The organism is Spirulina sp. CCNP1310, from assembly GCF_034932185.1.
GTDB lineage: Bacteria > Cyanobacteriota > Cyanobacteriia > Cyanobacteriales > Spirulinaceae > Spirulina.
In genome coordinates, this window is record NZ_JAYGHW010000092.1 from 57,672 (window position 1) to 115,342 (window position 57,671).

At 52.2% G+C, this 57,671-nt stretch carries 43 protein-coding genes and 3 pseudogenes (2 of these 46 cut by a window edge); 27 read left to right on the forward strand and 19 right to left on the reverse strand.

Features of this window, described 5'->3' with window-relative positions:
- On the forward strand, positions 1–1,450 hold the 3' portion of the coding sequence (locus tag VB712_RS16710) for a sodium:solute symporter family protein (protein ID WP_323256772.1). The gene continues 56 nt to the left of window position 1, outside the view; only the last 1,450 of its 1,506 coding nucleotides appear in the window; its start codon lies beyond the left edge, outside the window; it ends in the stop codon at positions 1,448–1,450.
- Between the two features lie 156 nt (positions 1,451–1,606).
- Here VB712_RS16710 and VB712_RS16715 read toward each other — a convergent pair whose 3' ends face one another.
- Positions 1,607–2,134, reverse strand: coding sequence for a GIY-YIG nuclease family protein (locus tag VB712_RS16715; protein WP_323256774.1), 528 nt, complete (start codon positions 2,132–2,134; stop codon positions 1,607–1,609).
- Between the two features lie 361 nt (positions 2,135–2,495).
- Here VB712_RS16715 and VB712_RS16720 point away from each other — a divergent pair, with 361 nt between their 5' ends.
- The 3 genes from VB712_RS16720 (at position 2,496) to VB712_RS16730 (ending at position 6,815) form a co-directional block, all read left to right on the forward strand.
- The gene (locus VB712_RS16720; protein WP_323256776.1) at positions 2,496–3,365 is read left to right on the forward strand and encodes a sulfotransferase; all 870 of its coding nucleotides are present in this window, start codon (positions 2,496–2,498) and stop codon (positions 3,363–3,365) included.
- An 8-nt stretch (positions 3,366–3,373) separates the two neighbouring features.
- A complete protein-coding gene (locus tag VB712_RS16725; protein WP_323256778.1) occupies positions 3,374–4,843 on the forward strand; it encodes a sulfotransferase family protein in 1,470 nt (489 codons plus the stop codon).
- A 172-nt stretch (positions 4,844–5,015) separates the two neighbouring features.
- A complete protein-coding gene (locus VB712_RS16730) occupies positions 5,016–6,815 on the forward strand; it encodes an ABC transporter ATP-binding protein (RefSeq protein ID WP_323256780.1) in 1,800 nt (599 codons plus the stop codon).
- 96 nt (positions 6,816–6,911) lie between these two features.
- Here VB712_RS16730 and VB712_RS16735 read toward each other — a convergent pair whose 3' ends face one another.
- Positions 6,912–7,484: a TerD family protein gene (locus VB712_RS16735; RefSeq protein ID WP_323256781.1), complete on the reverse strand. Its 573-nt coding sequence runs from the start codon at positions 7,482–7,484 to the stop codon at positions 6,912–6,914.
- Positions 7,485–7,508: 24 nt separating this feature from the next.
- On the opposite strand from VB712_RS16735, the gene lpxD (VB712_RS16740) reads away from it, so the two are divergent.
- Complete coding sequence (gene lpxD / locus VB712_RS16740; RefSeq protein ID WP_323256782.1) at positions 7,509–8,561, forward strand: UDP-3-O-(3-hydroxymyristoyl)glucosamine N-acyltransferase; 1,053 nt, start codon at positions 7,509–7,511, stop codon at positions 8,559–8,561.
- Positions 8,562–8,568: 7 nt separating this feature from the next.
- Here the strand turns inward: lpxD (VB712_RS16740) and lpxD (VB712_RS16745) are convergent, their stop codons facing one another.
- From lpxD (VB712_RS16745) to rimO, 4 genes are all read right to left on the reverse strand, one after another.
- Positions 8,569–9,576, reverse strand: coding sequence for a UDP-3-O-(3-hydroxymyristoyl)glucosamine N-acyltransferase (gene lpxD, locus VB712_RS16745; RefSeq protein WP_323256783.1), 1,008 nt, complete (start codon positions 9,574–9,576; stop codon positions 8,569–8,571).
- Positions 9,577–9,580: 4 nt separating this feature from the next.
- A complete protein-coding gene (gene thrC / locus VB712_RS16750; RefSeq protein WP_323256785.1) occupies positions 9,581–10,690 on the reverse strand; it encodes a threonine synthase in 1,110 nt (369 codons plus the stop codon).
- Positions 10,691–10,781: 91 nt separating this feature from the next.
- Entirely contained in the window at positions 10,782–12,320 is a 1,539-nt protein-coding gene (locus VB712_RS16755) for a DEAD/DEAH box helicase (RefSeq protein WP_323256787.1), read from the reverse strand.
- Positions 12,321–12,453: 133 nt separating this feature from the next.
- A complete protein-coding gene (rimO, locus tag VB712_RS16760; protein WP_323256789.1) occupies positions 12,454–13,767 on the reverse strand; it encodes a 30S ribosomal protein S12 methylthiotransferase RimO in 1,314 nt (437 codons plus the stop codon).
- A gap of 159 nt (positions 13,768–13,926) precedes the next feature.
- On the opposite strand from rimO, the gene btpA reads away from it, so the two are divergent.
- The 6 genes from btpA (at position 13,927) to VB712_RS16790 (ending at position 21,490) form a co-directional block, all read left to right on the forward strand.
- The gene (gene btpA / locus VB712_RS16765) at positions 13,927–14,772 is read left to right on the forward strand and encodes a photosystem I biogenesis protein BtpA (protein ID WP_416236380.1); all 846 of its coding nucleotides are present in this window, start codon (positions 13,927–13,929) and stop codon (positions 14,770–14,772) included.
- Between the two features lie 68 nt (positions 14,773–14,840).
- Complete coding sequence (locus VB712_RS16770; RefSeq protein ID WP_323256793.1) at positions 14,841–15,791, forward strand: vitamin K epoxide reductase family protein; 951 nt, start codon at positions 14,841–14,843, stop codon at positions 15,789–15,791.
- A 32-nt stretch (positions 15,792–15,823) separates the two neighbouring features.
- Positions 15,824–16,801 carry a vitamin K epoxide reductase family protein gene (locus tag VB712_RS16775; protein WP_323256795.1) on the forward strand — a complete coding sequence of 326 codons (978 nt, stop codon included), beginning with the start codon at positions 15,824–15,826 and terminating at the stop codon, positions 16,799–16,801.
- Between the two features lie 53 nt (positions 16,802–16,854).
- Positions 16,855–19,017, forward strand: coding sequence for a CHASE2 domain-containing protein (locus VB712_RS16780; protein WP_323256797.1), 2,163 nt, complete (start codon positions 16,855–16,857; stop codon positions 19,015–19,017).
- Between the two features lie 289 nt (positions 19,018–19,306).
- Positions 19,307–19,477: a hypothetical protein gene (locus VB712_RS16785; protein ID WP_323256799.1), complete on the forward strand. Its 171-nt coding sequence runs from the start codon at positions 19,307–19,309 to the stop codon at positions 19,475–19,477.
- A gap of 153 nt (positions 19,478–19,630) precedes the next feature.
- Entirely contained in the window at positions 19,631–21,490 is a 1,860-nt protein-coding gene (locus VB712_RS16790; protein ID WP_323256801.1) for an EAL domain-containing protein, read from the forward strand.
- Between the two features lie 84 nt (positions 21,491–21,574).
- Here the strand turns inward: VB712_RS16790 and VB712_RS16795 are convergent, their stop codons facing one another.
- The 4 genes from VB712_RS16795 to VB712_RS16810 all read right to left on the reverse strand — a co-directional run bounded on the left by VB712_RS16795 (position 21,575) and on the right by VB712_RS16810 (position 25,312).
- The gene (locus tag VB712_RS16795; protein ID WP_323256803.1) at positions 21,575–23,131 is read right to left on the reverse strand and encodes an Hsp70 family protein; all 1,557 of its coding nucleotides are present in this window, start codon (positions 23,129–23,131) and stop codon (positions 21,575–21,577) included.
- Between the two features lie 72 nt (positions 23,132–23,203).
- Complete coding sequence (locus VB712_RS16800) at positions 23,204–23,746, reverse strand: hypothetical protein (protein WP_323256805.1); 543 nt, start codon at positions 23,744–23,746, stop codon at positions 23,204–23,206.
- A gap of 4 nt (positions 23,747–23,750) precedes the next feature.
- Entirely contained in the window at positions 23,751–23,978 is a 228-nt protein-coding gene (locus tag VB712_RS16805) for a DNA-directed RNA polymerase subunit omega (RefSeq protein WP_323256807.1), read from the reverse strand.
- Positions 23,979–24,073: 95 nt separating this feature from the next.
- Complete coding sequence (locus tag VB712_RS16810) at positions 24,074–25,312, reverse strand: folylpolyglutamate synthase/dihydrofolate synthase family protein (protein ID WP_323256809.1); 1,239 nt, start codon at positions 25,310–25,312, stop codon at positions 24,074–24,076.
- A 241-nt stretch (positions 25,313–25,553) separates the two neighbouring features.
- Between VB712_RS16810 and VB712_RS16815 the strand changes: the two genes are divergently transcribed.
- Positions 25,554–26,576: a hypothetical protein gene (locus VB712_RS16815; RefSeq protein WP_323256811.1), complete on the forward strand. Its 1,023-nt coding sequence runs from the start codon at positions 25,554–25,556 to the stop codon at positions 26,574–26,576.
- Here the strand turns inward: VB712_RS16815 and VB712_RS16820 are convergent.
- From VB712_RS16820 to VB712_RS16835, 4 genes are all read right to left on the reverse strand, one after another.
- The gene (locus VB712_RS16820) at positions 26,573–26,815 is read right to left on the reverse strand and encodes a hypothetical protein (protein WP_323256813.1); all 243 of its coding nucleotides are present in this window, start codon (positions 26,813–26,815) and stop codon (positions 26,573–26,575) included. The two genes, VB712_RS16815 and VB712_RS16820, sit on opposite strands and share 4 nt — an antisense overlap.
- The gene (locus VB712_RS16825; RefSeq protein ID WP_323256815.1) at positions 26,812–27,696 is read right to left on the reverse strand and encodes a hypothetical protein; all 885 of its coding nucleotides are present in this window, start codon (positions 27,694–27,696) and stop codon (positions 26,812–26,814) included. The genes VB712_RS16820 and VB712_RS16825 overlap by 4 nt, the downstream gene beginning before the upstream one ends.
- Before the next feature lie 108 nt (positions 27,697–27,804).
- Positions 27,805–28,572: an RNA polymerase sigma factor SigF gene (locus VB712_RS16830; RefSeq protein ID WP_323256816.1), complete on the reverse strand. Its 768-nt coding sequence runs from the start codon at positions 28,570–28,572 to the stop codon at positions 27,805–27,807.
- 263 nt (positions 28,573–28,835) lie between these two features.
- On the reverse strand, positions 28,836–29,669 hold the full coding sequence (locus tag VB712_RS16835) for a photosystem II manganese-stabilizing polypeptide (protein WP_323256818.1): 834 nt from the start codon (positions 29,667–29,669) through the stop codon (positions 28,836–28,838).
- A gap of 412 nt (positions 29,670–30,081) precedes the next feature.
- Between VB712_RS16835 and VB712_RS16840 the strand changes: the two genes are divergently transcribed.
- The 4 genes from VB712_RS16840 (at position 30,082) to VB712_RS16855 (ending at position 34,866) form a co-directional block, all read left to right on the forward strand.
- Positions 30,082–30,402, forward strand: a complete 321-nt coding sequence (locus VB712_RS16840) for a hypothetical protein (RefSeq protein ID WP_323256820.1) — start codon at positions 30,082–30,084, stop codon at positions 30,400–30,402.
- Between the two features lie 58 nt (positions 30,403–30,460).
- Positions 30,461–31,909 (forward strand): phosphoglucomutase/phosphomannomutase family protein, encoded by a 1,449-nt coding sequence (locus tag VB712_RS16845; RefSeq protein ID WP_323256822.1) that lies wholly within the window; start codon positions 30,461–30,463, stop codon positions 31,907–31,909.
- Positions 31,910–32,426: 517 nt separating this feature from the next.
- Positions 32,427–33,455, forward strand: coding sequence for an XDD3 family exosortase-dependent surface protein (locus tag VB712_RS16850; RefSeq protein WP_323256824.1), 1,029 nt, complete (start codon positions 32,427–32,429; stop codon positions 33,453–33,455).
- A 184-nt stretch (positions 33,456–33,639) separates the two neighbouring features.
- On the forward strand, positions 33,640–34,866 hold the full coding sequence (locus VB712_RS16855) for a response regulator (RefSeq protein ID WP_323256826.1): 1,227 nt from the start codon (positions 33,640–33,642) through the stop codon (positions 34,864–34,866).
- A 67-nt stretch (positions 34,867–34,933) separates the two neighbouring features.
- Here the strand turns inward: VB712_RS16855 and VB712_RS16860 are convergent, their stop codons facing one another.
- From VB712_RS16860 to VB712_RS16870, 3 genes are all read right to left on the reverse strand, one after another.
- On the reverse strand, positions 34,934–36,238 hold the full coding sequence (locus VB712_RS16860) for a TldD/PmbA family protein (RefSeq protein WP_323256828.1): 1,305 nt from the start codon (positions 36,236–36,238) through the stop codon (positions 34,934–34,936).
- A 61-nt stretch (positions 36,239–36,299) separates the two neighbouring features.
- Entirely contained in the window at positions 36,300–37,442 is a 1,143-nt protein-coding gene (locus VB712_RS16865; RefSeq protein WP_323256829.1) for a class I SAM-dependent RNA methyltransferase, read from the reverse strand.
- Between the two features lie 236 nt (positions 37,443–37,678).
- Positions 37,679–38,953, reverse strand: coding sequence for a sugar ABC transporter substrate-binding protein (locus VB712_RS16870; RefSeq protein WP_323256831.1), 1,275 nt, complete (start codon positions 38,951–38,953; stop codon positions 37,679–37,681).
- A gap of 170 nt (positions 38,954–39,123) precedes the next feature.
- On the opposite strand from VB712_RS16870, the gene pilM reads away from it, so the two are divergent.
- The 4 genes from pilM to VB712_RS16890 all read left to right on the forward strand — a co-directional run bounded on the left by pilM (position 39,124) and on the right by VB712_RS16890 (position 44,302).
- Entirely contained in the window at positions 39,124–40,227 is a 1,104-nt protein-coding gene (gene pilM / locus VB712_RS16875) for a type IV pilus assembly protein PilM (protein WP_323256833.1), read from the forward strand.
- A gap of 4 nt (positions 40,228–40,231) precedes the next feature.
- On the forward strand, positions 40,232–41,077 hold the full coding sequence (locus tag VB712_RS16880; protein WP_323256835.1) for a PilN domain-containing protein: 846 nt from the start codon (positions 40,232–40,234) through the stop codon (positions 41,075–41,077).
- On the forward strand, positions 41,077–41,880 hold the full coding sequence (locus VB712_RS16885) for a hypothetical protein (RefSeq protein ID WP_323256837.1): 804 nt from the start codon (positions 41,077–41,079) through the stop codon (positions 41,878–41,880). Before VB712_RS16880 ends, VB712_RS16885 begins: the two co-directional genes overlap by 1 nt.
- Positions 41,881–41,956: 76 nt before the next feature.
- Positions 41,957–44,302 (forward strand): secretin N-terminal domain-containing protein, encoded by a 2,346-nt coding sequence (locus VB712_RS16890; RefSeq protein ID WP_323256839.1) that lies wholly within the window; start codon positions 41,957–41,959, stop codon positions 44,300–44,302.
- A 45-nt stretch (positions 44,303–44,347) separates the two neighbouring features.
- On the opposite strand, the gene VB712_RS16895 is transcribed toward VB712_RS16890, so the two are convergent.
- Both VB712_RS16895 and hisA read right to left on the reverse strand, forming a co-directional pair.
- Positions 44,348–46,513 carry an MASE1 domain-containing protein gene (locus VB712_RS16895; protein ID WP_323256841.1) on the reverse strand — a complete coding sequence of 722 codons (2,166 nt, stop codon included), beginning with the start codon at positions 46,511–46,513 and terminating at the stop codon, positions 44,348–44,350.
- 29 nt (positions 46,514–46,542) lie between these two features.
- Positions 46,543–47,319 (reverse strand): 1-(5-phosphoribosyl)-5-[(5-phosphoribosylamino)methylideneamino]imidazole-4-carboxamide isomerase, encoded by a 777-nt coding sequence (hisA, locus tag VB712_RS16900; protein ID WP_323256843.1) that lies wholly within the window; start codon positions 47,317–47,319, stop codon positions 46,543–46,545.
- 429 nt (positions 47,320–47,748) lie between these two features.
- Between hisA and ftsH3 the strand changes: the two genes are divergently transcribed.
- The 7 genes and pseudogenes from ftsH3 to VB712_RS16930 form a co-directional block, all read left to right on the forward strand.
- Positions 47,749–49,599 (forward strand): ATP-dependent zinc metalloprotease FtsH3, encoded by a 1,851-nt coding sequence (ftsH3, locus tag VB712_RS16905; RefSeq protein WP_323256845.1) that lies wholly within the window; start codon positions 47,749–47,751, stop codon positions 49,597–49,599.
- 162 nt (positions 49,600–49,761) lie between these two features.
- A pseudogene (locus tag VB712_RS16910) lies at positions 49,762–50,658 on the forward strand (ribonucleotide reductase N-terminal alpha domain-containing protein); the annotation flags it as partial.
- A gap of 130 nt (positions 50,659–50,788) precedes the next feature.
- Positions 50,789–51,508, forward strand: a complete 720-nt coding sequence (locus VB712_RS16915; protein ID WP_323256848.1) for an HNH endonuclease signature motif containing protein — start codon at positions 50,789–50,791, stop codon at positions 51,506–51,508.
- A 123-nt stretch (positions 51,509–51,631) separates the two neighbouring features.
- Positions 51,632–51,733, forward strand: a complete 102-nt coding sequence (locus VB712_RS20565; protein WP_416236378.1) for a hypothetical protein — start codon at positions 51,632–51,634, stop codon at positions 51,731–51,733.
- Positions 51,734–52,121: 388 nt separating this feature from the next.
- Positions 52,122–53,393 (forward strand): annotated as a pseudogene (locus VB712_RS16920) (ribonucleoside-diphosphate reductase subunit alpha); the annotation flags it as partial.
- Between the two features lie 592 nt (positions 53,394–53,985).
- Complete coding sequence (locus tag VB712_RS16925) at positions 53,986–55,020, forward strand: ribonucleotide-diphosphate reductase subunit beta (RefSeq protein ID WP_416236381.1); 1,035 nt, start codon at positions 53,986–53,988, stop codon at positions 55,018–55,020.
- Positions 55,021–55,246: 226 nt separating this feature from the next.
- Positions 55,247–57,671: pseudogene (locus VB712_RS16930) on the forward strand (HAD-IC family P-type ATPase) (its annotated part continues 26 nt past the right edge of the window); the annotation flags it as partial.

Sequence of the window (57,671 nt, forward strand, 5' to 3'; positions counted from 1 at the left end):
CATTGGGTTATGGGCAGCGCAACAAATTAAAGGCGATAGTGTTAATTATTTAGTGGCGGGGCGGGGTTTAGTTTTGCCTTTAGCGGCGGCGACGTTAATGGCCCAATCGGTAGATTCTAATGCAACGCTAGGGAATACAGATTTAGCAGCGGAGTTTGGGTTTTGGGCCGGGGCTTCTCTGCCCTTAGGTTTAGCACTGTGCCTATTCCTGACGGGGTTGTTTTTTGCCAAACCGATGAACCGTATGGGGTTAATTACCCTGCCAGACTTTTATCGCGTTAAATATGGCCGCACAACAGAATGGTTAGCCTCGGTGATTATGGTGCTGAGTTTTTCCTTTTTATTGGCAGGCAACTTGGTAGCCGGGGGCTTTTTGTTTCAAACATTCCTCGGTACAAGCTATCTAACAGGCGTGATTCTCATTGCGCTAATTGTCCTCATCTATACCGCCAGTGGGGGCCTATTTGCAGTGGCCTATACCGATGCAATTCAGGTGGCGATCGCCTTCATCGGCACAATGTTCCTGTTTGGTTTTTTGGCGATGAATTTTAATTTGGTGATTCCCGAAGGCATGGGGCCTTTTGATTTGGAGCAGTTAGCCGATCCCGCAGCGGGGGCGGCGATTAACTGGGCAACGCTCCTAGCCTTGGGATTGGGGGATATTGTCGCCATTGACTTTATGGCGCGGGTGTTTGCTGCTGAAAGCCCCGAAACCGCCCAACGGGCTTGTTTCATCGGCTCGTTTGGGACGGTGCTCATCGGTGTACCCTTCTCGATCATGGCATTGGCAACCCCAGACATCCTCGCCAATGCCGGCATTACCCCCGACGGCCCTCTCCTCTTTGCCCTGATCCAGGGGGTAGTTCCCCCCGCTTTAGGTCTATTGGTGATTGCGGCAATTCTCTCCGCTTCTCTCTCCACCGCCGATGGCGCAATTCTGGGTACATCTTCCGTCATTGCCCACAATATCATCGGTATTCGCCATGATGACCATAACGGAGCGGGCGATCGCCTCCTGGCTTTAACCCGCATGATGGCAGTAGTGATCACCACATTGGGAGTGATTTTTGCCGTCCTTGTACCCCAAACCGGCATTTTGCTCCTCTTAGCCTTTGATCTAGGGTTTGCGGGTCTGTTGGTTCCCTTGGTAGGGGGCATTTATTGGCCCAAATCCACCCCTGCCGGAGCCTTAGCCTGCATCATCACCGGCACAATTACCCGCCTCACCTTCTTCGTTCTGATGCCAACAATGTTCGGCACCGATAACACATTGCTCTACATTCCTAACCCCATTTTCACCCCCGATTTTGATGGTTTGCCCACCTTAATCAGTCCCTTAATTAGTTTGGCGGTCTTTATCAGCATATCCCTTAAAACAGGAGGAAAAGGCAACAAAGGTTCGCTCCAAGCCGTTCATCAAAATCAGCCCCGACCAGCCGATATTTCATAACGAACTGCGATCCCCCCGGCTACGCCGACCCCCTTAAAAAGGGGGTGTACTACTCTTGAACCTCATCTTCTTAAGGGGATGTACTACTCTTGAACCCCCCTTCTTAAGGGGTGTACTACTCTTGAACCCCCCTTTTTAAGGGGGGCAGGGGGGATCCTACTTCACATCTAACAAACCCTGTTCTTTCAGCTTGGGGTTAAAGCGAATTTCCATCCTCACCCCCCGTTTTGCAAGGGTTGTGAGGATTTCCGCTTCGACGCGGCGGGCGACTTTTTTTAACAGTTTAATTTTTCCCAAATCATCCGTTTTAGTTAATTGTGCTTGTTCCTCTGAAGTCATCGTAGCTTTAGCATCAATGGGTTGATGCCAGCGATCGCCCTCCTCGCCATTTCCCGGCGGTGTGTTGCCATTTTCCGCAATCCAAGCCGTGCGAATCTCTTCTAAAATACTGCGGCTCGGGCGACTAATCATAAATCCTTTCAGCCAATAACATTGTTCCGGGCAACGGACTAAATGTTGGCGTAAACTCAGGTAAATATCACGGGAATAATCCACCAATTGCAGCCGATTATCGGCATCAAAAATGGCATAAACCCCAATTTTTTGCTGCCACTCATTGGCAATTTCTCCCCCTTCGAGGTAGGGCAGATAGTCAAGATTAACAAGGCTAGGAAAGTCAGACATGAAAGCATTAGGCAAAGAATGGGGCCATTATATCGGGCAGGGGCGATCGCGCCGCGACTTCCCGTTGATCCCCCGATCCCCAATCCATAGCGCTTGTACTGCATCCCATTGTTCCGGGTTATCAAGATTGAACCTACCCCTTTTTCTACACCGCAAAGACTAAGGAGTAATTGAGGGATTTTCGTAGATCACAGGCTGAGAAAGCTTAATGAGTGATTAACCATACTAAGATTGAGGCTATTTGTCAAGTTTTTACTTCTTGGTTGGGCTGAAGATCAGTATTTATGCTGATCTCACGCCATAGATTCAAGTGCTACAGTCAAGGGCTAAGATCAGCATTCCATTCACCCGCTAAATCTCCTTGCAGCACCCACAATCCAGAATCAATCAGAGAGTTTGTTGTATTGCAGGCACAGGTCATTCAGGTTCAACATTGCTGGGATTATTGTTAGGCAACCACTCCACCAGTTTCTTCTGTGGAGAAGGAAATAAAAGCCAATATATTGGTAAAGAAAATGCTCCTGCTCGCAAACGTTTTTGCAAATTTTGCGGCCCGGACTGTCCCATCTGGGGCCAACTTGTTCTCAACCCGGAGCAGGATCTTTATGAACAACTGGCTCAACGCATCTGGGAAAAGCAGCATCAAGAGAAAACCTTGATGATTGATTCCACCTCCGGAAGCTATTGGATTCGTCAGCAATGGCAACAACTAGAGCAAACAGCCGCCCAACCTTACCTAGTCTTTCTCCAACGTGATGGTCGCGGCGTGGTCAATTCCTATCGGAGGAAGTACCCACAGCGAGACTTTATCGAGATTATCCAAGATTGGCTAGACAATATCCATAAAGCTCAGACCTTATTTAATGAGTTTAATGGCCCAAAGATAATTATTCACTACGAAGATTTAGCAGTAAATACCCATGGAGTATTAAAAAGCTTGTGTGAGTTTTTAGAGATTGCCTATGAGCCAGAAATGATCAACTTTGGTAACTCCGAGTATCATGTATTAGGGGGAAATAATGGAACCCAGTACTTGGTTGCCCAAAGTCAAGCCAATGCTCAAGATCGGTTTTTAGGTCGAATGTCTGACCCTAATCGCCAATATTATCAAAGCCACAACGCCGAAATTGTTTTAGATGTACGTTGGCAAACGGAACTATCTGAGGAGCAAAAAGAAATCTTTGCAAACTTGGCTGGTGAAATCAATCAATCCTTTGAGTGGAACTCTTGAGTACGCAAATGACTAAGAAAATTGATCTCGTTTTTCGGACGATTGGCGAGCGTACTAGTGATATTGCTTTAGATTTAGCGATCCAACAAATTCAACCAAACCAGGTACATCTCATTGAAAATGTCCGCCCTTTTTCTGCGGCGGTACAGAAAATGCTAGAGATTGAGTACAACTGTGATTTTGTGGTGTTCATGGATGCAGACTGCTTAATGATGGAAAATATGCAGTCTTTTCTCCAACGCAATGATTTTCCCTATGTAGATTGCTATGTGCTAGATAAATTTCGCGGCCATATTCACCAAGGCGTTCATATTACGCGGGTGGATGTGGTGCGGTTGATGCAGAAGGTTAAACCGCCGGAAAATGATGAAAAATACGTTCTCCGGCCAGAATCGCGGCTTCGCTCTATGGCCCTGTCGCGCATGAAAGCCAATAAGCATTTTAAAACGTTCCGCATTCTGCATGATTATTTTCAATACTATGATCATGTTTATGCCAAAATGGCTCTACGGGAACTGCGGAGCCGCACCGAAGAAAATCGTCGGGAACTCGATGCCGCAGAGCAATATTGGGATCGACATATTGAAGATGTCGATTTTCAGATTGCTAAATTGGCGATCGCCCAAACCCGAGAAGCCATGCCCCAAGACTCCACCCCGGCGGAAATTGACGATTATATTGGCCGTCTGCCGGAAATTGCCACCCAGGCGATCGCCGCCTTAAATTTACCCCCACAGCCGGAAATTTGCCCTGGGGAAATTGACCAACAGACGAAAAAAATCTGGTCTTGGCAACTAGTACAGGTGGGAGGGGGAACGATTGAACCTCCCGCAGAACCCCGCTCCCCTTACAAAGTTTTTGGGTTGGGTTTAAGTCGCACCGCCACCAAAAGCCTCACCAGTGCTCTCCATATTTTGGGCTTTAAGGTAATCCATTACCCCGAAGATGAAACGACGCTACGGGAATTAACAGAAGGTCATTGTCAGTTTTCACTGTTGGATCATTTTGATGGCATTACCGACATTACCGTTTCTGCCTTTTATCCCCAACTGGATCAACTCTTTCCCGGCAGTAAATTTATTTTAACGGTGCGGGATAAAGAAAGCTGGCTCACTTCCTTAGAAAAACACTGGTTTAATCGCCCCGCTTTTGATGAAAACAGCCAGATTGAAAAGGAAATTCATTTCCAAATTCGCCGTTTTTTACGCAGTGCGGTCTATGGCTCCTACGAGTTTAACCGTGAGCGGATGTCCTATGTCTATGATCTGCATTATCAGAACACCTTGAATTATTTTGCAGATCGCCCGGAATCCTTGTTAGTGCTGAATATCGGTGCCAGCGAAGGCTGGGATCAACTCTGTCCGTTCTTAGGGCTAGATCCGTTAGATCAACCCTTCCCCTATATCAAAAAACAATCGATCTTAAAGTCTCTGCTCAACGCCGAAGCACAGATCATTGATGCAACGGTATCGGTGTAATGATCAATAATGAATCAAGGTTTTTAGCCAGGATGGTGTCATGGGTTAACTTGGATCGTCAAGATACTTAAGGGTGAATGCGTTTCGCATAGCTGTAGGGGCGAAGCATTTTTCGCTCCTACAAGCAAAGATCCCTTCATGATTAAGCTATTCCCTACTTTGAGGAAAAAGAGTGAAATTACGCTTTTTTGCAGTACTTTCCACCACGCCCCGACTACTCTGCTTGGTTTGGTCTGCTAGTCCAAAGTGGCTCGTGATTTCCTTATTAACGACCCTTAGCTCCTCTGTCTTGCCTGCCCTCCAGTTGTATGTGGGAAAATTAACCATTGATCGTATTTTAGCCACCATTGGAGAACCTTCTAGCTTGTGGTCAGGGGTGTTTATTTTAGTGGTGGCCACCTTGACCTTAACCCTAGTCACTGATAGTTTAAAAGAACTTTCCACCTATGGGGGGCAAGTATTGAGCGATCGCTTCACCCTCTATGCCAGTAATATCCTGCTCCGCCAAGCCACCCGTTTAGACTTAGCCCATTACGAAATTCCCAAATTTTACGACCTCCTCAGCCGTGCTCAACAAAGTGGCAGCACTTACCCAGTGCGAGCACTGGCCAGTTTCACCAGCTTTTTAGGGCAAAGCGTGAAGTTGATCACGCTGCTGGGCTTAATGATTAGCTTTAGCTCCCTGGCAACTTTACTGTTATTGCTCACATCCATTCCTGCTTTTTTGATTGGGGTAAAATTCTCAGGAAAACGCTTTAAAGTGCTTCGTAGACAAACCCAAAGCGGTCGGTTTGCTGATTATTTACAACGCATTTTAACCCATCAAGATTTTGCCAAAGAAATTCGCCTCTTTAATTTAACAGAACATCTCTTAAAACAATGGTATAGCGTCAGGCTCAGGTTTAATCGCGAGGCGGAGGAGCTTTCTTCCCAGCAAGCTTGGGCGCGAATGGGATCTAATTTATTATCAAAAGTGGGGTTTTATCTCACCTATAGTTGGATTGTTGTACAAACCTTACTTGATCAAATTACCATCGGCTCTCTAACAATGTATACGGGAGCGTTTCGTCAGGCTCAGGGGTCAATGCAGGGAATGTTAGAAGATCTGGCGAGTTTGTATGAAGTTAATCTTTATGTGAGCCAATTTTTTGATTTTTTAGCTTTAGAACCCTATGTTAAAAATCCAGAAAATCCCCATTCTTTCCCAAAGCCGATCCAAAAAGGTTTGGTGTTTAACTCTGTGAGCTTTAGCTATCCAGGGACGAAAAAAACGAGTATTAAGAACTTAAATTTGGTGGTTTATCCTGGGGAAAGTATTGCGTTAGTGGGGATTAATGGCGCGGGCAAAACAACGCTACTTAAGCTGTTAACACGCTTTTATGATGTTGATTCCGGGGCAATTACCATTGATGATATTCCTCTAGAGCAGTTGGATTTAAATGAACTGCGGCAAAATGTGGGGATTATTTTTCAAGATTTTGCCCGCTACCATTTAACTGTTGCGGATAATATCGGATTTGGCAATATTCAGGAACATCACAACCTGAAACTCATCCGTCAAGCGGGCATTGATGCGGGGGCCGATGCGATGATTAGCCAGTTTGATCAGGGTTACGATACGATGCTGGGGAAAATTTTTCCCGGGGGGCGAGAATTATCGGGGGGGCAGTGGCAAAAAGTGGGGTTGGCACGGGCGTTTATGAGTGATGCCCAAATTCTGATTTTAGATGAACCGACGGCAGCTTTAGATGCGATCGCTGAATATGATCTCTTCCAACGCTTCCGCCAACTGGCCGCAGGCAAAATCACCTTTTTAGTCAGCCATCGCTTTTCAACGGTGCGCATGGCGGATCGCATTGTCGTGTTAGCGGGGGGGGAAATTCGCGAAATGGGCAATCATCACGAATTAATGGCCCAGGATGGCCTCTATGCCCAAATGTTTACGCTCCAATCCTCTAGCTACGAAATTTAAGCCTATTCCATGCATTCCCCCAAAATGTAGGGGCGAAAAATTTTTCGCCCCCACGCCCATCAGGCATCCAGCAGGAAAAATCAAGGGATCACACGATTAGCTAAAGCGATCCAGCATGGCCTGCAAGCCTCCGGCATAACCCTGGCCCACAGCATTCATCCGCCATTCCCCATCTTTACGGTAAATTTCCGCCATAATCATGGCGGTTTCCGTGGAGTAATCTTCCCCGAGGTCGTAGCGTAAAACTTCCTCCTTCGTTTCCACATTCACGAGCCGCACAAAGGCATTATGGACTTGACCAAAATTTTGCCCGCGCTGGGGAGCCTCATAGATCGTCACCGTAAACACCAGTTTATGAACATCTTCGGGGATCTTGCGCAGATCGAGAATCACCGCCTCATCATCACCCTCGCCCGCCCCGGTCAGGTTATCCCCCATGTGCTTGACGGATTGGTTGGGATCAGGACTGGTTAGGTTATTGTAAAAAATGAAATGGCGGTCAGAGGGAAGTTTTTCGTTGGCACCCAGGAGAAACACAGAAGCATCGAGGTCAAAGGGTTGACCATCGGTGGAGCGGGCATCCCAGCCCAAGCCGATAAAGGCGGCTTTGAGACCTGGTGCAATTTTGTCAAGGGAAACTCGTTGTCCTTTTTGAAGAGAAACTGCCATTGTGATTTGTCTCTAAACTATGCAATGAATTTCAGTGAACTGATCGAAGCCTTTGAGGCTAATTTAGTCCAAGAGCGCAGTCTGGCCCTTGACCCCAATTGTAACCCGCCTCTGACTGGCGTTGCCGCTGTTTATGACGCTGAACCAGGAACGGTGAGCTATGTGGAGGGGGCAAAATACGCCCGCTACATTGCCACCACGGGGGCGAGTGCGTTGATTTTGCCCCCGGATTCCGCTATGCAGGAAGCAGCTACAGCGCGGGGGATTGCCTGGGTGACGACCCCAGAGCCGCGTTTGTTGTTTGCGATGGCGATCGCCCAATTCTACCAACCCTATCAACCGGCCCCCCAAATTCACCCCACAGCGGTGATTGATCCCACGGTGCAGTTAGGGGCGGGGGTGGCTATTGGCCCCCATGTGGTGATTGAGCGGGGGGTGAAGGTGGGCGATCGCGCCTGTATTTTTGCCAATACGGTGGTTTATCCCCATTGCCAGATCGGGGCGGGGACGGTGATCCATGCCAATTGCACCATTGAAGAGCGCACGGTGATTGGGGAAGATTGCATTATCCACAGCGGCGTGGTGTTGGGGGGAGAAGGGTTTGCCTTTGTGCCTCGCCGGCCCCAAGGTTGGTACAAGATGCACCAATCGGGCCATGTGGAATTGGGCGATCGCGTTGAAATTGGTTGCAATTCCACCGTGGATCGCCCCTCGGTGGGGGTGACGCGGTTGGGCAATGGGGTGAAGATTGATAACTTGGTACAGGTGGCCCACAACTGTACTTTGGAGGATCATGCGATGTTGATTGCCCAAGCGGGGCTTTCGGGTCAGGTGGAGGTGGGCCGTTGGGCGATTTTATCAGGTCAGGTGGGGGTGTCGAATCAGGTAAAAATCGGCGAGGGGGCGATCGCCGTAGCCCAAGCGGGGATTCACCGCGATGTGGCTCCGGGGGCGGTGGTATCAGGTTCCCCAGCGATTCCCCATGAGCTATTCCGCAAAATTGCCGTGATTTATAAAAAGCTCCCGGAGATGTATCAAACCCTCCGCAAGTTGCAGGCGGAGCAGGCTAAAGACTAACGTAGGATCACCCTCTTTCCAGGCGGCGCACCCGTTGGATCAAATCCGGGAGCAGCTTCAGGGCAGCGGAAACCCGGAGCCAAAGTTTATGATCAATGGCGGGATAGCCGCTGACTTGGGTATCGGGGGGGATGGAATGGTTAATCCCCGAACTCGCCCCCACTTGGACGCGATCGCCGATCGTTAAATGCCCTGCGGCCCCCACCTGCCCCGCCAAAATCACATGATTGCCCACCGTCGTTGATCCCGCTAAACCCACCTGGCCACAGAGGAGCGTATGATTGCCAATTTTGCAGCCATGGGCCACTTGCACTAGATTATCCACCTTTGTACCGGAGCCGATGGTGGTTGTGCCAATGGTGGCGCGATCGATGGCACTGAGGGCTTGAATCTCCACATCATCGCCCAGGGTGACGGTTCCCGCTTGGGGAATTTTATAAAACGTGCCATCGGGCATCGGCACAAAGCCAAACCCATCGCCGCCAATCACCGCCCCATTTTGGACGATCACCCGCTCCCCCAAAATCACCCCTTCCCGGATCGCGGCATGGCTGTGGAGGATCGAACCCGCCCCAATCACCGCATCGGCATAGATGGCGCAGTGGGGATGGATCACCACATTATCCCCAATACGAACGCGATCGCCCACCACTACATAGGCCCCAATCGTCACATTTTCCCCCAACTCCACCCCCTCCCCTAAAATTGCCGTGGGATGAATGCCGGGTTTGGGCGGGGGGGGACTGTGAAACAGGGCGATCGCCTGTGCGAAGGCATAGTAAGGATGGGCCACCTCTAAACGGGGGATCGTTAGATCGGGGGTATCCAAACCCGGTGCGACCAAAATCGCCCCAGCACGACAATCAGCCAACTTGGCCAAATATTTGGGATTGGCCAGAAACGTAATCTGCTCCGGCGTGGCCTCCTCAATCGTCCCCACCCCGGTAATCTCTAACGCCAGATCCGGGGGATTGAGTTGGCCATTCAGTTGAGCGGCAAGGGTGGCAATCTCCATCGGTTTAAGCCATCCCCATCAGGTGGGCAACGGTTTCTAAATGGTTGGCAACGCCGGTATGGGCTTGGTTGTCGCTATTGGCGATCGCACTATCGGGATCTTTCAAGCCATTCCCCGTTAACACACAAACCACCGTCGCCCCATCGGGAACCTGATCTTTGCATTTCAACAATCCCGCCACCGAGGCCGCGCTGGCCGGTTCACAAAAAATCCCCTCTTTCCCCGCTAAATGGCGATAGGCCGCCAAAATTTCCCCATCGCTCACCGCATTAAATTGCCCTTGGGAGGCTTCCCGGACGGCGATCGCCTTTTCCCAATTGGCCGGATTGCCAATGCGAATCGCCGTCGCCACAGTTTGGGGATCACGGCAAAGTTCCCCCGTCACCAAGGGCGCAGACCCCGCCGCTTGAAACCCCATCATCTTCGGCAACCGCTGACTTTTGCCCTGCTCTTGATACTCACAAAACCCCATCCAATAGGCGGAAATATTCCCGGCATTGCCCATGGGAATACAGAGCCAATCGGGAGCATCCCCCAAGGCATCCACCACCTCAAAGGCTGCGGTTTTTTGCCCCTGGAGGCGGTAGGGGTTGAGGGAATTAACCAGTGTTACGGGATAATGATCCGCCAGTTGACGCACCAAGCTAAAGCAATCATCGAAATTCCCCCGAATGGCAATCACCTCCGCCCCATAGAGCAATGCCTGAGCCAATTTGCCCAAGGCCACATAACCATCGGGGATTAACACATAGGCCTTCATTCCCCCCCGGCAGGCATAGGCCGCCGCCGCCGCTGAGGTGTTGCCGGTACTGGCACAGATGACGGCATGATCCCCCGCCTCCTTGGCCTTAGAAATCGCCATCGTCATCCCCCGGTCCTTAAAACTGCCCGTCGGGTTCAAACCGTCATACTTCACATAAACCTGTACCTTGCGCCCAATTTCCGCCGCCACCGTGGGGACAGGAATGAGAGGCGTATTGCCCTCATGGAGTGTCACAATCGGTGTCGCCTCTGTCACCGGCAAAAACTGCCGATATTGGCGAATTAGGCCGGGCCAACCTTGATGTTGGGTAGCGGTCAAAGCAAAATCAGGAGCAAAAGGACTGAAAACCACGGTGAGCCTCTCTCAGGGTGCAGAGCAACATCAAAAAAAAGATGGGACTGTTATTATCCCATCTTTTTATGTTCGCTAAAATACCGCGCTGTTATTGGGCAGCATGGGAACGTTTGCGGGATGACCAATTCCCGGATTTATTGGGGGTGCTGCTGCGATCGCCCCGATCCGGACGCTCACTGCGCTCACTGCGCTCACTGCGATCATCATAGGTGCGACGGCTGCGGCCTTTAGAGCCACCACCACCAGCACCACCACCACCACCACCATTGCCGCCCCGTTTAACGGGTTTTTGCACATCGCTATCGCTAGGCACATCCCAATCAGTTTTCATCCATGCCGGGCAAGATTGGTCATAGACCATTTGCAAAGCAGCGGCGGCGATCGCCTGGGGATCATATTCCGCACTCATTTCCTTCACCGTCGAGAGGAAAGAAGCCATCCGCTCACCCATCAGGGCTTCTTGGAGTTGGGTTTTCAGTTTTTCGAGGCGACGAGCTTCGACGGTGGCACGGGTGGGAATTTGCGAGGTTTCCAACCGTTGCCCTAAGCGCCGTTCAATGCGGTAGAGCAAATGGCGATCCATGGGTTGAATCAGCGAAATCGCTTTCCCGGTTTTGCCAGCCCGGCCCGTGCGGCCAATGCGGTGAATATAGGTTTCCGCACTGTCGGGCAGGTCGAAGTTAATCACATGGCTGAGGTCTTCCACATCCAAGCCCCGTGCGGCGATATCCGTCGCCACCACCAACTGCACTTGGCCATTGCGGAACCGTTGCACCAACCGTTCCCGTTGGGTTTGGTTGAGGTCGCCATGGTATTCATCCACCGTCAGGCCACTGCCTTGGAGCTTACTGGTAATTTCCGCCGCTGCTCGCTTCGTGCGCACAAAAATAATCCCCCGTTCCGGTTCTTCCATTTCGAGGATCGGTTGCAGGGCTTTGATTTTTGTCCAACTGCGGGGAATGGCATAGAGGCGCTGTTCAATGCGCGGCGGAGCCGCATCATCATATTTAACAGACACCGTAGCGGGGGACTTGAGGAATTTTTTCACCAAGTCTTGAATGGCACGGGGCATGGTAGCCGAGAAACAAGCGGTTTTGCGGGTTTCGGGCGTTTTTTGCATGATTTTGATGACATCATCGATGAAGCCCATACTGAGCATTTCATCGGCTTCGTCTAGGACAACCCACTGCACCGTGTCCAATTGCAGATCTTTGCGATCCAACAGGTCAATGACCCGACCCGGTGTGCCGACCACAATCTGCGCCCCCCGTTTGAGGCTGCGAATTTGTCGCTCAATGGATTGACCCCCGCAGACGGTGAGAACTTGAATCCGTCGGTTCGCTGCAAAGTCGCTGATCGACTGCGTGACCTGTTGGGCCAGTTCCCGCGTTGGGGTCAAAATCAAGGCTTGGACTGTCCCCTGTTGAGGATCAATGTGTTCGAGCACGGGCAGGGAATAGGCGGCAGTTTTGCCGGTTCCCGTTTGAGACTGACCGACCACATCCCGACCCGCGAGGATTTGAGGGATGGCTTGCACTTGAATGTCAGTGGGGGTTTCAAACCCGATTTGGGACAGTTGCTCAACGCATTGCTCTGACAGTCCAAGGCTTGCAAAAGAAATTGTCATGAGTATTTGTACTTTGGTTTTCGTTTAGTTTAAGAAACTTAACCTGATTTGGGAATGGGTTATGGTCAGCAATTCCTAACGCCAATCTCGTTCAGGTTCAGGCGGGTTGCGACGGCGCAACCGGGTTTAAGGGTTAACGGGCGATCCCGTGGAGATCGTAGATATCGGCATCGGTGATCTCGACGGGGGTGATTTGCCCCAGTTGCGCCTCGCCAGTGACATAGACGATGCCATCCACTTCGGGGGCAAAGCGGGGCGATCGCCCCACATAGGTTCCCGTCCCCGGATGTTCCTGCTCAATCAACACCGGCACGGTTTTGCCGATTTCTGCCCGGTTTTTGGCTTCGGCAATGGGTTGTTGCAGGGTCATGAGGCGATCGCGCCGCTCATCCATCACATCTTGGGGAATTTGATCCGGCAGATCATAGGCGGGGGTTCCCTCTTCCGGGGAAAAGGTAAACACCCCCACATGATCAAACTCGTGCCGCTGGACAAATTCACAGAGATGCTCAAAATGCGCCGCTGTTTCCCCCGGAAACCCGACGATAAACGTCGTGCGCGTCACCGCATCGGGAAGATCGCCCTTAATTTGGGTCATGATTTGATCATTAATCCGCCCCTGCCAAGGGCGACGCATCGCCCGCAACACATCCGGATGGGAATGTTGCAAGGGCAGATCCAAATAGGGCAGAACATTGGGGGTTTCTTGAATGGCAGCAATCACCTCCGGCGTGAGGCCGGTGGGATAGGCATAATGCATCCGAATCCAAGGCACATCAACAGTCCCCAAGGCCCGCAGTAATTCTGCTAGCTTGGGCGTGCCATAGCGATCGCTACCATAATTGGTGGTGATTTGAGAAATAAGGATTAACTCCTGTACGCCTTGATCCGCGAGGCTTTGAGCCTCAGTGACAATTGATTCAATCGAGCGAGATCGCTGGTTGCCGCGCAGGTGGGGAATAATACAAAACGCGCAGCGGTAATCACACCCTTCGGCAACCCGCAGATAAGCGACTCCTTCGGTCGTTGTCCGGTAGCGGGGCGTGGTTTCGTCGGCAATATAGGTGGGTTCAGCGGAAACTTCCGTTACCCGTTCCCCTTGCTCGACACGCTCAATAACATCAACTATCTTATGGTAGTCTGCACTGCCCACAACTGCAACTGCTTCCGGTAATTCTGCTAACAGTTCCGTTTGAAAGTGTTGGGCCATGCAGCCGGTGATCACAATTTTTTTATCGGCTTCCGCCAATTCGACAAGGGTGCGGACGGATTCTTCCCGGGCCGCCTGGATGAAGCTACAGGTATTGACAATCACATAATCTGCGCCTTCTTCATCGGCACCAATGCCGTAGCCCGACTGGGCGAGAAGGCCGAGCATATGCTCGGAGTCGATGCGGTTTTTTTCGCAACCGAGGTGGGAAATGGCGATGGTTGGCTTTTGGCCCATGGTGGATTGTGGAGGCGGGGTGAAAGGTTTTGGTGGACTGTACCATTGCCAGCTTAGAATATTTTGGGGAGGGTTTGTCGAGTGGCGATCGCCCCCCGGCTCGATCCATTATCGGGATTGGCGGAACCGGACCAGTTAGCGGCGAGTGACAAAACGGACGTGGATTTAAAACAAATTTTTTCAACCCCCCACCCGATTATTGGTGTTGTCCATCTACTTCCTCTGCCCAGTTCGCCTCGGTGGCAGGGCAATTTAAAAGCGGTCATTGCCAGGGCGGAACAGGAGGCGACGGCCTTAGCGGCAGGGGGTGTGGATGGCATTATTGTCGAAAATTTCTTCGATGCCCCCTTTGCCAAGGATCACGTCGATCCGGCGGTGGTGAGTGCGATGACGTTGGTGGTGCAGCAAATTCAAAATTTGGTGATGCTGCCGGTGGGGATCAATGTGCTGCGCAATGATGGCCGCAGCGGCATGGCGATCGCCTCCGTTTGTCAATGCCCCTTTATTCGCGTCAATGTCCTCACGGGGGTAATGGCGACGGATCAGGGCTTGATTGAAGGCAATGCCCATGATCTGCTGCGCTATCGACGGGAATTGGGGGCGGATGTGGCCATTTTTGCCGATGTGTTGGTGAAGCACGCCCGGCCTTTGGGTACGCCCAATTTAACCACGGCGGTACAGGATACCATCGAGCGGGGGTTAGCGGATGCGGTGATCCTTTCCGGTTGGGCTACGGGTAGCCCGCCTAATTTGGAAGATTTAGAATTGGCGGTGAATGCGGCTAAAGGTACGCCGGTTTTAATTGGTAGCGGCGCAGATTGGGACAATATCGGCACATTAATGCAAGCCGCTAACGGCGTGATTGTGGCCAGTTCCCTCAAACGCCACGGCAAAATCACCGAACCCATTGATCCCATTCGGGTTCAGGGCTTTGTGGAAGCGGCAAGGGAAGGCGCGGCGATAGGGGCGATCGCCCCCCCTCCAGCGGTAAAAATTGCCCCCTAGCTCTCCCCAACCTTGAAGGCCATCCCCCATAATGGGATCGTAAATTTTCCGCAGGATTTCCAGATCTGATGGCAGAACCTTGGCTTTATCGTTGGTCTCGCCCCTTAATGGGGGCGATCGCCCTCTTGGGCCTACTCCTTACGGCCTATCTCACCTGGGCAGAACTCACCGGGCAAACCCTGATCTGCCCCATCACCGCCAACGGTAGCGATTGTAACGATGTCCTCAACAGCGTTTACGGTCGGGTGTGGGGGGTTCCGATTTCTGCCTTTGGTGCGGGGGCCTATGGGGCGATCGCCTTCGCGGCCTTGGTTCCCCTGGCGATCTCAGGGCCACGCCGTCAGATCGATGCCCTCACTTGGCCGGTGTTGTTGGTGGGATCCCTGATCATGGCCACCTTCAGCGGCTATCTCATGGCCATCCTCGCCTTTGAACTCCACAGCTTTTGCCCCTACTGCCTGGCTTCTGCCCTCTTCGCCTTCACGCTATTAGGTTTGAGCCTTTTCGGCCATCCCTGGCCTGATCTGGGGCAACTATTGGCCACTGGGGGGATCGTCGTTGTTTTAACCTTGGTGCTTACCCTAGGGATTTATAGCCAAGCCAGCCCGCCCCTAATGGCGATGGGCGATCGCCAACCCATCCCCACCCTCAACAGCCGTCCCGAACCCGGCAAAGGCTGGCCCATCAGCACCCGCTCCGGCCCCGCCGAACTGGCCCTAGCGGCACATCTCCAAAACATTGGCGCAAAAATGTACGGGGCCTTTTGGTGTCCCCACTGCGGCGAGCAAAAACTCTTATTTGGTCAGTCTGCCTTCGCCCAAATCCACTACATCGAATGCGCCCAAGGCGGCCACAACGCCCAACCCGACCGCTGCCGAGCCGCCGGTCTCGAAGCCTACCCCTCCTGGGAAATCAACGGCCAAATCCACACCGGCCTCCACAGCCTCGACGACCTCGCCCAACTCTCCGGCTACACCGGCCCCGCCAACTTCCGTTACTTCCACCCCAACCTCAACTAACTTCCCACTTCCTACTTCCCACTTCCTACCCCATGCCACGCAAACGCTCCACCCCCTGGATTCATCAATGGTCACGGTTCATCATCGGGGCGATCGCCACCGTGGGCTTGACCCTCACCAGCTACCTCACAATCACCAAACTCACCGGCACTGAAGTCGCCTGTTCCGCCGCCGACTTTGCTGCCGGGGCCAGTGGTTGCGGGAGTGTCCTTGATAGCCCCTATGCGATCGTCTTTGGCCTGCCCCTCTCCCTCTTTGGCGCTTTAGCCTATCTCTCCATGGGTACAGCCGCCCTCGTTCCCTACGCCGTCAATGGCGATCAAAATGTAAAATTCCGCAAAAGCTTAGAAACTTGGACTTGGCTGTTTCTGCTGGTGGGGGCTACCTCCATGGCGGTGTTTAGCAGTTACCTGATGTATCTCCTCGCTGCCAAACTGCAAACCACCTGCTACTACTGCATCGGTTCGGCCCTCTTCTCCTTTAGCCTCTTTGGGTTAAGCCTGTTTGGCCACGACTGGGAGGATGTGGGGCAGTTACTCATGACTGGGGTGATTGCTGCCCTGATCACGATTATTGCCACCTTGGCGATCTATGCTCCCCTCAATAACCCCGCTACTGCCAATGGCCAAGAACTCCTCCCCACCGTTACAGAAAGCCCAGTACCGGGGATCGGTTGGGAAATTAACACCACCTCCTCCACCTCAGAGATTGAACTGGCCAAACACCTCACCGAGGTAGGCGCAGTCATGTATGCCGCCTATTGGTGTCCCTTCTGTCATCAGCAAAAACTGCTCTTTGGCAAGGAAGCTGTGGCAGAACTCACCTATGTGGAATGTGCGGAAGATGCCATTAAAAATCCGCAACCGGCTAAATGTGCGGCGGCGGGGGTGGATTCCTACCCGGCTTGGCAAATTGATGGGCAACTACTGAAAGGGCGGGTCTCTTTGGAAGAGTTAGCTGCAATTACGGGCTATGAAGGCCCCCAAAACTTTAAATATCAGGTTCCTTAACCGCCGTTGGTGCATTGCCTCGTTGTTTGGAATCCGTCTCCTCGGTCATTACTATGCTCCATCGTTTCCGCTGGTTGCCTCGGCGGCTACTGCGCCACAAGAGTATTCTCCTCACCATGGGTGGGGTGACATTGGCTATTTTGGCGGCGCGAGGCTTGGGGTTGTTGCAAACTTGGGAATGGGCGGCTTGGGATTATTTGGTGCGATCGCGCCCCCTCGAAAGTCCAGAGGAGCGCATTTTAGTCGTTGCAGTTACGGAGCAGGACATTCAAACCTGGGGCTATCCCCTCACGGATCAGGTAGTGGCTGAACTGTTGGAAACCCTAGATCAGGGCCAGCCGAGGGTGATTGGCCTTGATATCTATCGCAATAGCCCCAGGGAACCGGGAACCGCCCAACTCCGGCAGGTGATTCAAGACCTCCCTAATGTGGTGGTGATTGAGCAGTTGGAGGACAAGAAAACTATTGGCTTGGCTCCCCCAGAGGGGACTCCCCCAGAGCAAATTGGCTTTAACAATGTGGTTCATGATGCCGATGGTGTGCTCCGTCGTAGCCTCCTGTTTGCCCATATTGACGGTCAACGCAAAACCAGTTTTGCCCTCCAGGTGGCAAGGCGTTACCTCAAGGCTGAAGGCATCATGCTGGAAGCAGCAGCGATCAATCCCAAGTTTGCCCAGGTGGGAACGCAGGTTCTTTTCCCCTTTCATCGCAATCTCGGCCCCTATGCCTATGCCGATGACCAGGGCTATCAAGTTTTGGTGAATTATCGCGATCATGATCTCTTTGAGAAAGTGTCCATGGGGGAAATTTTGGCGGGGCGGGTGTCGCCGGAACAATGGCGCGATCGCATTATCCTGATCGGCTACACCGCCGAAAGCGTCAAGGATTACTTTTCTTCCCCCTATAGTGCCAAACTCCTCCAAGCACCACTCCAGTTTTCCGGGGTGGAATTCCATGCCAACTTTATTAGCCAGATCCTCAGTGCCGGTCTTGATAATCGGCAGTTGATCCGGTTTTGGTGGCCTTGGGTGGAAGGGGTGTGGATTTTGCTGTGGGCAGGTATGGGGGCAATGATTGTGGAGCGGGTGCGATCCGCGCCAGCGTACCTATCGCCCCTACGCTATTCAGCGCTACTCCTTGGCTCTGTGGTTTTGCTCGGCTTGGCTGCTTACGGGGCCTTGCTTTGGGGTTGGTGGATTCCCCTCGTTCCCCCGGTGTTAGCCCTGGGCCTTGCAGCGGTGATCCTCACCAGTTACCTCGCCTACCAAGAGGAAGAACTGAAGCGATCGACAGAATTTTTCCGCTCGATTATCGACAACATCCCCGATCCGATTTTTGTTAAAGATCCCCAACACCGTTGGATGGTGTTTAATCAGGCCTTTTGCCAATTTAGTGGCTATCGCCCGGAGCAAATTCTCGGCAAAACCAATCAAGAGATCTTTGGTGTCACTGAAGCGGCTTGGTTTGATCAGCAGGAGAAATTGGTCTTTCAATCCCGCCAGCCCCAAGAAAATGAAGAACCCTACACCCACACCAGCGGCACAAAATACTTGAGTGCGACAAAGCGATCGCTCCATCAAGATGCCGCTGGCAACCGCTTCCTCGTTGGCGTAATCCACGACATCACCGAACGCAAACGGGTAGAAGAAGAACTGCGCCGCACCACCGCCGAACTCACCCGCTCCAACAGCGAACTCCAAGCCACCCAAGACCGCCTCCACCGCCTCGCCTATTCCGACTCCCTCACCGGCCTTGCCAACCGCAAAGCCTTCTTTGAAAGTTTCCAAGCCACCCTGAACTGGGCAAAGGAACAGCAAAAGTTAGTGGGATTGCTTTATCTCGATCTTGATGGTTTCAAAGGGATTAACGATTCCCTCGGCCACACCGTCGGGGATTTACTCCTGAAAGCAGTGGCCAAACGGATCAGCGATTGCCTGCGGGATAGCGACAGGGTGGCCCGGTTAGGGGGCGATGAATTTACGGTGATTCTGCCGGGGCTAAAACAAGCCCAGGATATCAATATTGTCAGCGAAAAAATCATCGCCACCCTCCGCGAACCCTATTGCCTAGAGGATCATCAGGTGATCGTCACCGTCAGTATTGGCAGCAGCCTCTATCCCCAGGATGGTGAAACCGAAGAAATTCTCATCAACAAAGCAGATCACGCCATGTACGCCGCCAAGCAACAGGGCCGCAACCAACACCAAAGGGCCTGATCCAAATTCTGCTGGTATTGCAAAGTTTTGTAAAGACGTTAAGATATCCCTATGGGATCCGGAGCATCCCTCTTATCGGTCTGTATAGGGTTTAAGTGCGTTGGGTGTTTAGCGAATCTTGGGGAGACCAGCCAATTCGTTCAAGATTTCTTAATGATTGCCCTTTGCATTTTCAACATCCGTGAATATACTTAAGTTGTAATTGTTGCCGACAAAGCTCATCTGGGTTAAAGCCATGTTTACTCTCATTCGCACAACTGCTGTTGTTGGATTGATTGGACTACAGTCCATGGTCGGATCCTGGTCAGCATCAGCGACGGACTATCGTCTTACCCCCTCTGGGGAGACTGTCACCCTCCTCACAACAGCAGTTCATCCGCTCACCCCCATCAGTCAAAAGGAATTTGAACCCGAAGATAACGGCAGTCCTGATCGAACCTCTGGGGCTGGCGGTCATTAATAATTTCTGATGCGAGTGAAATAAATTTGGTGTTGCCATCTAGAATTAGGTTAGCTGTGATCGCGTCTTGGGATTGCCTGTGAAGCTCAGAGCCGTAAATAAACGAACACCTTTCCAAAACCCAGTTTGGAATTTATTTTTGTAGATTTCTAGATGAGGCAAGCGGTTCCCAGCAAAGCAGATATTTTACTGGTGGACGACACACCGGAAAATCTCCGGTTGCTTTCAACGGCATTAATCCAGAAGGGATATAAAGTCCGCAGTGTGATCAATGGGCGCATGGCCCTGATGGGGGCGAAGGCTGCCCCCCCGGATCTGATCCTGTTGGATATTTGTATGCCGGGAATGAATGGCTATGAGGTTTGCACTCACCTCAAGGATGATCCAACGACGGCAGATGTGCCGATTATTTTCATCAGCGCCCTTGATGAAGTGATTGATAAGGTACAGGCCTTTGCGGTGGGTGGGGTGGACTACATCACGAAACCCTTTCAGTTTGAGGAAGTTTTGGCGCGGGTGGAGAACCAACTGACGATCCGGCAGTTGCGTCGCTCCCTTGAATCCCTCAATGGCCAACTAGAGGAGCGAGTGCAGGAGCACACCCAAGCCCTAGAGCGAGAAATTCAAGAACGAAAGCGGGCCCAAAATGAATTACTCCACCTGGCTCTCCATGATCCCTTGACTCAACTGCCCAATCGTAGCCTTTTGATGGATCGCCTTGAAGCGATGTTGTTCCATAGCGAACAGCAGCCGGATTATGGGTTTGCGGTGCTGTTTTTAGATTGCGATCGCTTCAAACGCATTAATGATTCCCTCGGCCATACGGTGGGCGATCGCCTCCTAGTCGCCATTGCCCAACGTCTCAAGCAATGCATCCGGCCCCAAGATACCCTAGCCCGTTTAGGGGGGGATGAATTTGCAATTTTAATTGATGGTTGTGAGGATGCCAAAACAGGACTTGACCTAGCCCAAGCCTTAAACCACAGCCTCACCGAACCTTTTTACCTTGCCAATTACGAAATTTTCATCAATGCCAGTATTGGAGTGGTGTTTAATAGCGATCGCTTCTATCAACAAATCCATCCCACTTCAGCCCCCTACTGCTTAAACCTACGCTACACCGATGCAGAACACCTATTGCGGGATGCCGATACCGCCATGTACCGCGCCAAAGCCCTGGGCAAAGGCTGTTATGAAGTCTTCAGCCCCGATCTCCATTACCAAGCCCGCAGCTTATTGGAGTTAGAAACCGATTTGCGCCGGGCCCTAGAGCAGGAAGAATTTCTCCTTTATTATCAGCCCATTGTCGCCCTCCAACGGGGTAAAATTGCCGGATTTGAAGCCTTAATCCGTTGGCGGCATCCCAAAAAAGGGTTTATTTCTCCCGCTGAATTTATCCCGGCGGCGGAGGAAACCGGCTTAATTGTTCCCATTGGCGAATGGGTCTTTCAAACCGCCTGTCATCAACTCAAACAATGGCATGATTTAGCAATAACCACGGAACCGTTAACGATGAGTGTTAATTTTTCAGTTCGCCAATTTTCCCAAGCTAATTTTATTGGCAGAATTGAATCAATTTTAGACCATACCCAAGCAGATTGCGGCTGCTTAAAGCTTGAAGTAACAGAAAGTGTCTTAATTGATCAACCGGAATCAGTAATGTCTTTATTGCATGAGTTGAAGGCTAAACAATTAAAATTGAGCCTTGATGATTTTGGCACGGGTTTTTCGTCCTTAAGTTATCTCCACCGTTTCCCGATGGATACGTTAAAAATTGACCGCTCATTTATTGGTCGCATTGGGGATAATCCCAAAAATTTAGAAATTGTCCAGGCAATTATTTCTTTAGGTCATAACTTAGGCATTGAAACCATTGCTGAAGGCATCGAAACCCCCCACCAACTGGCCCATTTACGCGCCCTCGGCTGTGAATACGGCCAGGGCTATTTTTTCGCAGAACCCATCGCCGCAGCGGATGCAGAGGCATTGCTGGCCCAAGATCCCTGTTGGTAGGATCCCCCCTGCCCCCCTTAAAAAGGGGGGTGAAGAGAAAAACCCCCTTTTTAAGGGGGTCGGCGTAGCCGGGGGGATCAGGCTCTACTGCAATTGGGCGATCGCCCCCCGATTAATTAACACCCCTTGGGTGAGCAAATCTCGCACCGTGGCCAATAATAATCGTTGTTCATTCACTTCAAATTGCACCGCGATCCGATCAACCCCCGCCTCACCGGGGGGGTTTAAGGGGGCAATACAGACGGAATCTTTGCCCTCGGTGAGGGAACGGTATTGGGCTTGGTGTTGGAGGTGTTGGCTCACCATTCGTCCTTGGTCATCGTAGGTGACGGTGGCAGCGGTGGTGTTGCCCAATTCCCCCACATCAAGACGGATTTCTGTTTGGCCATCTCGTGCGACTTGGAGCGTTAAGGGTTCATCGCGCACGGTGGGGTAACGGGTTCCGGCGGCAAAGAGGTTGAAATAGCTATAGGTGCGGGTGGCGGGTTCCCACAGGCGGATCGCGTAGCTGTGATGGAGGTAATCAACGACGGTTACTCTTTGCCCTAGGGCTAAAGCACCGTGACAGACGGCTTCAAAGGGTTTTTCTAAATGGAGGCGCGATCGCCCAAAATAGGCCGCAATCAATTGCTGCACCGCTGGCATTAAACAACTTCCTCCCACCAGCAACACCTGCTCAATATCGTTCTTATGCACCCCTTGATTAAGGGCAATTTGTAACACCGTATCGAGGGCATCGCGGAGATGTTCGAGGAAATCCTGCTGTTCGAGAATTTGTTCGAGGCGATCGCGGTCTAAACTCACCTCATAAACCATCAACGTTGTCTCATCGAGCCAACTTTCTGAGGCAGTAAATTGATCTGAAAGGCGAATTTTCAACCGTTCCGCTACTTCTACCAAGCCATGCCAAGCCGTCGGCTGTAAGGATTGCCGGGGGATACCTTCCCTTTCTAAATAATCCTCCGCGATCCAAATATCCACATCTTCCCCTCCCACCAAGGCATCAGCCTTGGCAATCACCACCCCCTGCACCGCCTCATTTTCTCCCCGAAACTGTGTCCGCACCAAACTCAGATCTAACGTCCCTCCCCCAAAATCCACGACCAGAACTAAGGCATTGGGATGGGTTAAGCCATAACCCAGAGCCGCTGCTGTGGATTCATCGACAAACTGAATGGAGGCAATCCCCTGCTGTTGGCCCCAGGCTTGGAACCAATGGAGATAGGCCTCAAAGGCCCCCACGGGTACGGTGAGGATTAGGTTTTGGGGCGCAAACGGAGCGAGTTGTTCCCAAATTTGGTTTAAAAAATGGGTGGCAATATCCCGATGGCTGTAGCTCTGGCCATCCAATTGGCGGGGCGGGATGGGAAAGGCGGCAACCAGATCCCGCTTGAAGTGGCGAAACCGCCGCTGAGGATCCCGCTCCCCTAAACGGCGCGATCGCACCAACTCCCCAATCATTACCGTCTCCCCATCCTGAACATAGACCCAACTGGGAATCACCGGAACCATCGTGCCATTAGCCAGATAGAACATCCGACTTATACCAGGAAACTTCAAAGTTTCCGGGGCTTGGGTATCCGGGGCCAGGAGGCTAACGAGGGTGTTGCTCGTGCCGAAATCGATCGCAATGGTGGTCATGGTGGTTTTTTAGTGAGAAGTGAGGAGTGAGAAAAAATCTAACTCTTTTCTTCCTACTTCCTACTCCCTACTTCACAACAACAGCCGCGAATCACCGGGCTGGGGAAATTCTGAAGGGGTTGGTGTGGGGGGGGTTGGGGTTGGTGTGGGTTCGGGTTGCGGGGCGGGGGGTTGGGCGGCGGGGCCATCGTAGAGGCGGACGAGGAGATTGACGAGGGTTTCCCGTTGACTTTGGTTGAGGCGGTTGAGGGCGGCGCGATCCGCGCTGCTTGGCTCCGGTTGGAGTTGACGGGCAAAGGGGTATTGCTCCGGATTGATGGTTTCATTGGCCCCCAAATAATCCGCGAGGGTGAGCTTCCAATCAAGGCGGAAGAGGGGCGATCGCCGTTTGAGTCGTTGGTGGTAATGGAGAAAGCGGAAAATTAACGTATTTTCCGGTTGGGTTACGCCAGCCTGTTGGTAGTGGTTTTCGAGGGGGAGTTCGGGCATTGCTGCATAAACCGCCGCCGCCACATCGGGGAAGGTTTGGCTGGCCACAGGGGCCGCCCCGAAGAGGACAGCGAGAAAAGTAGCCATTGCCAAAACCAGAGCCACAAACCAACGGGAAACTGCCATAGCCTTAATCACTAATAATTTCCGGCTGGGTCAACTCATCGGACATCTCAATCACGGCGCGAATCACCGGCTTCATCATCGATTCATCATGATTCTCAAAATCTTCATAACGACGACGTTTCGCCCGGTTGGCCACCTGTACCGTAATCCGATAACGGTTAGAAGCTGCCTCCATCAGTTCATCGGCACGGGTGGTAATTTCACCAAAATCAAAGGGCAAACGTTTAGCCATGGGTTCAGGATTTTGCAGAGATAACGCCCTTCATTGTAAGGGATATGGAATCCGGTTGTAGAATCGATGGATGTAGGGGCGAAAATTTTTCGCCCCTACGCTGACTGGCGCAACAAATGCCCCAGGAGGTAGAGGGAGCCACAACAGACGATGCGATCGCTCTCCATCCCACAGGCGGCGGTGAGGGCGGGAATAATATCGGGGTAGCAATGGCAGGCGGCCAGGTCGGGGCAAAGGGTTTGGGCGAGGATGGCTAAATCTTCGGGGGTGGCGGTGAGGTGGTCGGGGACGGGGACGAGGTGGAGGGTATCCCCTGGCCTTAATAGGGCTTTGAAAATATCGCTGTGATCTTTGGTACTGAGCATTCCCATCACCCAAGTAATGGGTTGGGGGGGAAGGGTATCGAGGTATTGGCGCAGGGCTTCAGCGGCGGCGGGGTTGTGCGCTCCATCAAGGAGGATTTCTCGCCCTTGCCATGGGTAAGGTTGCAGGCGGCCGGGCCATTGGGTTTGGGCCATGCCGGTTTGTATGGCTTGCGCGTCGATTTGCCAACCCTGTTGTTGGAGTTGTTGGAGGGTGGCGATCGCCAAGGCGGAATTTTGCAACTGTACCCCTCCCTTTAACGGTAGGGGATAGCTTACCCCTAGGGCTGTGGCCCAACCCGGTTGCTCACTCCATTGGGCTGGTGCGACCCATTGGGCAGGGCAGGCCAGTTCTGTAAGGCGCGACTCTACCACTGCCTCAGCTTCGGGGGGCAGTTGGCCAATGACAGCGGGGCAGCCCGGTTTGAGAATCCCGGCTTTTTCACGGGCAATATGGCTCAGGGTGGGGCCAAGGCGTTGCCAATGCTCCAAACTCAGGGAGGTAATCACGCTCACCAGGGGATGATCATTGACATTCGTCGCATCCAATCGCCCCCCCAACCCCACCTCAATCACGGCAATATCCACAGCTTGCTCGGCAAAGTAGAGCCAGGCCGCAGCGGTGACAATTTCAAACACTGTCGGCGGTTCAAATTGGGGATCAATGGCGGCAATGACCCGCTGGCAAAGATCTTCCAAATCCTGGAGATCAATAAATTGGCCATTGAGCCAAAACCGTTCAGGCCAATCGATCAAATGGGGGGAAGTGTAGCGGCCAACGCGATAACCGGCGGTATGGAGGACGCTGCTCAGGTAGGCACAGACGGAGCCTTTGCCGTTTGTGCCAGCCACATGGATGAAGGCCACGCAGTCTTGGGGATTCCCCAGGGCTGCTAACAGCCGCTTGATCCGTTCAAGGCCAAGATGTACGCCAAAATGTTGGTAGGGTTCAAGGAGATGATTGAGGGTCACGATCGCAGTTAAATTTGAAAATAATCGTTAAAAATCCATTGCCAATCTTGACGGTTTTTGATCCCTACGGCTAGATCTGAGGTTGGGATTACTTTGGGGAGGGTGATAGGTACGCTAACGCGGATCACTTTGCTCTCGCGGATCGCCCTCGGATTTCTGGGATAAAATTGGGACACCTAGACTCCGAACCGGGTCAGGACGGAGCAAACCTAAACAATTCAGTGCAATCAGCCAAATGGTCATGGTCAGACAGTCACAGGGGCAACTCCCCATCAAACAACGACTCACCCGATTGGGCTTGGGAATGGTAACGGCTTTGGGTCTAGGGGCGCTCGCCTCCCTGTTTAACCCCAACCCCGCCCACGCCCAATTTATTATTACCCTTCCCGACGGTGTACGTTGTGAAGGGCAATTTAGAGGTTATACCGGCAATGGCATTTGTCAATATCCCGATGGCTATTATCGCGGCGACATTCTCAACGGTCGTCGCCATGGCCGAGGCGTTTTCTACTACTACGACACGGAAACCAGTAACGAAAACTTTCAAACCGTTTACGATGGCCAATTTCAAAATGGCCTCCCCCATGGCCGGGGTAAATTCATCTATGGCAACGATAACCGCTACGATGGCGAAGTCCGCAACGGCCTCCCCCATGGCACAGGGTTATTCACATTCCGCACCCAAAACCCGACGATGGAAGTAGGCGATATTGGCGACCCTTACTTAATGGGTGTCAATTGGAATCAACCGGAATATCCGAGCCGTTACTATGGAGGAGTCCAGGACGGCCTCCCCTCCGGACGGGGTTCGATGGTTTACGGAGCTTGTCGGGATTATAACGGTGATCTCCGCTGTGCTCGCCATGATGGCCTATTTCGCAATGGCTTACCCCATGGCCAAGGAACCTACACCTCCAATAACTGTGCCACCCGTAATGGACGTTTAGAATGTATCCGTTTTTCCGGTAATTTTTGGTCAGGACATCCCAACGGCACAGGCACTCTTTCCTTCCCCAATGGCACCACCTGCCAAGGTCAGTTTAATGATGTGACGATGAGCGGTCAGGCAACTTGCACCTATGCCAATGGCGATCGCTATACCGGCGAACTGCGTTTAGGTGTACCCCATGGCATCGGTCGGATGCGTTATGCTAATGGTCGCGTCTATGAGGGTGAATTTCAACTGGGTGATCCAACCCCCCGCATTATTCGTGAACCGGAAGCACCAGACACGAGCGATCGCCCCCCCCAACTGCCCCGCTAACTGCGTTCATAGTGAGCCAAAATCGCCCCAATTTGCGATTGGGTGGAAGAGTTAGCATCAAAGGTCAAAGCTAACCCCTCCACCTGACTCTTGCCATAGTCAAAAGTGGCGCTCTCTGAATACAGTTGAATCTTGACCGCCATCACCCCAGAAACCTGCTCCAGTTGAGCCGCAATTTCGCGATAAACCGCAAGGGGCAAAGGGGAGCAACACCAAAATTTTTCCACAGCCTTGATCATCCTCGCTGGATTAACATCAGAGGCAAATAAGCAGCAGTAGGCGTTCCGCCTTCACCCAACACTTTTACCACTTCAATGCCCAATTCTTCAAAAACAACCCGAGGTGTACCGCCGCGATTGGGTTCAATCCGTTTCACCAACACTTGACCCCCTTCTAGATATTCCCCTTCGCGCACATAACGACTCTTACCATCGGAGGATTCCACGATCGCCACCCGGCGGCCATCGGGTTGCACCACCACGCCAGTCACTTTGAGGCCTTGGGCGAGGGTGGGGGTTGGCAGTTCCGGTAAGTCTGGTTCAAAGGGTTCATCCGGTGAACTCGGTGGGCCACCTGGCCCCTGGGGAGATTGGGGAGATTGGGGCGTTTGGGGAAATTGGGGAATGAGGGGGACAGGGGGTTGAGGCAGTTGGGGAATTTGGGGGATGTTGGTGGAGGGAGCAGAGGGAGTACGTTCGCCTCTAGGGCCAATTTGGGGGATGAGGGGTACGGGCATTTGCGGTAAGTTAGGGATTTGGGGCAATTGATCCCCTAGGCCTCTCTGGACTTGACCACCACTCACAACATTTTCAGGTACGGGAATGGTGGCAAAGGGGTTAGAGCGGCCCTGAGCCGCCAGTCTCACCGCCGCATCGGCACTCACCAAGGGAATTAGACCTTCTGCGGCCACATCCTCATCTTCTTCAGGATCTGCTGCTTCGGCATCAGTGGTTTCTCCCCCTTCCACGAGGGGATCAGGAAATGGTGCATCTTGGGGGGCTACGGGGACAGGTTCAACCACAGCCCCATCTTCTCCCCCTCCGAAAAACGGCAAAGAAGCACACCCCGTCATTAGGGTACAGAAAACAGTCAATCCGGTTAACAGTCGTTTGTCGCGCATGATCCAAATCCCTTTACTGCATCGCCATCGCCTTCACCAGCCGATCTGAGTATAAATCACACGACAAGAAACGGGTTGGTTTTGGGAGAATTTTCTCTCTAAAGCAAATTAGTTTTTCTGCATCGAAGTTTTGAGGGCATCGAGGCCCTTTTTCAACCGCCGCGAAACAGTGATCACGCTAATCCCTAAGCGATCCGCCACCTCTTTTTGGGTGAGGTCATGGAGAAAAACAAATTCTAAAACATGGCGGGTGCGCTCTTCCAGTTGCACCAAAGCCTGCTGGAGGCGAATTTGATCATCCTGGGCCAGTTGGAAACTGCGATAACGATGATCCGGAACCAATTCCCCTAAACAGGTGGAACCCTCATCACTGTCCCCCATGGGGCTATCGAGGCTGAGGGGTTCGCGGTTTTGGTGGGCGAGTTTGATTTCCTGCCATTGGGCGAGGGAAAGGTTAAGGGCGATCGCCACTTCCTGATCCGTCGGTTGGCGGTTGAGTTGGATCCGTAAATCCTGGCTCACCTTCACCGCCCGCCGCTGCATTTCCAACCATTGGCGGGGAATCCGGATCGGCGTACTCTTATCCCGCAGGTAATGCTGGATTTCACCACGAATATAGGGAATCGCAAAGGAGCTAAAGGCATGGCCCTTGGTGACATCAAACCGCTCAATGGCCCGAATCAGGCCCAAGCAACCCACCTGCATCAAATCTTCATAACTTTCATGGCAGCGCTCTACCCAATGGTGGGCCTCCCGACGCACAAGACCAATGTTCATCTGCACAATCTGATTCCGCAACTGAGGGTCAGGGTGGTTGCGGTAGGTTTGTAGCAAAGAAAGGCTGTCACTTTTGACGGTGCGTGAGGTTGGGGACATTACATTTAGAATGCCTCAGGGCAATGAACAGGATAGAGGGTTGAGGATCTGGGGGGATGAGTGGGAAGGAGTCTCTAGGACATCTACCCTCATGGGATGGTGATTTTAATAGGAGTTGAACTGGATTGTCCCTTAGATCTCCCCTTAGTTTAGTCTGGGTTGTGGTGAATGGAAAGCGTATTTTCCTCAAAAAAATAAAAAAACCTGACAACCGCCGAAGGCGATCGCCAGATTCAGACTCAAAACTCGACTGGAAATGGGGTCTAGGCTTTGGGTTCAACCCGAGCGTAGAAACTCCCCTTAATTTTCACTTCTTCAGGATCATCAGCCCCTAAATCCGTATCCGAAGGCTGCACGCTCACGAAAGTGCCAGCAATTTCCCCGGTTTCTCCATCAACTTTGGTGATCTGTAAAGACATTTCACCTTCGCCGGTTTGATAGCGTTTGACGTTGGCGCGGTTCAATTGCTCCTCATCGGCTCCCGCAGGAAGCGCGACGGCATTATCATAACCACTGGCCACACCCCGACCCTTGGGATCAAGGAACACAGAACCCCGGTAGGAAGGCACAAAGAATTTCCCTTCAAAATCCGTCGAAGCATTTAACGTATCAAAACCTGGCTCAGTTTTGCCGTCAAAATGCTTGACCGTGAACATGAACGGCACTTGCTCGCCACCGGGCAGCAGGATCGTAATCGGTTGGAAATCAATCCCTGCCTCTTCTGTAAAGGACAAAACCCCATTGCTATCAGCGGTTAGCGTGCCGCTGATGGCCGCTAAACTGGAGGTGTAGCGGGTCAAGACTTTGCCTTCCACAAACTCCGGATTTTGACGTTTGTTGGTGGGTTCTTCCTTAACGAAGTATTGCTTCGGCTCTAAGCACATGCCGGTGATTTCATAGGCTTTACCCGGAGCAATGGCGATCGTCCCCCGGGCAGTTTCGTCTAACTCCGGGCAACCATTGGCTAGCCCCGTATTGACGATTTCGTCATAGGTCAGTTGGCGATTGGTGGCATTGGCCGGCCCATCACTACAGGCGGTCAGTAGCCCTAGGCATAGGGCAAAAAAAGCAATCAGTAGTCCGCGATAATACTTCATGATTAACCTCGTTTTTGTCAATCTCTGCGTTTAAAAAATAGCCGCAAGCAGTTGAGATCGCCGTTGAACATCTCTAAAATGGCTGCGTTTGGATGACAAGCTCAACATCCAGTAGGGCCGCTGCAATTCTAGTCAATAGGGGTTTGACCTCCCAGATTGTGCTGATGTTTTCACGATCTCACTTAGGCTGTCGTGGGGTTGAAACACCCCACATTCAAAGTTTTGGCGCAACTTTTGCATAAAGCACATTGTACACGGGTACGTTCCTTTTCCTTAACGGGTTGGGGCGATCGCCCCAAATCCGTTCAACCCACGAGAAATCAAGGCGATCGCCCCCCCCAATCCCGACAGGGAACCGCTTAGGCGTATGATTTGAGGGAGCATTGGCTCTGTTTGCTGTTTACTTGTACCTATGGAACGCGATCACAACGCCCCGAATCCCTGCGAGGCTGAACTCACTCGTCTTTTAGCCGCGCTGCTCGACCTCGCCCATCAACAGGAAGGCGATAGTCTAGCCACGTTAAATATTTTGCGATCGCTCAGTGCTACCCATGCCCAAATCCGCGACGATCTTTTTCTGCCCCATTTGCCCACCACCCGCCACGATCTCGCCAATCTGCTCCGGGATATGGAGGAAACGGGGGGTTGGCCCTTCATTGAGCGGATGCGCCTCCAAGCCCTCTTGATTAACCTCGATTGGCAGATGGGAATTTACCCTGATCCGGAAAAGTAGCCTCGAAGAATCAGGCTACAATTAGACCGAGATCAAACGCTTCAGGACACCTAAAACTATGGCTTTCACCCTTAATCCGATTCGCTTTGGTACCGACGGTTGGCGGGGGGTGATTGCCGCCGATTTTACGATGGAGCGGTTGGTACAGGTCGCCCCCATTGCTGCGACGGTGTTGGCGGCAAACTATGGCCATGTGGAGCAAAATCGGCTAATCATTGTCGGTTACGATCGCCGCTTTATGGCGGAAACCTTTGCCCAGGCCGCAGCGGAAGCGGTGCAGGCCATTGGCTTTGATGTGTTGTTGGCGGAGAGTTACGCCCCCACGCCGGCCTTTTCTTGGGCCGCGAAAGCGCAAGGGGCCTTAGGGGCTTTGGTGTTAACCGCTAGCCATAACCCCGCCAGCTATTTGGGTTTAAAGGTGAAAGGCTGGTTTGGGGGGTCGGTGACGGCGGAAATTACGGAGCAGATTGAGGCCCGGCTAGGGGAAGCTCTGCCCCAGGATGTCACCCCCGGAACCCTCAACCGCTTTGATCCTTGGGAAAGCTATTGCGGAGCATTACGGCAAAAGGTGGATGTGGGGCGGATTCGCGAGGCGATCGCCTCTGGCTCCCTCCAGGTTTATGCTGATGTGATGCATGGGGCGGCGGCCACGGGGTTAGAGCGGCTGCTAGGGATTGCGATTCATGAACTCCATAGCGATCGCGATCCCCTCTTTGGCGGCGGCGCACCGGAACCGCTCCCCAAATACTTAACGGAAATCATGGCGACGATCCGCGCTGCTGCTACAAATCAAGAGCCGGGGATTCGGGTCGGATTGGTGTTTGATGGGGATTGCGATCGCATTGCCGCCATTGATGGCCAAGGGGAGTTTCGCAGTTCTCAGGTTTTGATCCCGATTTTGATTGAGCATTTATCGACCCATAAGGGGTTTACCGGGGAAATTGTCAAAACGGTGAGCGGCTCGGATCTGATTCCCAAATTAGCCCAACGGCTCAATATTCCCCTGTTTGAAACCCCCATTGGCTATAAATACATTGGCGATCGGATGCTGCAAACTGATGTCCTCATCGGTGGGGAGGAATCCGGCGGCATTGGCTACGGCACACACATTCCGGAACGGGACGCGTTGTTATCGGCCCTCTATCTATTGGAGGCGTTGGTGGAATCGGGCCAAGATATTGGCGATCGCCACCGTCAACTCCAGGCCTCCGTAGGCTTCACCTCCACCTATGACCGCATTGATCTCCCCCTGGCAACAATGGCGGTGCGCAATGCCCTCGTGGAGCGGCTCCAGGCGGCAGTTCCGGAAACTGTGGCGGGGAAAGCAGTCACGGATTGTTTAAGCATTGATGGTTATAAGCTACGGTTAGCCGATGGCAGTTGGCTGCTGATCCGCTTCAGCGGCACAGAGCCGGTTTTGCGGCTCTATTGCGAGGCGGCCACGATGGAGACAGTGCAGGAAATCCTCCATTGGGCCAAGGATTGGGCCAATTCCACAGCGGTTTAACAGAAGCATTCCAACGTTTGCCAGTTGCTGCCAAAAACCCCACCCCCTACCCCGACCAGGAGAAAATTTCTGAAAAACTTTCCCCTCCTCGTTCCCCTCCTCGTTGGGGTGCTCGTAGGGCGGGGTGGGTTCCGGTTGCCAAATTGAGATGTACTCCGTATATTCACTGAGTTAAAATTATTTCTTCAGCGAAAATCCAAGAATATACGGACAAAGCTTGTGAAATTGAAAATCACTTGTTGTGTAGCTCTACCAATGCTTTATAAAGACACTAATTTTGATGAAAAGTCTGTAAAGATAGCTTGAACCCTATTGTCATGGGGAAAACTCGCCATTAGGATAGGATTGTTCAGGAAAAGATTTTTTCCCCCTAAGCCTTCAATGCTTTCCCACAAGCACAGCTTAGATTCTCCAGAGAAAAGTTAAACGACTTCCCCCACCGACGCAGTGGCTCAGGTTGCCTCCATCTACTAAAAACTTTTGATGTCCTTACTATAGATAAATTGGGAGCGTGATGATGACCTTTACTACCTTGAAAACCCTGGTTGCTGCCAGCGCAATTACTCTTTGTGCCTCTGCCCTGTTGCCCTTCGCAGCCCAAGCCCAAACCTGGAACTACTCTCTTGACTCCTTCTCCGATGGAACCGGCGGCTTAATCCGAGATGGCATCAACTACAACGCCAAGGGGCAAGTCACCACAGGATCTGCTGCCCATGGCGTAGGACTGTTCAGCCAATACGAGCATTTTGGGATGGCCTACAGCGTCAACAATGACACCGTTACCTTTGCTTTTAACTCGAACCTCGCTTTGAACGGTTGGTATGACAGCGTTGCTGCCGATAAGAATATTGGCTGGGGGGATATGTTCCTCAACCTCGATAAAAGCTTAAGCTTTGAGCAGGCAAAAGCCCAAGGTAAAGTCCTCGGTATTCGGTTTGCCGGAAGCAATGACTCTGGTGTTTCGGGAACCGGGATTTTCAGCGGGATTACGACGATGAACGTCACCGGCAGTAACAACGGTTGGAGTAGCTATAACCAATACAACAACTACGTTAACGGGCAAACCGTTAAAGTCAATAACAAAACTGTCGGAACGGGCGCAGTGGAGTTAATCGACGGCATGACCACCACTGACGCGCAAACCTATCTGGGGGCCCACGGTCATTCGGTGATCAAAACGGGTGAAAAGGTGGGTGATATCAATCTCCTCGACTATGCCCAACTCTCCACCATGGGTTTAAATTTCGGATCTCAAGCCGCTGGCCAAACGATGGGAACTCAAACCTTCGGGTTTAGCTTTGCTCGTTCCCTGCTCCCTGGCGGTGAATTGAACTGGGTCGCCCATGTGATGGCAGAATGCGCCAACGATACGATGGGAACCGCTGGAACCTTTGCAGCCATTCCCACCCCTCCCCCTGGCACGCCCGGCAGTCCTGGTAAAACCGAGGGAGCAACCCCAGAACCCGGGACAATCATCGGTTCGATCGCCGCTTTGATGTCGATGATGGGTTATAAGAAACGCCAACAAATGAAAAAAGACGCTTAAGCCTTCATCATCATCCTCCCCGATGAATTAACGATTACGGTGCTGAAACTCAGCACCGTTTTTTCGGGTTGGGGTAGATGAGGCGCACCGAATATGCAATGGGTTGCCATGTTCACAGGTTTTTCACAACTGTTGCTTTATAGTAATGGGTATTGTTGCTTTGCACCTACCTTGATTGCCTCCCATGACCCAGCCTTACTCGTTAAACTCTGACTTAACCGCTGCTGCCGTCACACCTGTTACGCTGATTCAAGGACTGGCGGCTCAATTGCAACCCTATTGTGTTGAGAAGTTTACGGGTCAACTGACCGTTAGCCTCAATGGCGGTTTAGCCTGGGATTTTTACCTTCATTTGGGGCGGTTGGTCTGGGTAGGGCGGGGAGAACATCCGGTGCGGCAATGGCGGCGATCGCTCCTCATCCATTGCCAAGGCCTCGATCCTAAAGAATTACAGGACTGCGCCGACCTCAATAGCCCGAACCCTGAATATCATGCCCTCGTGATGCTGACGCTGCGGCAAAAAATTAACCATGGTCAGGCGATCGCCATCGTTACAGAAGTGGCGCAAAATAGCTGTTTTGATCTGATCCGGGCGATCGCCCTCGCCTCCCTCCACGCCGAGAGCGAACCCTACACCCTCACCGTTAACCCCACGGTGCGCCCCTCCAGCACTGGGATGCTTCCCCAAGCGGCAATGCTGGACTTAATCGCCACCCTCCACCACAGCCAAGGGGAATGGCAAAACTGGGTGGCAGCGGGCTTGAGCCACTGCTCCCCCAACCTCGCCCCGATCATCGTCGATGCCGCCCTCCTGGAAAGCCACAGCCCTAACCACTACCAACAACTGAGCCGCTTAATCAATGGCCAGCGCAGTCTTCGGGACATTGCCGCCCTCAAGGGTCAAACCGTGATGGCCATCACCCGCGCCTTCATCCCCTTCATTGAAAATCACCTTCTCACCCTCGCCGTCCTACCCCACGATCTCCCCCGCCAACCCCAAAAACCCACCCCCCCAACCGCCCAAGCTGATCCCGCCCGCAAACCGCTCATCGCCTGTATTGATGACGATCAACGGGTGCAGGCCTGCCTCCATAAACTCCTTACCAACGCCGGTTATCGCGTCCTCAGCATCACCAACCCCATTGAAGCCCTGCCCCTGTTGCTCAAATATAAACCCGATGCGGTGTTGTTGGATCTGGTGATGCCCATCGCCAACGGTTATGAAATTTGTGCGCAAATTCGCCGGGTGAGTGAGTTTAAAAACCTGCCGGTGCTGATGTTGACGAGCAATGATGGGGTGGTGGATCGGATGCGGGCGAAAATGGTGGGCGCTTCGGGGTTTTTAACAAAAACCACCAGCGGCGCAAAGCTCAAGGCAGCCCTACAAGCCCAATGTACCCCGACGGCGTAATCCCGCTTTTGAGAAAAGAGGATAGAGAAGAGAGTAAAGTTTAGCCTCACTTCTCACTTCCCACTCCTCACCCCTCATCGCTCACAATTGATAACCCCTCTACCAATAGTGAAGGGGTGGCGTAATTCCCCACCCAACGGACATCTTCGCCTAACACCACATTTTTTTTCAAAGCATTGTAGACATTGCCCGCGATCATCGTATCTTTGACCCGGCCAATGATTTCACCCTGATGAATGCGATAGCCCAGATCAACATTAACGGCAAAATCCCCCGATAAATCCCCACCTCCTCCCAAAATTTGATCCACCATTAGACCCTCGCGGATCATGCCCTGTAAGGCGGCGGGGCGATGATTGCCGGGGGTGACGATTAAATTCACTAGCCCAGGGCTGGGATAACGGCCGAGGCTGGTGCGGAAACCGTTGCCGGTGCTGCTCTGGCTCAGTTGGCGGCCGACGCGGCGATCGCAATACATCCGTTCAAAAATCCCTTGGTTGATCAAGGCAAACGCCTGGGTGGCCATGCCTTCGTCATCCATGGGGCAATAATCATCTCCTTGGTGGGGATCTTGGTGGAGCGTGAGATTGGGGGCGAGGAGCAGATCCCCCTGCCGTTTACTCCAGGGAGAAGCTTCTTCTAAACAGGCTTTGCCGCTCATGGCTTCTTCCACCACTTCCCAGAAGAGTGGTGCAGCTTTGGGGGTAAAGAGGACGGGCATCACACCGAGGGGAGCGGGGGCGTGGTCTTGGGCTGAGGTTAAATGGTCAAAAATCCGGTCTAGCAACGTTTGGCAATCGGGAAGCCTTGCCCCTTGGCTGTCGAGATCATCATAAATCCCTAAAAAATCCTCCCCTCGCACCCATTCCACCCCTAAGCTGGCACTCAATCCGGTGGTGCTGTACCCGCCGCGAAAGCCGCGACTGTTGAGCAAAAGGCTGGTTTCGCGATCGCACTCCACTGTTAAGCCACAGAGAACTTCAGGGTAATGATCGAGGATTTGGGCGATCGCCGCCTGCCCCCAAGGGATTAACTGGGTGGGTTCAAACCAATGGCCGGGATCTTCCCCCTGAAAGGAAGGGCCTGCGTAAAGTTCAATTTCTTCAGGGGGATTGAGTTCGGCGATCGCCTTCGCTTTAGCCACTAAAATTTCCGGCTCCACCGCCCCATAGGCCACCGCCAACCCTGGCCGCCCCTCCACCCACAACCGCAGGGCCATCCCCTCGGAGGTGCTACTTTCCAACTGTTTGAGGCGATTGGCCTCAAACACCACCGGCTGGCTTTGGGCATTGGCGCAATAGACTTCAGCGGCTGCGGCTCCGGATTGTTGGGCCAGGGTTAAGACCTGTTCGGCCAGGGAATAATTGCTCATGGATTGATGAATTTTGCTACTCCTCTCTCCCACATTTTGGGAGAGGGGCTGGGGGTGAGGCTTAATACAAGTCGTAACGCAATAGGGTACAGGCTAATGTGCCGTTGAACACGGGAAACCGTTGGCTGGCTTTCAATCCCACTTCCTTGCTCAGGGGTTTCGTCGTTAAGACATAGGCTGTCCAGCCGGTGAATCGTTGTTTAAACAGATCCCCTAATTCTCGATAAAACCCTTTTAATTCCTCCGCTTCCCCCAAACGATGGCCGTAGGGGGGGTTACAGATTAACACTCCCGGCTCTTCCGTGGGGGGGCGCACTTCCGCCATATCCTGAAGTTTAAAATCTACCTGTTGATCTAACCCGCAATGGGCGGCATTGTCCCGCGCCTGTTGGAGGGTTTGCAGATCGCGATCGCTCCCCACAATGGCCGCCGGGAGTTGGGTTTTTCGCGCCGCCTCGGCTTCGGCCCGCAATTGGGCCCAGAGTGGAGCATCAAAATCCGGCCAGCCCTCAAAACCAAACTGAGCGCGAAATAAACCCGGGGCAATATTCAACGCTTTGAGGCCCGCTTCGAGGGGAATTGTCCCCGAACCACAACAGGGATCGAAGAGGGGGCGATCGCCCTGCCAATCGATATGGGCCAACAACGCCGCCGCCAAGGTCTCCTTGAGGGGAGCCACCCCTACCCCCGGCCGGTAGCCCCGTCGGTGTAAACTACTCCCAGAACTATCCAAACTGAGAATGCCCCGCCCTTGGTGGATGTGGAGATTGAGCCGCACTTGCGGATTGTGGGGATCAACGTTGGAGCGCCGGCCCGTTTGCTGTCGTTGTTGATCGACAATGGCGTTTTTAACCTGGAGAGCAGTGAAATGGGTATGGTTCAACTCCGTGTTTCCCCCCGTGCAGTCCACCGCTAGGGTCTGTTCCGGGGAGAGATAATTCCGCCAATCCACTAGTTGCACTTCCCGATATAACTGTTTAGCATGGGAGCAAGGAAATTCAAGAATAGGGACGAATACCCGGAAGATTGTTCTCGCCCAAAGATTAACGCGGTAAAGCAGGCGGCGATCTGAGTCAGCAGACCCATCGCCCCAAAACTCCACCCCAGTAAATTGGGGCTTCACCTCCGTTGCTCCGAGGGTTTTCAATTCTTTCGCAGCGATGGCCTCTAGGCCCCGCGCAACTGTTGCAAAGTAACGTACCATTCTTGCTCTTCCCATTCCATCCTTCCATCTTCCCCTGAAACGGTTCCCAAGTACAAAAGCCCCCTGGGGTCAGCCAGAGGGCGCAAGTCCATCAGTCAGGTTCAGTCTCGACCGAAGCGGTTAAACCGTCTCCGGTCGTTTTCTGTTCCCTGGAAAAAAGCTTAAGGGATTAATCGTGAAAAACTTGTGAAATGCCGTGAAATGCTGTGAAATTTCTTGAGCATCCTTAAAGTTTCTTAAGTTTCCGCATTAAACTGGGCTGCGGCATCCCGCAACGCCACCTCAACGGTTTTTTGTCCCAACATCGCGGCCTGTAAGTTTTCATAAATGGCCTTTTGGAGCAGGTTGAGATTGTCCATGGGGGGAATCAACACCTCCGCATCGGGCAACTGCTCCGCCCCCACCTTAATCGCCTGCTCTAGGGGCGTAACATCGGGCTTGCCACTGAGAAAGGCAATATATTTTTGTAATGCCGGTTGGGTGGAGGGTAAAACATTGGCCGCCTGGGCAAAGGCCAGTTGATTGTCGCTGTTGGTGACATAGCGGGCAAATTTAACAGCATCCTCGGGGCGATCGCTATCCCGTGGCACGACCAAATTCATCACCGCCACATTCTTTTTCCCTGTTTCCCCCGTAATTTGGGGGGCAGCGGCGGAAACAGCAGCCACTTCCGGGGCATTGGTTTCAATGGCCCCTAAAAACTGTGCCGATGTAGCCAACAACGCTGTTTCTCCCGCTTGATAGAGATCAATGGCATAGCGATGGCCTTGAGTCAGCGCCTCCGGTGGCAACAATTGGTCTTGATATAAACTCACCCAATACTCAAAAGCCGCCAACCCCGCCGGGCTATCAAAGGCCGCTTTCCCCGCCTCATCCACCAACTCCACCCCCATCTTCACCAACGATTCCAACACTTCCCCCGAATCCTCCGGCACAAACGTCACAAAAAAGGCATATTTCCCCGTCTTGTCCTTCACCGCCCGCGCCACCCTTGCCAACTCCTCATAGGTAGCAGGGGGCGAGGCAACCCCCGCCTCAGTGAGCAATGCCTCGTTATACACCGTGATTTGCGTCGTCAAATACCAAGGCACACCAAACGCCTGATCATTGAGGGTTCCCGCCTGCCAAATTTTCGGCAGGTATTCCCCCTGGTCTTCCGGGGTGAGGGCATCGTTTAAATCGAGCCAAGCGTTGCGCGTCGCCAGTTGGGAGGCAAATTTTGGGTTTAAATTCACCACATCCGGCGCAGTTTGGGCCGAAACCGAGGTGAGAATCTTCGCCTCCATCGCATTCCAAGGCACATCCTCCCAACGCACGGTAATCTCAGGATTCTCCGCCTCAAAGTTAGCGATTAACTCGGTAAAGTATTCGGTAAACTCCGGCTTAAGTTGCATCGTCCAAAATTCTAGGCTGTTGTCCGTTTGGGGCGCACCGCAACTGGTGAGCCAAGTCAGACACAAACCAATCAAGCCATAACAGAGGGTGCGCAGGGCGGAACGACGGTGCAACATAGCAAAGCCAAGGGGAAAGAATTCGAGATTCACTATAACCCACGAGTACCCTCAATGCTGGGAAGAAAATCTCGCCCCTGGCCTGGTGATTTGGGGAGAAATTTGGGTAGATTTAGACTACACTCAGGCTAAACCCACCATTGTCTGCACCGCCTGGACGCACAACGCCCATGTTCAACTCCGTTAAAAACCTATTTGCTAAGAAGGGCAACGGCATCGGTCTGGAGATCGCGCCGGAGCGGATTAATATTGTCCAACTGCGTAAGCAGGGGCAAAACTATAAGCTGGTCACGTTTGTGACGGAAGAAGTCCCTGAGGGGATCATTGAGGAGGGTCGGATTCTCGACTCCCCTGCATTGGCGGAACTGATTCGCGAAACCCTCGATAAAAACAATATCAAGGCGAAGAAGATTGCCACCGCTGTCCCGATGCGGGAATCGATTATCCGCTTGATTCCGATTCCTTCTGAATTGGATGATCAGGAACTCAAGGATATGGTGCTGAACCATGAGGCGGGGTTGTATCTGCCCTACCCCCGTGAGGAGGTGGATCTCGATTACCAAAAGTTGGGCTTTTTTGAGGATGAGGACGGCATTGAGAAGGTGCAAGTCCTGCTCGTGGCGACGCGGCGGGAGGTGACGGATATGTATCTAGAGACCTTTGAGCAGGCGGAACTGGAGATCGATGTTTTAGAGATCAATAGTTTTGCGCTGATCCGCACGATTCGGGAGCAGTTGCGGGCTTTTGGCCCCCAAGAGGCGGTGGTGTTGGTGGATATTGAGTTTGAGAGTACGGAGATTGCGATTATTGTTGATGGTGTGCCGCAGTTTTCCCGGACGGTTCCCATTGGCACGTTTCAACTCCAAAGCGCCCTCTCCCGGGCGATGAATTTGCCCACGAAGCGCGATACAGAAATGCTTCAGGGGATGACGATTCCCAATACGCCAGTGGATGGGTTGCGCACGGGGGCGACGGGGATTAATCCGGGGATGGCGGCGTTGCTGCGGGTGTTGGGGGAGTTGACCGATGAGTTGCGGCGATCAATTGATTTTTATTTAAATCAGAGTGCAGATTATGAGGTGGCGCAGTTGCTCTTGGCGGGGCCCGGCGGGGGGATTGGTCAGTTGGATGAGTTTTTTACGAACCGGCTGAGTTTGCCCGCCGAACAGATTGATCCCGTCACCGCGCTATCCTTGGAGATGGATGAGGAGATTCCGGAGATTCTCCGGCCGGGTCTAGGGGTGGCGTTGGGTTTAGGGTTGCGGGAGGTTTAGGGTTATGTATAGTTTAGATGTTAATTTCCTTAAGGATCGGGCGATCGCCGCTTCTCCGGGGGCGGTGGCCAAGGCAAAAGCCCCCACCCGTAAGGTGACGCTGACGGAGTTGGTTCCCCTGATTGGGGGGGGCGTTGGGGCGTTGTTGGTGTTGGCGATCGCTGGAGGTTGGTGGGGTTATCAACGGTTACAAATCCAGCAGGTCAATGAACAATTAATGATTCTGGACGGCCAAATCACCGCCCTCCAGCAGCAAAACGCGAAAATTCAGCAACTCACCACGGAGATTGAGGTGGCCAATCGCCAAACCAACGGATTAGCGCAGGTTTTTGCGCGGATTTTTCCTTGGTCAGCGATTATTGAAGATGTGCGGGTGCGCATTCCTACCGGGGTGCAGTTGCGATCGTTCCGGGTAGCCGCAGCGGATGCAGCGGCGGCAGCAGCCCAGCCCCCCAGTGCCGCGCCCCTTGCCGATGGCACAACACCACCACCACCGAACACGATGCCCGTTGTCACCCTCGACGGCTATGCGGATTCCTATGCGGCGGTGAATGTTTTTTCCGTGAGTTTGCAGCGTTCAGCCTTTTTCAGTGGTGATACGGTACGGCTCACAGGTGTTGAACAAGTGGCGGATCCTAATGCGGTGACGGTTCCGACGGGACCCGATGCTCAAGAGGGAGGGAACGTCAATATTGAACTACCCCCGGTGGTGCGCTATTCGATTACAGCGAATATCCGCGACTTGACCACCCTCACCAGTGAGGACTTGATTGCCCAATTAAAAAATAAGCAAAACTTGGGTTCAGTGATTCGTTTGGAAACGTTAAAAGAAAGGGGACTTCTCGAATAATGACTTTTGTCGATGACTTAATGGACGATCAGGAGAAGGAGGCTTCTCCCTATCCTTCTTTCATGGGAACTTCCTTAACACCGGCTGTTGGGGGCGGTTTGTTGTTCTTTGCGGGTCTAGCGGGGGCGGCGGCGATCACCTATTGGCTGATTATGCCGACGGGGGCGGAGTTGGCTGCTTTGCAATCGACGGTGGATCAAAAGCAATTGGAGCGGACGAATCTGGAGCAGGCCCAAGCGCGGATCAGCCAACTTGAAGCCGATTTACAGGTTGCCCGTGGGGATCAACAGGAGGTTCTCAGTCTGTTTGCGGGGGAAGAGGCGAGTCAGACGTTGCTGGTCACGGTGAGTCAGCAGGTGGAAAACAGTCAGGGAAAATTGCTGAAATTTACGCCGCCTGCTGTGCCGGAGAAGATTGAGGATGGCAGTTGGGGCCCTGATGTCAATGGTTTATTAAAAACCCAAACCCTTGAGTTTCAGTTTGAGGCGGGTTTTAGTGAAACGATGACGATTTTGCGCAATATTGAGCGGTTACAGGCGTTGGTGGCGGTGAAGTCGATTACGTCGGAGGTGACGACCCAAGAGGAGCGGCAGTCTTTGTTAGGGGGGGAGGTGACGACGACGGGGGGGCCGTTATTGACGACGAATCTGAATTTACAGCTCTTGTATCCGGTGAGTGCGGAGGAGTTGGCGGCGGCGGCTCCGGCGGCTGATCCCAATGCGGTTGATCCGGCTACGGGGCAGCCGATTGACCCGAATGCTGTGCCTCCGGTTGACCCGAATGCGGCTCCGCCGCCGCAGTAGTCTCTACGGGTTGGGAAATGTGGGATTAAGATGGGCTTGATGGTGTTTGTTATTGAAAGTTTTTGAGGAGTTGATTATGGCGAGATCTTATTTAAATGCTGTGGGTTTTGTGGGTGCGGCGGCGGTGGTGGCGTTGGTGGCCCAACCGGCGATCGCCGCTTCGGTGGAAATTGTCGATGTCCGGCTCCAGCGGGGGGATCGGGATTTTCAGTTGGTGTTACGGACGGTGACGGGGAATGAACGCCCGCAAATCCTGACGGTGAATCAGGGTAATCAGTTGATTGCGGAGTTGGTGGATACGCAATTGAATATCAATGGCAATCGTGCGGGGTTTCGCACGGAGAATCCGATTCCGGGGATTGCGGCGATTGAGTTGGTGGCGAGTGGCCCGAATACGGTGCGGGTGATTGTGACGGGGACGGATGCGCCCCCGGTGGGGCAGGTGTTGCAACGCCAAGCGGATCAGGTGGTGTTGGGCTTTACGTCGGCGGCGAATGCGGGCGATCGCGCTGCTGTTCGGCAACCTGCTAATGCGCCGTTGCCGCCGCCGATGCGCCCTGAAGCCAATGATCAGGGGGTGGATATCCAGGTGCTACCGCCTCCTGGCCCCAATGCCCCCAGCCCGACGACGACGGCTTCTCCGGTGGCTCCGCCGCCTTCGGGAGAACAGTCACCGCTGTTCCAACTGGATCCGAGTCTTTTTGCCCAATCTACGCCCCGCTCTGATGTTTTAGTTCCGAATCCAGAAATTACGATTGATGGGGGGCGACCGGCTCCGGCGGCTTTCCCGGCTCAACCTGTGTCTCCGGCTCCGCCCTTTTTGCCCCGTGCGGTAGCGCCACCCGTGGGGGATATTGCGGTGGCAACGATGAATGTCCAACCTGAATATATCGACTTGGGTACAACACAACCTATCTCACTCCGTATGGAGGAAGCACAAGCAGATACCGTTTTAGGACTCTTAGCTCGCTCTGCGGGTCTAAACTTAATTTTCACCAACGCCGCAGCAGATGGTGCTAATAGTGCAGGTAGTCCCGAAAGTAGTACTGTTTCCCTCGACCTTGAAGGTGAATCGATCCAAAACGCTTTTAATTACGTTTTGCAGGTTGCAGGACTTGAAGCTCAACGGCGAGGCCGAACAATATTTGTCGGAAGGCGTTTACCAGAAGGAGCAAAAGATTATGTTAGCCGAACATTTCGTCTAAACCAAGCAACTGCTGAAACAGTTGCTAACTATTTAGCAACTCAAGGTGCAGAAGTCCAGCTTGTTACACAAACGCGGCGTGAAATTCGAGATCCTGAAACAGGTCGATTACTTGAAGTTGTATTTGATTCTCCTGCAATTTCTAGCGTGAGACCGACCTTAGATAATGCAGCTAATCTACCATTGCGAAGATTGGCAGTTTCATCAGATGAACGAATGAACACTATTACCGTCAGTGGAGCAGCGGAAAAAGTAACACTTGCCAGTCAAATTATTCAGCAACTTGATGCCCGGCTAAGGCAAGTCATTGTTAATGTAAAAATCATTGATGTTAACTTACAAAATATTGGCCGATTTGGAACAAGCTTTTCCTTTGGTTTAGGAGATACGGGCATCATCAATCAAAGTGGTGTTGCCATCATTAACTTTGGTACTGACGATACTAATGTTATCCCTAGTCTGCAAGGCTCAGGTCAACGTGCTCCTGTGTCTACAGATATTACAGGAGATACCGTTGGCTCAACGACAATTGGCACTATTGGTTCTCGAAGTTTTAATGTGATCAATGAGTTTTTAGCGCAACTACAAGCTTCTATTCAAAACAACAATGCAAAAATTCTCACTGATCCAAGCTTAGTTATTCAGGAAGGTCAAACAGCAGAAGTTTCACTGACTCAAGAAGTCGTTACGGATGTTACCGTTGAGCGCGATGTTAGTGATGGTTTAGTTACAGTAAGCACTACAACGGAAAAAGGAGAAGTTGGTTTAAAACTAGCAGTCAATGTGAGCCGTATCGATGACAACGGTTTTGTTTCTTTATCTCTTGCCCCTGAAGTTACCTCAATTGGTAATACACAAACAGTAAACACCGCAGAAGGAAGCAATGTGATTGCGTTACTTAACACACGCCAACTCGGCTCTGGTTTAATTCGGATGCGGGATGGGCAGACTTTGATTTTATCGGGGATTATTCAGGATCAAGATCGGGTGAATACGCAAAAAATTCCGATTTTGGGCGATTTACCGATTATTGGCTCTCTCTTCCGTAGCACCAGCCGCACCAATGAACGGAGAGAAGTGGTTATCCTCGTCACGCCGCAAATTCTTGATGATTCAATGCAATCAACCCCTACTGGTTACACCTACACCCCCAACTACGACACCCAACAAATGCTCCAACAACAGGGCATCGGCTCCCCCAGCCCCAGCCCCCGCTAACAACCCCCATCCATGAAATCCCTCACCCCCCCCGTGGGGGATTTTTTAATGGCCTAAACTTTCCTCAATCTCCTGGCGGACTTGGGGAAATTGGGCGATCGCCCTCTGCAAATCCGCAATTTGGAACTCCGTCGCATAGGTCGCCAACTCCTTCGTATAGGCCAAAAGTTGCGGACAATGATAGGTTTTACCCAACCCCTCTAACCGCTCAATAAACTGGCGAATCTCCCCCATAATCAGCGTTTTGGAAATTTGCACCCAAGCCGTCGCCTCCTCCTCATAAAGTTGGCAGAGCAACAACTCCCCCTCAATTCCCGAAATAGGCGCAGGGGGTTCAAAACTGAAATCATTGCGGCTATATTCATGGGCATCCATGGCCAGCAAAGCCGGTAGGGGTTCCGGAATAGAGGGCGCATGGGCTGCGGGTACTTCCACATGGGGAAACACCACCATAAACGTACTCCCCACATTTAACGCACTGGTGAGCGTAATCTTGCCCCCTAACATTTGGGTTAACCGTTGACTGAGGGCCAAACCTAACCCCGTCCCGCCATACTGACGACTGTGATGGCCCTCCACCTGACGAAACGCATCAAAAATAATCTTTTGTTGTTCCAGGGCAATCCCAATCCCCGTATCTGCCACCGTGATCGCTAAATCAATGGCGCAGGGATTGTCCGCATGGGGTTCCCCCCGGACAGTGAGCGTCACCATACCCGCTTCCGTAAACTTGAGACTATTGCCGACAATATTAAAGAGAATTTGGCGTAGGCGCGTCACATCGAAGTAAATTTGCTCCGGGAGATTGGGGGCAATATCAAGGGTAAACGTCAGGCCCTTTTGTTGGGCAGAGGGGGCAAAAACCCGGTGAATTTCGAGGATGAGCGATCGCAGCACCATCGGTTCATAGTGGAGCTTGAGCCGATCCGCCTCAATTTTAGCCAGATCTAAAACATCATTGAGCAACCGCAATAAAGCATCACCACTCCGCTCCATCAAGGTTAAATTTTCCCGCAAATCCTCCACCGGAATCTGCTCAACATCTTGATTCATAATTTGACAAAACCCCAAAATAATATTTAAGGGGGTGCGAATTTCATGGCTCATATTCGCGAGAAATTCACTCTTAGCCCGGTTGGCCATTTCCGCCGCCAGCTTGGCCTGCTTGAGGGCATCATTTTGAGCAATAAGTTGGCTAGATTGTTTTTGGAGTTGTTGTTGAGAATGGTGCAGATAGTCAAAAATTCGTTGCCGCTCAGTCAGCGTTGCCGAGAGAACCAGAGCAGTAATGCCGATAATACCTAAAAACCCCTGAAGCAACAGCAAAGAATCAACCAAATGAAGCTGAGAACTGACCTTCATCCCATCCACAGTACCCAAAATACCGATCAAGGTAATTAACAATAATAAAGTGCTGACCCCAAACTGCCCCCAGCGAAAAGCAGCAATAATCAAGCAGGGAATCAGCAAATAATTAATTGGATATTGCCGCACAAAAGCGCCATAGCTGATCACCACAATTGCGCTCAACATTCCCACCACTTCCCCGATCCACAACAGCTTAGAATGTTGGGGAATTTGCAGCACTAAGGCTAACTGACTACTTAACCATTGGTGAGCATCTTGCCGCCGGTTCATCCACCACCGCACCGCATCGGAACTACTTAAACAAAAAGGGGTGAGGAGTAATACGCCGGTAACGTTAGAAATCCACCAGGTTCGCCAATCCAGCAAGGTCGTGGTCAGGGTCATAGGTTGCCCCAAGTTGACCCCCAACACGCCCCCGGTGGCATGAATGGCGGTTCCGCCCATGGCGGTAATTAAGATGAATAAAAAGATATCCCTGGGTTGATTGAGGGGATTGCGACGACCAATGAAGCGGCGTAACCCTTGGACACCGTAGTAGGTTCCGGCGGTGTTGGTGGCGGCAATAATTCCGATTTGTAAAAGCGCTAAGGGCCAAAGGGGCTGATGGGTGAGGATCATCCCCCAATTGGCCAAGATCGAGCCGAGGGCGATCCCCGGTAAAAGACCGTAACCAAAGAGCAAAATAATTCCACAGCCCAGGCCGTCAGGGAACCAAACTGGTGTGATCTCTTGGGGAGTGCTTGCTAGATAACGACAGAAGAGGGAAAGCCAATAATAGCCAAGGGCTAGGGCAATAATTGCGATCGCCTGCTGCCAAGGATGAGGTCGCCAGGAAATTTTCATGAAAAAAAAGGGCTGTGAGCAAACGAAACCTAGGCAAAGGTGGAAAAACCGCCGCCCGTGGGGGGGACATCCTGCCAACGGCCAGGGCCGACCGCCCGCACCGCTTCTTGTAAATCTAGATCCCCGGTATAGATGGCTCTCCCGACAATCATGCCTGTTACACCATCAGATTCTAAGGTGAGCAAACTGAGAACATCGGTGAGGGAACTTACGCCCCCTGAGGCAATGACGGGAATCTTGACGGTTTGAGCCAATTCTAGCAGCGCCTCTAGATTGGGCCCCTGCATTGCGCCATCGCGGTGAATGTCGGTGTAGATAATCGCAGCGGCTCCGATGTGATCCATGCGTTGGGCTAAATCCTTGGCGGCAACGGTGGAGGTTTCCAGCCAGCCCCGCGTTGCGACTTGGCCGTTGCGGGCATCAATGCCGACGATGATCCGCCCTGGAAATGTGGCACAGAGATCGGCGACCAAATCCGGCTGTTCAACGGCGATCGTGCCGACAATTCCCCACTGTACCCCCAGGTCAAAGAGGGCTTGAATGCTGTGGCGATCGCGCAGGCCGCCCCCCACTTCAACAGGGATATGGATGGCTTTAACGATGGCGGCGATCGCCTCCCGATTCACCACCGCTCCCGCCTTCGCCCCATCGAGATCCACTAAATGTAAACGAGTGGCTCCGGCTGCCTCCCACCGTTGGGCAACGGCAACGGGATCAGCACTAAAAACTTCCGACTGTTGATAATCGCCTTGGTAGAGGCGGACACATTGCCCCCCCAACAGATCAATAGCGGGAATGACATCCATAGATTTGATTCATAGTTCACTTTCAACCCTTGCAGCATAGCGGAGATTGATCGCCCACGCATATTCCTTACAAGGAGTTTAAAAATCCCTGAATCTCAGAACTCCCTAGGGGTTTGACCCTCTGAGGGGTCTTGCACTGAGCATCCTTACACCCCGTTAATCGCTGAAACAAAACAAAAGTCCTGCTCCCTAAAACCTCAGCCCTTGCCGAACTCACCCCGATCGCTACAATTTCTCATCACCAACGTGATCGCGATCGCCCCCTAGTCAAGAATTCCTGAGAAACGTTAACATTAGTTAATATCTCAACCTTAAACATCAACGAGAGCGAGCAAAAAATTGCCATGGCTCCGGATCTCTAGCCCTCTCTGGCTTATAACCCACCCGCATCTCACCCACACCCTTGACATTATCTAGGAGTTCAACCGCGTGAACAACAGCAAAAACAAAAAGTGGCGCAACGCCGGACTGTACGTCCTCCTCGTCATCGTCCTTCTCGCCCTCGGCTCCGCCCTCTTCGAGAGTCCCCGCGACACCAAAGAAGTTTGGAAATATAGCCGCCTGATCCAAGAAGTACAAACCGGCAAAATTGAGACGATCAAACTTTCCTCCGATCGCACTCAAGCCCTCGTGACATCCCCCGAAGGCGCACAAATCCTCGTTAACCTCCCCAACGACCCCGAACTGATCAACATCCTCACCACCAACGGCGTAGATATCGCCGTCCAACCCCCCAAAGATGATGGTGTGTGGTTCCGGATCCTCAGTAGCCTCTTTGTGCCTGCGCTGTTGCTCATCGGTTTATTCTTCCTCGTCCGCCGCGCCTCCAGTGGCCCCGGCTCCCAAGCGATGAACTTTGGCAAATCCAAAGCCCGCGTCCAAATGGAACCCCAAACCCAAGTCACCTTTGGCGATGTGGCAGGGATTGAACAGGCGAAATTGGAACTCACCGAAGTTGTAGACTTCCTCAAAAATGCCGATCGCTTCACCGCCATTGGCGCGAAAATTCCTAAAGGCGTGCTGCTTGTCGGCCCTCCCGGAACCGGGAAAACCCTCTTAGCCCGTGCCGTTGCCGGTGAAGCGGGTGTACCCTTCTTCAGCATTTCCGGCTCGGAATTTGTGGAAATGTTCGTCGGTGTGGGGGCTTCCCGTGTTCGCGATCTGTTCGAGCAGGCAAAGACCAACGCCCCTTGTATCGTCTTCATTGATGAAATTGACGCAGTGGGTCGCAGTCGCGGCGCAGGTCTCGGTGGTGGTAACGATGAGCGGGAACAAACCCTCAACCAACTACTCACAGAAATGGATGGCTTTGAAGGCAACACCGGCATCATTATCATTGCCGCCACGAACCGCCCCGATGTCTTAGATGCGGCTCTACTCCGTCCCGGTCGTTTTGACCGTCAAGTGGTGGTCGATCGCCCCGACTATGCAGGCCGCAGCGAAATTCTCAACGTCCATGCCCGGGGCAAAACCCTGGCCAAAGATGTGGATCTCGATAAAATCGCCCGCCGTACCCCCGGCTTTACCGGTGCGGATCTCTCCAACCTCCTCAACGAAGCGGCGATCCTCGCTGCCCGTCGCAACCTGACGGAAATTTCCATGGATGAAGTCAACGATGCCATTGATCGCGTCTTGGCGGGGCCGGAGAAAAAAGACCGGGTGATGAGCGAACGGCGCAAAACCCTTGTGGCCTATCACGAAGCAGGTCATGCTCTTGTGGGGGCGCTGATGCCGGATTATGACCCGGTGCAAAAAATCAGCATCATTCCTCGGGGTCGGGCTGGCGGCTTAACCTGGTTCACCCCCAGTGAAGATCGCCTCGATTCCGGTTTATCCTCCCGTTCCTACCTCCAAAACCAAATGGCCGTCGCCCTTGGCGGTCGGGTGGCTGAAGAAATCGTCTTTGGTACGGAAGAAGTCACCACCGGAGCCTCCAGCGACCTCCAACAGGTGGCGCGGGTGGCCCGCCAAATGGTGACGCGGTTCGGGATGAGCGAGCAACTGGGGCCGGTGGCTCTCGGTCGTCAGTCTGGGAACGTGTTCATGGGTCGGGATATTGCCTCGGATCGGGATTTTTCCGATGAAACGGCGGCAATGATTGACGAAGAGGTGCGTAAATTGGTGGATCAAGCCTACGCCCGAGCCACCCAAGTCCTCAACGAAAACCGCCACATCCTCGATAAATTGGCGGAAGTGTTGGTGGATAAGGAAACCATTGATGCGGAAGAGTTACAGGTGATTCTCAATAGCAACGATGTGAAGATGGCGGCGATCGCCTAATTCCCCCGGCTCACAACAGAGCCTCACAATCCAAAATCATTTCAAAGGGAGCATTGCTCCCTTTTTTTATGGTTTGCTGACGAATCACTATGTATAGCGTGTTATAAGATCAAGGCTGATTGAATTACACTACATCTTGTTACGGCAACCATTCACACAACCATGACCCTAGCGACATCAAAACCGATCACTTCCCAAAAAAATGACCTCCAAGTCATCAAACGGGATGGAACCACAGCCCCCCTCAACGTTAAGCGCATCCGCGAGGTAGTGGAATGGGCCTGTGAGGGTTTGGCGGTTTCCACCATTACCCTCGAAGCGGGCTTGAAAACCCGTTTACGCCCTGGGGTCAGCACCCGCGAAATTCAGGACAACCTGATTGATTGCGCCTTGGGGATGTGTAGCCCCGATGAACCGGATTGGCGTTACGTTGCCGGTCGCCTCCATATCTGGAGCCTGTGGAAGGATACCCTCGTGGCGCGGGGCTACCAGTATGGGGATTATCCCAAGACCGTTGCCACCCAAATTGCCGCCAATGCCTACGATCGCCGCATCCTCACCTACACCCCCGATGAACTGACCCAAGCCGGTTCCTGGATCAAATCCGATTGGGATCTAGACTACGATTACGCGGGGGCCGTGATGTTTACGAAGCGTTATCTCCTCCCCAATGAATTGCCCCAAGAAGCCCTGTTAACCTGCGCCTTGCTCATTGCCTCGGTAGAGCAAGGGGAGGCGCGGATGATTTGGGCAAAACGGATTTATGAGGCGATCGCCCAACGGAAAATTTCCCTCGCCACCCCCATCCTCGCTAACCTGCGGGTTCCCGGCGGCTCCCTCGCCTCCTGTTTCATCTCCGCCATGGAGGACAACCTAGAGAGCATCTTCCATGAAATCACCAACACCGCTCGGATCAGCAAAAACGGCGGCGGTGTGGGCATGAACGTTTCCCGGATTCGGGCTACGGGGTCAACGGTGATGGGCAAACCCAACGCCAGCGGCGGCGTTCTCCCTTGGGTGAAGTTGCTCAATGATACGGCGATCGCTGTGAACCAGGGTAAATTCTGCCCCATTGCGGCGTAAGTTGCAATGAAAACTCCTCTAATTGCTGGGAACTCTCTAGTTGTCAATCATACCGAACAAGAATTGGTGCTAAACTAGAGACAATCAGCAGCCAAGGGAGTGCAAGATGTTACGAGAACAGCGTTACCAGTCAGAAATTCAGTTTATCCAGGATAACTATTTATCCATGACCGCGAAGGAAATTTCAGAAAAACTAGGGTTAGGAATTGACACTGTTAAACGACTTGCCAAGCAGTTTGTTTACGATGTTAATGATTCCCTTGGTATTTCTGGTCTTCCTGGTTATAAAGTTGTTGAGGGTTCCCCTATTCACGCAGTTAATGATGAAGGGACTGTTGTACGAATCCGAACCCATAAACCTATCCAACCCAGTGTAAATAAGAAGGGGTATCTTCAAGTTTGCCTTCAGGATAAAAAGAGCTACAGGGTTCATCGGCTCGTTGCCGAGAATTTTGTATCAAACCCTCACAACAAACCCCAAGTCAATCACATTGACGGGAATAAACTGAATAACTCAGCATCTAACCTTGAGTGGAGCACGAATGAAGAAAACCAATCCCATGCCATTGAAACTGGATTGTGGGATGGAATTTCTCAAAAAATATCGCAGCGTCAGATGGGTGAAGGGAACTCCCGATCCAAACTTAAAGAATCTGATGTTCTTGATATTTACCAACGTCTTCACAGGGGAGAAAGTGTCTGCTCTATAGCACGAATTTATGGTGTAAACCATGCTAATATTTGTGCTATTAAATCTGGTAAATCCTGGAAAAACTTGTACAACTTGCACTTCAAGGTTCAACGACCAGAGCGTGGTTGCTCGTAGCCCCAAGCGGGGCGAAATGGGGAGACTCCTAAGTCTAGGAGGGTGATATGGTCTGATCTGTTAGGCGACTAGCAGCAGTGGTTTAAACAAATTAAAACCACGGGGTAGGAGTAGCAAACCTACTTGAACAGAATGGGACGGCGTGCCGGGGCTGTGACAGTTTCCCTTGATATTTGGCACTTGGATATTCCTGAGTTTTTGGAGTGTCAAACTGAGAATGGTTAGTATTTAGCCCGTTATGTCAGTAATGGCATAACTGCACCCCCTGAATTGCTGGGAAACCCTAAAGCTACCCTAACCACAACATAGCTAGAAATGGCAAGTGTGACGGTCAAAAATAGAGCAGATGTAACAATGGGCAATCAGCAGCCGAGGTTCTTTAATCTGAATCAGGTTCAACGACTATTCCGTCAGGAAGTACATTCAAGCGAATGGAAGTAGGGGGCATCCTAAACCATAGTCATTATGGTAGGATGAAGATATAGTCTGGTCTTACATGAAAATGTAAGTTGCCGTCAATGTCTCTATAGGGCAACGTCAAAAAGCCCACGGCTATCGATGGAGTTACTGGAACGGCAGCCTTGAATGTCGCGTTTCAAGGTGAACATTAACGGATCAACGGCGTAAAGTTTATGACCTTTTTCCGCAACTTGTAATCGTCGATGAATTCATGCGACGAGTTGTGGCTAAACAGGATTGGACATTGGTCGATCCCTACGAAGTAAAACAGGTTTTAGGGATTGAATTAGCAGAACTGTGGGGCGATCGCTTTGATGTGGCCTACGCAGAAATTGAGCAGGCTTGCAACGAAGGGCGGTTAAGGTTATTTAACCGGATCAATGCCCGCGAACTCTTCAAAATGGCCATGCGTACCCAAGTGGAGACGGGGCTACCTTACATGAGTTTCAAGGATACGATCAACCGGGCAAATCCTAATCAGCATGAGGGCTATATTCCAGCAACAAACCTTTGTACTGAATCGTTCTCCAATGTTGTCCCCGGTCAATTTTCCCATACCTGCAACTTAGTAAGCCTCAATCTCGCCAACATCGGGGACGATCTCCCCATGCACTGCGAAACAGCCGTCCGCATTCTCGACAACACCATCGACCTCACCCATGCCCCCTTCCAAGCCAGCCAAAACCATAACGATCGCTATCGCACCATTGGCGTGGGGGCGATGGGTCTGGCGGATTGGCTGGCGGTTCGTCGCCTAGGGTATCAGCAAAAAACGGCCATTGGTGAACTCTTTGAGACCATCGGCTACCACACTACCCGCTACTCCATGGAACTATCCAAAGAACGGGGGGCTTACCCAGCATTCCCCGGTTCGGAGTGGAGCAAGGGCCACTTGATCGGGGCGAAACCTGTGGCGTGGTTTGAGGCAAATTCTGCCAATCCGGAGCGGTGGCGCAAACTTTCCGAAGATATCCAGACGCACGGGATTCGTAACAGTCACATCACGGCGATCGCCCCTAACACCTCATCCAGCCTTGTCCAAGGTTGCACCGCCTCCATTCTCCCCACCTACAGCCGCTTCTACTACGACAAATGGGCCAAAGGTGTTGTCCCCATCGCCCCGCCCTTTATCCGCGATTATTTTTGGTTCTACCCTGAGAGCAAAACCATGGATCAAAATATCGTGGTGGACGCTGTGGCCACAATTCAGCAGTGGATTGATACGGGGATTAGTATGGAGTTGTTGTTCAACCTGAACGCGGGGGTTTACTTCCCGGAAGAGCCGGATCGCTCCCTGACTGCCAAGGATATTTTTGAAACCTTAGTTCATGCCTGGAAAAGTGGCTGTAAGGCGATCTATTATATCCGCACAGTACAAAAAGACGACTACAAAGAATCCGACGGCTGTAGCAGTTGCGCCAATTAAGAAGCTTAACAAATTCAGGTGAATTACAATCTTAATTCACCTGAATTTTTAAGATTTAAAATCTATAAATGAACTTTTTGAACACTACAGACAACTTGTTTCAAAACAAAAAGATACCGCCTTCCCGAAAATGTTTTCAAAATAACAAAGGCTCCTAAAGGAGCCTTCGCCAAAAACTTATTTTGAAGTCTTCAGTATCCAGAACGTCTTTACCGGCTTTGCCTTGACCCTTATGGGTAACGGGATGCCACGCTGTTTTCGTGTCTGTATCATCCTATGGTGCATTAAGCCCAAGCTTAATGCACCATCTACATTTATATTTACAGTATGTTGTGCATTCTAGGATATGTTGCTGAACCATGTCAAGAGAATTGGTCAAAATACCATCCTCATACAATCTGTTGTTGCTGCACTCCCTTTAAACGCCCCTGACCAAGCCAGTTTAGAGAAATACGATATAATCCGTAAGGCCAAAGCTATTGGATTTAGCCAAAGGTTAATCTGAGCTTAAGGCTATTTTTATGCAGTTCTGATCAACTGTATTCCATTTTCTGTAATCAATAACAACATGATTCAACTGCCCACAGCGCGAATGCCTATCAATCCCATTTTCAACCCGGAGGGGGATGACAAAATTGAAAACCGTTCCCTGTGGTTCGGGAATGTGACCAATTTGATGCAGCTTAATGATGTGCGCTACCCTTGGGCGATCGCTCTTTATCAGCAAATGCGCGAACAGTTTTGGATCCCTCAGAAATTGGATGTCACCCAAGATGTGACCGACTATTGGAACCTGACCCCTGAGGAGCGGCGGGGTTTTGATGGGATTTTATCCTATCTCACCTTTTTGGATTCAATCCAAACCTGTAATATTCCCCATTTGAAAAGTTGTATCACTGCCCCAGAAGTCGCCCTCTGTATGGCAGAGCAAACCAGTCAAGAGGCAATGCATTCAGCTAGTTACCAATACATGATTGAAAGCATTATCCCGGCGGAGCGGCGCAACGAGGTTTATGATTTCTGGCGCACGGATAAAGTACTGTTTGAACGGTGTAAGTTTGTCGCTAAACTGTATCAAAATTATCTAGATCAGCCCAGTGCTGAAAATTATTTCATTTCCTTGGTGGCGGATTACCTTTTAGAAGGCTTGTACTTCTACAATGGTTTTATCTATATGTACAATCTGGCTTCACGGATGCTGATGCCAGGGAGTGCGGATATTTTCAAGCTGATCAATCGGGATGAATTATCCCATGTGCGCTTATTTCAGCGGATTATCCCGGAAGCGATGGAAGTTTTGCCCCATTCTCAAGATTTGGTCTATGAACTGTTTGATGCGGCGGTCAGCCAAGAAATTAAATGGTCAAACCATATTATTGGCAATCAAATTCTGGGAATTACGGAGGCGAGTACGGAGCAATATACCAAGTATTTGGCTAATTCTCGACTGCGGGCGATTGGTTTAGAGGCCATCTATCCTGATGAAAAATTCAAGAAATCGCCCTACGCCCATTTAGAGCGGTTTAGTGATACGAAAGCTGATGGCAATACGAAAGCCAATTTCTTTGAAGCGGGGGTGACGAGTTATGTAATGTCTTCTGGTTTAACCGGCTGGGATGAAATTTGATGCTCCTTACTTTCAAACAGTAAGGTATGTTAGCGGTTAAGCTACTTTTTGGCATCATGGCTTCATCGATTTGGTGATCCCCCCTGCCCCCCTTAAAAAGGGGGTGTTTTTTTAGGGGGGGGTGATCTCCCCTGACCCAGGAAAAAGGGGTTTTTTGTTTTAATGGTAGATGCTACTGAGAAATTTCTATAATCATAGAAAATTTGGATCACATCGGAGGATGATCATGTCAGTTTCATTGGCATCGCGCTCTTACCATGATCGCTCGGAAGAAGCGACAATCCAAATCCTAGCGAGTGATGGTGAGCAAGGCTTGACGGCGGAGATCATTGTTCAGCGTTATGAACAATATGGCTACAATGAATTACAATTCAAACCCGGTAAACCGGCGTGGTTGCGGTTTTTACTCCAGTTCCATCAACCCTTACTCTACATTCTCCTGATCGCCGGAGCGGTGAAGGCATCCCTGGGATCTTGGACGAATGCGGTGGTGATTTGGGGGGTGACGGTGGTGAATGCGGTGATTGGTTATGTCCAGGAGGCAAAGGCGGAAGGGGCGATCGCCTCCCTCGCTAAAGCTGTCACCACCGAAGCCACCGTCATCCGCGAGGGGCAAACCCTCCGGATTCCCTCACGGGATTTGGTTCCGGGGGATTTAGTCCTGCTCACCTCTGGGGATAAAGTCCCGGCGGATCTCCGCTTGATCAACTTGCGCAATCTCCAGGTGGATGAATCGGCACTTACGGGGGAATCTGTCCCGGTGCAGAAAAATATTGCGCTTTTGGCGGCGGATACCCCCCTAGCGGAACGGCTGAATATGGCCTACGCGGGCAGTTTTGTCACCTTCGGCCAAGGGCGGGGCATTGTCATTGCCACCGGCAGCGCCACCGAAGTGGGGAAAATTTCCCAATCCATGGAGCAACGGGTTAGTTTACAAACGCCCTTAACCCGCAAGTTTGCTGAGTTTAGCCATACGCTGCTCTATTGGATTTTAGGCTTGGCGGCCTTTACGTTTGTGGTCGGGTTGGGCCAAGGGGGGAGTTGGCTGAATATGTTTGAGGCGGCGGTGGCCTTAGCGGTGAGTGCGATTCCGGAAGGGTTGCCCGCTGTGGTGACGGTGACGCTCGCGATTGGCGTGAATCGGATGGCGCGGCGCAATGCGATTATCCGTAAATTACCGGCGGTGGAAACGGTGGGTAGTGCCACGGTGATCTGTTCCGATAAAACCGGCACGCTAACGGAAAATCAAATGACGGTGCAGCGGCTTTATGTGGGAGGAGATTATTACCAAACCAGCGGCGGTGGCTATAGTCCCGATGGGGAGATTAGCCCTGTGGAATCTGAGGGGATAGGGGCGCAAGATTTGCCGCCAGCGTTGATGGAATGCTTGATGGCGGGGTTACTGTGTAATGATTCCCAGTTGAAACAAACGGGGAATAGTTGGTCTGTGGTGGGAGATCCCACGGAAGGGGCTTTGATTACGGCGGCGAAAAAGGCGGGTTTGAGTCAATCGGGCCTAAATGCGGGGCGATCGCGCCTTGATTCCATCCCCTTTGAATCGGAATATCAATATATGGCGACGCTCCATGATGGGGATGTGCGGGTGATCTATGTTAAAAGCTCGGTGGAAGCGCTGTTGAGCCGCTGTGGCCAGATGGTGGATCGGGATCATCAGCCGGTGGCCTTGGAGCCGGAAAAAATTGAGGTAGCGGTGGAAACTTTGGCCGCCCAAGGGTTACGGGTTTTAGCCTTTGCCAAAAAAGAGGTGGGCCCCCATCATCACAATGTAGACCATGATCAGATCGAAACAGGTCTGATTTTTCTCGGTTTGCAGGGGATGATCGATCCGCCCCGACCGGAGGCGATCGCCGCTGTCCAAGCCTGCCAAAAGGCCGGCATTCAAGTGAAGATGATCACCGGGGATCATGTGACGACGGCAAAGGCGATCGCCCAACGGATGGGAATTACCTACCAGGGGGAAATCCACGCCTTTGATGGCAAAACCCTGGCAACGATGGATAATCAACAAATTGCCACAAGCATCAGCACCGGCTCCGTCTTCGCCCGCGTCGCCCCCGCCCAAAAACTGCAATTGGTGGAATCCCTCCAAGCCCAAGGCCACATCGTTGCCATGACCGGCGATGGGGTCAACGATGCCCCCGCCCTCAAGCAGGCGGATATCGGTATCGCCATGGGCAAAGCAGGGACAGAGGTTGCAAGAGAATCAGCAGATATGCTCCTCACCGATGATAACTTTGCCTCCATTGCAGCGGCGGTGGAGGAGGGGCGCACCGTATATCAGAATTTGATGAAGGCGATCGCCTTCCTCCTCCCCGTCAACGGGGGGGAATCCATGACGATCCTCCTCAGCACCCTCTTAGCGCGGGATCTCCCCATCCTTGCCCTACAAGTTCTCTGGCTCAACATGATCAACTCCATCACCATGACTGTTCCCCTTGCCTTTGAACCTAAAAGCAAAGGGGTGATGCAACAGGCCCCCCGGAATCCCGATGCCCCCCTGATCACGAAAAAACTCCTCAACCGGATTTTGGCGGTATCGGTATTTAACTGGATTTTGATCTTTGGGATGTTTGAATGGGTAGAAAGTACGACGGGGAACCTCGATCTAGCCCGCACCATGGCGATTCAAG

Excerpts from the sequence above, each read along its gene's own strand:
- VB712_RS16890 (WP_323256839.1), top strand. The coding sequence starts at position 41,957 with ATGGCGAGATCTTATTTAAATGCTGTGGGTTTTGTGGGTGCGGCGGCG.
- hisA (WP_323256843.1), bottom strand. The coding sequence starts at position 47,319 with ATGGATGTCATTCCCGCTATTGATCTGTTGGGGGGGCAATGTGTCCGC.
- VB712_RS16880 (WP_323256835.1), top strand. The coding sequence starts at position 40,232 with ATGTATAGTTTAGATGTTAATTTCCTTAAGGATCGGGCGATCGCCGCT.
- VB712_RS16825 (WP_323256815.1), bottom strand. The coding sequence starts at position 27,696 with ATGCGCGACAAACGACTGTTAACCGGATTGACTGTTTTCTGTACCCTA.
- VB712_RS16715 (WP_323256774.1), bottom strand. The coding sequence starts at position 2,134 with ATGTCTGACTTTCCTAGCCTTGTTAATCTTGACTATCTGCCCTACCTC.
- VB712_RS16865 (WP_323256829.1), bottom strand. The coding sequence starts at position 37,442 with ATGGTACGTTACTTTGCAACAGTTGCGCGGGGCCTAGAGGCCATCGCT.
- VB712_RS16805 (WP_323256807.1), bottom strand. The coding sequence starts at position 23,978 with ATGGCTAAACGTTTGCCCTTTGATTTTGGTGAAATTACCACCCGTGCC.
- VB712_RS16735 (WP_323256781.1), bottom strand. The coding sequence starts at position 7,484 with ATGGCAGTTTCTCTTCAAAAAGGACAACGAGTTTCCCTTGACAAAATT.
- VB712_RS16845 (WP_323256822.1), top strand. The coding sequence starts at position 30,461 with ATGGCTTTCACCCTTAATCCGATTCGCTTTGGTACCGACGGTTGGCGG.
- VB712_RS16925 (WP_416236381.1), top strand. The coding sequence starts at position 53,986 with ATGCCTATCAATCCCATTTTCAACCCGGAGGGGGATGACAAAATTGAA.
- lpxD (WP_323256782.1), top strand. The coding sequence starts at position 7,509 with ATGAATTTCAGTGAACTGATCGAAGCCTTTGAGGCTAATTTAGTCCAA.
- VB712_RS16885 (WP_323256837.1), top strand. The coding sequence starts at position 41,077 with ATGACTTTTGTCGATGACTTAATGGACGATCAGGAGAAGGAGGCTTCT.
- VB712_RS16725 (WP_323256778.1), top strand. The coding sequence starts at position 3,374 with ATGACTAAGAAAATTGATCTCGTTTTTCGGACGATTGGCGAGCGTACT.
- VB712_RS16815 (WP_323256811.1), top strand. The coding sequence starts at position 25,554 with ATGGTCAGACAGTCACAGGGGCAACTCCCCATCAAACAACGACTCACC.
- VB712_RS16790 (WP_323256801.1), top strand. The coding sequence starts at position 19,631 with ATGAGGCAAGCGGTTCCCAGCAAAGCAGATATTTTACTGGTGGACGAC.
- VB712_RS16860 (WP_323256828.1), bottom strand. The coding sequence starts at position 36,238 with ATGAGCAATTATTCCCTGGCCGAACAGGTCTTAACCCTGGCCCAACAA.
- VB712_RS16830 (WP_323256816.1), bottom strand. The coding sequence starts at position 28,572 with ATGTCCCCAACCTCACGCACCGTCAAAAGTGACAGCCTTTCTTTGCTA.
- VB712_RS16870 (WP_323256831.1), bottom strand. The coding sequence starts at position 38,953 with ATGTTGCACCGTCGTTCCGCCCTGCGCACCCTCTGTTATGGCTTGATT.
- VB712_RS16755 (WP_323256787.1), bottom strand. The coding sequence starts at position 12,320 with ATGACAATTTCTTTTGCAAGCCTTGGACTGTCAGAGCAATGCGTTGAG.
- VB712_RS16800 (WP_323256805.1), bottom strand. The coding sequence starts at position 23,746 with ATGGCAGTTTCCCGTTGGTTTGTGGCTCTGGTTTTGGCAATGGCTACT.
- VB712_RS16785 (WP_323256799.1), top strand. The coding sequence starts at position 19,307 with ATGGTCGGATCCTGGTCAGCATCAGCGACGGACTATCGTCTTACCCCC.
- VB712_RS16840 (WP_323256820.1), top strand. The coding sequence starts at position 30,082 with ATGGAACGCGATCACAACGCCCCGAATCCCTGCGAGGCTGAACTCACT.
- pilM (WP_323256833.1), top strand. The coding sequence starts at position 39,124 with ATGTTCAACTCCGTTAAAAACCTATTTGCTAAGAAGGGCAACGGCATC.
- VB712_RS16855 (WP_323256826.1), top strand. The coding sequence starts at position 33,640 with ATGACCCAGCCTTACTCGTTAAACTCTGACTTAACCGCTGCTGCCGTC.
- VB712_RS16835 (WP_323256818.1), bottom strand. The coding sequence starts at position 29,669 with ATGAAGTATTATCGCGGACTACTGATTGCTTTTTTTGCCCTATGCCTA.
- VB712_RS16850 (WP_323256824.1), top strand. The coding sequence starts at position 32,427 with ATGACCTTTACTACCTTGAAAACCCTGGTTGCTGCCAGCGCAATTACT.
- lpxD (WP_323256783.1), bottom strand. The coding sequence starts at position 9,576 with ATGGAGATTGCCACCCTTGCCGCTCAACTGAATGGCCAACTCAATCCC.
- VB712_RS16820 (WP_323256813.1), bottom strand. The coding sequence starts at position 26,815 with ATGATCAAGGCTGTGGAAAAATTTTGGTGTTGCTCCCCTTTGCCCCTT.
- VB712_RS16915 (WP_323256848.1), top strand. The coding sequence starts at position 50,789 with ATGTTACGAGAACAGCGTTACCAGTCAGAAATTCAGTTTATCCAGGAT.
- rimO (WP_323256789.1), bottom strand. The coding sequence starts at position 13,767 with ATGGGCCAAAAGCCAACCATCGCCATTTCCCACCTCGGTTGCGAAAAA.
- VB712_RS16780 (WP_323256797.1), top strand. The coding sequence starts at position 16,855 with ATGCTCCATCGTTTCCGCTGGTTGCCTCGGCGGCTACTGCGCCACAAG.
- VB712_RS16770 (WP_323256793.1), top strand. The coding sequence starts at position 14,841 with ATGGCAGAACCTTGGCTTTATCGTTGGTCTCGCCCCTTAATGGGGGCG.
- VB712_RS16775 (WP_323256795.1), top strand. The coding sequence starts at position 15,824 with ATGCCACGCAAACGCTCCACCCCCTGGATTCATCAATGGTCACGGTTC.
- VB712_RS16795 (WP_323256803.1), bottom strand. The coding sequence starts at position 23,131 with ATGACCACCATTGCGATCGATTTCGGCACGAGCAACACCCTCGTTAGC.
- VB712_RS16895 (WP_323256841.1), bottom strand. The coding sequence starts at position 46,513 with ATGAAAATTTCCTGGCGACCTCATCCTTGGCAGCAGGCGATCGCAATT.